The sequence below is a fragment of the Okeania sp. SIO2F5 genome (assembly GCF_010692685.1).
Classification (GTDB): domain Bacteria; phylum Cyanobacteriota; class Cyanobacteriia; order Cyanobacteriales; family Microcoleaceae; genus Okeania; species Okeania hirsuta.
In genome coordinates, this window is sequence record NZ_JAAHGU010000015.1 from 1 (window position 1) to 57,671 (window position 57,671).

The following is a 57,671-nucleotide window of genomic DNA, read 5'->3' on the forward strand; positions in this document are numbered from 1 at the left end:
ATTATCTCTCCCCAAATCTTCCCTCTTAACCTTTTCTCTCTTACCTTCTGTCTCCTGTCTCCAGTATAGCTGTCTCCTAGTCAAAAAAACTTGATATTTATATGAAGATACGGTTAGGGGTTCTATATGAAAATCAATGTGGGAAACAGCGCATCACATTACAGTAATGTGATGCGCCGATTATTTAAAGAGGACTGAACTCCATAACTGTCACACTTGTGCCAGTATGAACGATTTGTTCGAGTTGGAAACCACTTGCTGCAAACAAATCTTTGTATTCTTGTTCGGTACGCCAATAACCTCCAGGATTAGTAATCATCATTTGCACTGCAGCTAAAGCTGGTATTGTGCCATCGGGATATTCTACAGGCGCTCCCACAGAAGGAACTAAAGTTTGTAAAAGTATAACCCGACCATCTTTTGAGAGAGCTTCTCGACAGTTAGTCAGTACCTTGATAGAATCTTCGCGACTAAATACCGATAGAAAATATTTCATTACAATTGCATCGGCACCTTTTGGTAAAGATTCCAAAGCACTCCCACCAATAACTGTTACTGCATCATTAACTCCATGTTTTGCCAGATTATTAGGAGCAGTTTCTACTTCATGGGGTAAGTCAAACAAAATACCTTTACAGCCGAATCTTTTCACAATATTGGCAATTAATGTACCTTGATTTCCTCCCACATCCATTACTGTCTGAAAACGACCAAAATCATAAACTGCAAATAACGGGTCAACAACTTCAGTAGTTAAATAACTCATGGCATTGTTGAACAGGTTTTTACTTTTGGGATTTTCTGTCATATAGGAAGTATAAAAATCCTTACCTTTTGCTAATTCAAAAGGAACTTCTCCAGTCTTTAAACTGTTTTCTAATTCTCGCCAACCATCCCACATATTAGGCTCTGTAATGTGCATTAAAAAATCACCGATAGAAGGGGAACCATTAGTAATCAGAAGTTCCGATAATTCTGTAGAAGCAAATACCCGTCCAGGTTTTTCTAAAAAGACACCTAAATGAGCTAAAGCACGCAGCACAACATAAAGTTTTTCTACTTTTGTGCCTGTTTTTTCTGCTATTGCTTCAACGGTTTGTTGTCCGTTATGCAGCAATTCTGGTATACCTAAATTTGTTGCTACATAAACACACTGACTTTGCCAGTAACCGTAAATAATTCGATAGATTTTCTTCTTAGATTCTGAGGCAGATCCTAACATAATTAAGCTCCAATTTTTTTACTAACTATATGATAAAAGCAAATACTCTCAAAAAGGTACTTAAACTTATTTGTTCCATTAGACATCTCCTCCAAAAGACGGAACAGGGTTAACGAAGTCAGAAGTCAGAAGTCAACCCACCCCTAACCCCTCCCAGGAGGGGAAGTCATAAGTTATTTTTGTAATACCAATTTGAAAAAAGAATGTTACGAATAATCAGCGTGATTAAAAGATTTTAAAAGAGATGTCCCTTTGACAAAAAAGATAATTTATGCCCTAAAAAAATGGTATTAAAGCCATTCCTATACGACTCCTGACTCCTAAGAAATATCCTAGCTATTTGTAGCAAACATTTATCAATTTGGTATAACGGGGATTTGAGCAAGCCTCCAAATAATTGCGAATTGCTATAACTGATAGCTGGTAGCTAACTGCTGAATACTTACCTACTTTAAATGCTCACTCAAACGTTCTGCTAATACTTTATTGTTTGGTTCCTTGATAAATGTAAAATGATTGCCAGGAACCATAACTACCTCCATATCAACTACATCTAAAATAGCATACATTTCTACCCAAACTAATTGCGGATCTATTCCATGAGGATGCTTTTCTTCCGCACGAAAGACTGTTACTTTTCCGGAATAAGGCCGACGTTTATAACTATAAGTTGCCTTCAAAGTGCCAATAATTACATCAATAAACCGCCGATTTTGTTCGCGAGTCGCTTCCTGGGGAAATAACTCTAATTTTTCCGCTTTATCAATAATAAACTCTATTTGCTCCTCTGAACTTAGCCCAATTAATTCATCCTCACTAACTAAATTAGTTATACCAAACATTCCTCCAAAATAACGACTTAATACACCCCTCATGTACAAATTATCAATCTTTTTATTGTGGTCTAATAGAATAGGAGCCCAAGGATCTAACAAAGCCAATAAACTAACTTTTTTCCCTTGTTGAAGTAACTGCTGTGCCATTTCAAAAGCAACAACTCCACCAAAAGACCAACCACCAATTTGATAAGGCCCTTCTGGTTGAAATTCTTGAATAGTTTTGATATAGAACTCAGCCATATCTTCCACATTTGTGAAGATTTTTTCTCCTTCATTAAACCCCTGTGCTTGTAAGCCATAAAAAGGTTGATTATTACCTAAATAACGGGACAATTCTTGGTAATAAAATACATGACCTCCCGCCGGATGTACGCAGAAAAATGGTTGCTTATTTCCCTGAGTTTGCAAAGGAACTAGAGAAGAAGAAATAACTTGATTTTCTCCTCGGATTAAACTTGCTAAATCTTCAATTGTGGGATTAGTAAACAGAGTAGATAAAGGTAATTGTTTGGCAAACTTTTGCTGAATTTTTGCCATTAAGTTAACTGCTAAAACAGAATGACCTCCTAACTCAAAGAAATTATTTTTAATTCCCACCGGATTAATATTGAGAATATTTGACCAAATTTCTGCTAACTTCCCTTCAATATCATCTCGTGGTGCAACAATATTATTACTCTCACTAAAACTAGAAATATCTGGTACAGGTAAAGCACGACGGTTAACTTTCCCATTCGGAGTTAACGGTAGTTGTGACAAAACCACAAAAGCTGAAGGCACCATATACTCTGCCAACTTTTGTTTTAGATATTGTTTGAGTTGCGGTACAATTTCTTGATTCGCCTCAGTTTCGGGCACAATATACGCCACTAAACGTTTATTACCAGGGTTATCTTCCCTTGCCAAAACTACTGTTTCTTTAACAGTGGGATGTTGACTGATAGTCGTTTCAATTTCTCCAATTTCGATCCGAAAACCTCGAATTTTGACTTGGTTATCGATGCGACCAATAAATTCGATATTACCATCAGGAAGATAGCGAGCTAAATCTCCTGTTTTGTATAGTCTGCTTTTTCCTCGATCGCTAAACGGATTGGAGATAAATTTTTCCGCAGTCAGCTCCGGACGATTAAGATAACTATTTGCTACACCAACTCCACCAATATATAGCTCCCCAGGAACACCCATGGGAAGTGGTTGTAGATCGCGACTAAGAATGTAGAGTTGATTGTTAGCAATAGGACGACCAATGGGAGGAAGTGCTGGCCAATTTACCGCAGTTCCTTGTAAAGTATAAGCAGAAACCACATGACTTTCTGACGGTCCGTACTGATTTTGCAACCTACAGTTGGGGAGTCGTTTCATCAACTCAATTAGGTCTGGAGTAATCTGTAATTGTTCGCCTGCTGTAACAATTTCACGCAGTTGTGGCAAAGTTTGACATTGAGCAGCAACTGTCGCTAACTGCTGCAAAGCGACAAATGGTACAAATAGTTTATCTACTTCGTTATCAACCATAAACTGCATCAAAGCAAAACTATCGCGCCTGACTTCTTGAGAAACTAAAACCAGAGTACCGCCTGAATATAACGTTGAAAAAATTTCTTGGAAAGATACGTCAAAACTGATAGGAGCAAATTGTAATGTTTTTGCACCTTGACCAATAATTGCTTCCTGTTGCTGCCACATAATTAGGTTGACCAAAGCGCGTTGACTCATGGCAACTCCTTTAGGTTTACCTGTGGAACCGGAAGTATAGATGATGTAGCCTAGATTTTCGGGTTTAGCCACTTTTGCTAAATTTTCTGTAGGCAATTGAGCGATCGCTTCCCAATCTTTATCCAAACAAACAACCTGTGCTTGATGCTCCGGCAATGATGTCACTAATGATTCCTGAGTTAGCAACACTGATACTTGTGCATCAGCAAGCATATAAGCTAAACGTTCTGAGGGATAGCTTGAGTCGAGCGGTACATAAGCTCCTCCTGCTTTCAGGATTCCTAATATACCTACGACCATTTCCAAAGAACGTTCTACACATATTCCCAAGTGTGTTTCTGGCTTTACTCCCAACTTTTGTAAGTACTGAGCTAGTTGATTTGCTTTGGCATTCAACTCTGAATAAGTCAGTTTTTTATCTTCAAAAATTACTGCTATTCCATCTGAGTTTTTTTCTACTTGACTCTCAAATAATTCATGGATACATTTGCCTTGAGGATAATCTGTTTTTGTATTGTTCCACTCCACCAATATTTGCTGTTTTTCCCTCTCACTCAGTATCGGTAACTTATCTACTTCTGTCTGAGGATTTTCTATAATTGCTATTAGTAAATTCTGGAAATGTTCAGCAATTTGAGTCACAGTTTCCGCTGCTAATACATCACTATTGTATTTCCAATCAACCCAGAAATATTCCTCTAACTGAATTGCTTCTAAACTGAGTTCAAAATCTACCTTTTGCTGTGGGAGTTGATAATATTCTAATTCTAATTCTTTGGCATTAAATAATTTATCGAACTTGTAGTAACCAAAGGCTGCTTGACAGATAGGAGAATAACTCAGATTAGATAATTTGAGTTGTTGTACAAGTAGAGCAAATTGATAATCTTTGTAGCTTTCTGTTTCAAATACTTTTTTACTGACTTGAGTCAAAAAATCTGTAAACTTGAGATTCCCTGAAATAGAATCTCTGATAACCGTAACATTAGTAAAATTGCCAATAACTCCAGGGAATAATGGTTGATTTTCTCGGTTTTGTAATAAACCTACAAGTAAATCTTCTTCTCCTGTGTAGCGGTAAAGCAGGGCTTTAAATACTGCTAATAGTATTTCTTCGACCTTGACTGTTTCTGTTTTTGCCAGTTGTTCAATTTGTTTAATTAATTGTAAATTTATGGTATGCTTTATTGATTTTCCATTATAAGTTCTAATGGTTGGACGAGGAGAATTTGTTGGTAATTCTAACACTGGTAATTCATCAGCCAAATTCTGTTGCCAATAATCACCCAATTGTTTTCCTTCTGAACTATTGAGCAAGTCTAATTCTTTCTGAATATAATCTTCATAAGACTTATTTAATATGGGTAAATCTAGAGATTCATGATTAATTTTTGATTCATAGAGAGCAACAAATTCATTTACTAATATTAATAAAGACTCCCAATCTCCAGCTATTTGATGAACAGTCAATAACAAAATATTCTCTGTTACCGAACGTTTAAATAAACAAGCACGAAATACCCCGCTATTTTCTAAGTTAAAAGGACGTTTGAGCGAGTCAGATAAATGCCCTTCTAACTCCTCATCGCTCCAAGATGAAGCAGAAATTTGTTCAAAATTAATATCGACATTTTCCTGAATTGTTTGAACTATTTTTCCATCTTGTTCGTAATAGATACTGCGAAGAATAGAGTGACGTTCAATTAATACTTGTAGTGTATCTTTTACACTTTGAATATCCAGAGGTGATTTAATCTGAAATGCTACAGACACTTTGTCTGTTAAACCTGTAGCTTTGAATTTATACAGAAACCAATTTGCTTGCTGTATGTAGGAAGTAGAAATTGATCGTAAAGTAGACAAAATTTGATTCCTCTTTAATTTAGCGAATATTGGCGTTGCTGATTTGAGGTATGATATCAGTTCTGGAGAAGAGCGCTAACAAAAAACTTTCTCTTCTACTACTTTCTTCTTATTTCTTCCCTCCTGAGTCCTGACTCTTGACTCCTAAAAAATTAATATCATACACTAATTCAGCAATGCCTTTAGTCATTTTCCAGCTTGATAGCAGATGTGCTAGAAATAGCCAAATACATTCCAAATAAAATTACAAAGAAACTTACAACAGTCAAAAAATTCAGGCTTTCTGAGAAAATAGCCCAACCTTCCACCGCACTGAGAGCAGGAATAATCAACGCCACTAAGCTACTAAACCCGGCAGATAACTTTTTGAGACAATAAGCCCAAAGTCCCATAGCAAGCATTTGACTAACGAGAGCTTGGGCAATTACTGCAAACCACCCATTTATCGAAGTTGGGAAAAGTTGCTCTTTGGCAATTAGAACAACAGGTAACATAAATAGAAAACTTGTTGTTGTAGACCAAGTCATAATAGTGACAGGGCTTAAATTACTACGGAGTCGCTGAATGACAAGTGGATGTATTCCAAAAAACACTGCTGAGAGCAAAGCTGCTAAACTTCCTAATAGTTCTTGGCTCATCCTCAATGATAACAGTTCTTTTGCTTCTAGTAAAGTTGCTCCAAAAATCGCAACTACCATACCAATCAAAAATCGATTGTCGAAAGTTTGACCTAAAGCTAGCCATCCTCCTAAGACGGTAAATATTGGCACCAGATTATGGATCATGCTAGAGTTAGCAATACTCGTTTGATTTAAAGACCAAGCCCAAAGCATTAGACCTACTGATATAAGAACACCATCTATTATTAGTAGCTTTGCCCTATTAACTAGATGGTGCTTCTGTTGTTCGAGTTGAGTTTCTTTATTTTGGTCTCGGTGGCGTGCTGTCAATAAAGTATTTAGCAGCCAAAAGGCAACAGCGGCTATCCAAAAACGATTAAATGCTGTAGCGTTTGGTCCTATTTCCAGTTCGCTCAAACGGATAAAAATGGGTGAAAAAGAGAGACAGATTATGCTAGCTGTTAATGCAACTAAGGAATCTATCGGTAAAAATGAGACAAACTGTAGCTTTAATAATTTTGCTTGAGCATTCATCTTTTTTTTCTAGGCTAAGTCAAATGGGAATGATAATAACGATAAATTAAGGCTGCTGAATAGCCAGTGTCCTAATTAGAACAGGACTTACCCATGAGGTACGAAAAACTAGGACTTGAGATTGCTTCCCTAGACGGAAATACGTTGAGGTGCTTGTCACCCCTTGAGACTCTAATGTTTACTTATCTGTAGGGACGTTGCATGCAATGTCCCTACCCACTCCCCTACTCCCCACTCCCTAACTCCTCTGCTCAATAAAATGAGAAATGGTATTATCAAAATAATATGGGTCGCGCAACCCTGCCTTTTAAGGCGAAATGTTTTTGGAGGCTTGCTCAAATCCCCTACTTCCCCTCCTGGGAGGGGGAGGGGCGAGGGGTGGGTTAACTTCTGACTTTTGACTTCTGACTTCTGACTTCATTAAATCTTTGCTACTTGCTCTGATTTGCTGTACTTAAACAATGAACCACAAGCTACGCGAGTTCTCCCTGCTGCTGCACTCCACAGTTGCAAAGCCACATCTTCTAAACTTTGCCCATCAGCTTGAAGCATCCGAGAAATCATGCTAATTTTGCCGAAAGACCAAAATAATCCTGCTTCAAGCAGATATGGCTCATTGGTTTCTGCGTGTACTCGGAAGTCATACAAGGAGTAATCACGACATCCCAATGCAATATGAGCCTTCTTAGCACTATCGCCAAGTTTCTTGAATAGTTCTGGTGTGACATTCGCTGGACATACTGGCTTCACTTCTGGTTTCTCAGGTTGTTTTCCAGGAGTTCCGTCTGATTTTAGCTCCAACTTATCATGTACAGTTCTAATAGGGTGTTCCTCCGTGACTAAGTACTCTATCATCGGCAAGACGGACAACTTACCTTCATACTCAACCACACCTACACGAAATTCCCTTCCAGGAATATAATCCTCCACTAACAACGTCTCGTCTAGTTTAAACCCAACTTTCAATGCTCCCTCTATTTGAGATTCATCCCACACCAATGTCACACCCAAAGAATTGTCTTCCGAGGTAGGTTTCACTACAAAGGGCGGCTCCATTGTTAATTTATCTCCTCGGCGTAGTTGTTGTGCTTTGGCAACCAGGACATCAGATGCAGAAACAATGCTCCTTGTCTGTGCTTTGTTAGTTGCTAATGCTGTGCAATGGGATGGCGACCCAACCACGGGGATACCAATGATATCCTCAAATAAAGCCCTGAAACTGGTCATTCCAGGAAAGCAGAACATATGGGGAACTACTACATCAATCTGAGGTAGTCGAGGAATCATATCCTGGAGAGACATCTTTTCTGACAAGGAATCTAAGGATGTTCCTAACTGCCAAAGACTGTCAGGATTTACGACTGCATAGTAGCTACTGACACCCACTGGTTGTACTACTTCTTTGGCGTAGATTATTGATAAGTTGTAGTAAAAGTCAGAGACAATGGAACCTGCGAGGTGCAATACTCGTAACATTGGCATTGTCTTTAAGGATGAAGGTTGAGTCTGAGAAATTTTTTCTAATGTCATAATTAGTTGTTTTGTTTCTATTAAATTAGTTAATTGTGTCCTAAATTTTAACAAAACAAAAAAAGTAGAAAAATTAATTTTTATTAATTTTGACTAGTTTCAGATCACGAATATTAAATATATTACCAAAAACTGTAGGACTTTTCTAGGTGATTTTGTATTGAGTCTACTGTGGACTACAGCCAGACAATAACATCCCCTAGCTTCCACTTAAATATTACTGCATTTTTCTATTTTTTTTCCCCAATTATTTAGCCTAATATTCTGTTATTTTACTTTGAAGGTAGTTCTTTTTCATTAGTTTTCAATGTTTGATATTCATCTGAAAAACAAACTGTAATTTTATCTTAGATGAAGCTAAACTAGTGCCGCTACACGGAAGTTAAAAGTCAAAACTTAAAAGTCAATCATTTTTGATTTGTAATTGTTTTAGGATTTTGTAACTGGTCAGTTATTTCCACCATCCTGCACTAAGGAGATTTTCAATCAAGTTCATAAAATAAAATTAAGGGGTTGCTGAATCAATGAATATTTTGGGAAGTTGACATTCCATATATTTCCCTTATACCTTCCCTCCAACTCCTGACTCCTTACTCCTGGCAAAAAACTGAATCGCCGACAAATATCCCAAATGCGTTCTATAAATACTGATGATATTAAAGCTTCTAAATCCCCGAGTATTTCGTCTCTGGTTAATAATGAGATGTCATTTAATTCTAGCAAAGCTCTCAACTTTTGCCTTCAATAAGAAGGTTCAACTTTCGGTTTGATAGCAGACCTACTAGAGATAGCCAAATACATTCCCAATAAAATTACAAAGAAACTTACCGAAGTCAACAAGCTAAGATTTTCTGAGAAAATTGCCCAACCTTCGACAGCGCTGAGAACAAGAATAAATAACGCAACTAGACTAGTAAGTCCAGCAGATAACCTTTTGAGAGAATAAGCCAAAAGTCCTATACCTAACATTTGAGCAACAACGGCTTGAGCAATAACTGAAAACCAACCAGTGAAAGAACTTGGAAAAAGTTGCTCTTCAACAATTAGAGCAAAAGGCAATAATAATAGAGAGCTAGTTGCCGAAGACCAAGTCATAATCGTGATTGGGTTGATATGAGCTCGGAGTTGCTCAACTATCAGTGGGTGTATGCCAAAAAATACTGCTGAAAGTAATGCTGCCAAATCTCCTAGTAGTTGTTGGCTGACTCTTAGTGATAAAAGGTCATTCATTTCTAATAATGCAGATCCAGCGAGCGCCACAAACATACCTAGCAGAAATCGATGGTCAAAGGTTTGACTTAAAGCTAGCCACCCTCCTAAAACAGTAAATATGGGAACCAGATTATGCATCATGCTAGCGTTGGCAATGCTTGTCTGAGTCAAAGACCAAGCCCAAAATGTTAGACCCATCGAGAGAATAACCCCATCTGCTATCATAAGTAGCTTGGCTCTGTGAAGTAGATGGGGTTTTTGTTGATCTGATTGGATTTCCTTTTGGGTTTCCTTTTTTCGTTCTCGGTGGCGCACAGCCAAAAATCGACTCACTAACCCAAAGGCAACAGTCGCAATCCACAAGCGATTAAATATTGCGGCATTGGGACCGATTTCATATTCGCTTAAACGGATGAAAATTGGTGATAAAGATAGACATATCGTCCCACCCATCAATGCAGCTAAACAGTCTATCGGTAATGATAAGAATAATTGTAATCGTGATACTTTATTTGGAGCATCCATCTTTTTCCGTCTCGATCAAACTGATACAAAGTAGTACAATTTTTTTATTTACTCAACTCTCTAGAGTCGGTCAAAAAATAAACAATTCCATAAACAATAAAGCCTGTAGCCATACCGGGAAGTACTTCATAAATAGCACTAGATAACCCAAGTCCTAAATCCCAGGCTATAGAAACAATAATTCCAATAATCATCATGGCGATCGCTACTGGCACACTTATAGGTTTTTGCCAAACCCGCAATACCAATAATGGGCCTAAACCACAAGCTAAAATTGACCAAGAGAAAATTACTAAAGCGAATACGTTATTGTCTCCTGTTAGGGCAATTACTAATACAATAGCTGTGACAACTAACGTGGCAATTTTAGCCCTTCTATAAGAATTAGCTGTAGTAGGAATCAAGTCTTGACTCAATGCAGCCGAACAAGATAGAATCTGAGAGTCTGCTGTGGAAATTGCTGCTGAAAATAATCCTGCTAACATTAACCCCACCATCACTGCTGGTAAAAGTTCCATAGATAGATAAGGTAATGCCAATTCTGGGTCACTTGATGTGATTAAATCTGGCAACAATGCTCTTGCAGTTAACCCAACACCGAAGGCTGTGGCAGAGTTTATTTGACCGCAGACAAATTTAATGTTTCGAGCAAAAGCCACATTCTCTGCGGAGTCAATTGCCATTGCTCGTACTAATATATGAGGCTGACCGACAGCGCCAAATCCTGCCACTATCCATCCCAAAAAGTAAGGGAAAAATCCCCAAGGCAGATTAGCGGGAATCAAATTTGTTAAGGTGGGGTCAATTGCATTGAGTTTTGTCCAAAGTTCTCCAAACCCACCACAGTTAATCAAACCGACTATACACAGAACTAATAAGGAGCCAATCATCAAAATTGCCTGCACTGAATCAGTCCATATAGAAGCACGAATGCCTCCTGAAAAACAGTATATAACGACAATTACAGCTCCAATGATAACTCCTAATTGATAGTTCCAGCCAAATATTGCATTTAGTCCTTTGCTTGCTGCTACCAGTTGAGCTGAAGCATAAGTACCGAGAAAAGCAATAGTAATTAAGGCTGAAATTATTGTAATCAAGCGCCCGTTATTTTTTCCTGACCTTAGATTTTCTTGACCGAGGAATGAGGAAACTGTATCTGAATTTGTTTGTTGAGAGACTAACCTCAACTTTTTGAATATCAACCACCAAGCAATATAGTCTCCTATTGCCCAAGCAACAGGTATCCAAATGGAAGCAACTCCTACTTTGTAGGTAAAGCCAATTACTCCAATGAATAAATATCCACTCTGACCTGTTGCCATTGCTGATAAAGCTGTCAACCAGGGATTAACATTTCTACTAGCAAGTAGGTAATCATTTGTTGTGTTTTGTTTTTGGGTTGCGGAGTAAATGCCTACTACTGTAAATGAAAGTAAAAAGGCAATAAATGTTATCGCAATCCAAATTTGTTGATCCATAAAAATTGATGATTTAACCTTAGTAGAAATCTGTTTTTTCTTTCTTAATTTCTGGTAAGCATTTAGCTGCCAGCTATCAGATCTCAGCTTCATTTAAAGCAAGCTAGTCCTTCTTGTACTTCAATTCTCTTGTTGAAAATGTAGTATAAGTTAAACAAATGCTTGCTTCATTTATTCATTCATTAAAGAAAATGAGAGCTAAACGCTTACGGTTTCTGAGCTTACATTCTACAGAAATCCAATTTGTTAATCTCCGCCCAATTCTACTAATTTCCCAATATTAAAATCAATTCTTACCCACCCCTTTAATTTTTGCAGATTACCTAACAAAAGTAAAGGAATTTGCCAATGGTGTACCATCAAAAATGGTAAGGGGTCATTTATTTGAAAAATACCATCTGTTCCTTGAAAAATTCTGTTAATCCAAGTTTTTAATTGTCCCAAAGATCTAATTCCTGTCAGTCGCCATAATTCATGGTAAGTCCAATAAGTAGGTTTACTATTTGGCAGTGGTATTAGTGAGGCTTCATTTTCATCTTTACTATCTTTCAAATAAGCATCTGCTACTCCTGGATGGTCGTAAAATGTTGTAATAGCTGAGTGAGTTCTAGGATTACATTCTATGGGATAAACTCGACCATCTTCTGTTTGAATAAAGTCAAAGGATATTTGCCCAGTAATATTTAATTCTCTGACAAATTTTTCTACCCATTGATAGATTTGAGGTCTATCTACATGATGATAATTGACTTGAAATTCTGATGATTCGCAACAACAATAGAGTCTAACTTTACCCTTTCTGACAGTGCTATGGGTACAATATTCTTTGCCTTTCACAAATTCCTGCATAATCCAGGGTTTCTGTTCGCTAATCGGCAAACTATTGACAAATTCCTCCATTTCTGCTTTTGAATTCATGGGCAGTTTTGTCATATCTAAACGACGCACTGAATCGTAAGGGATACTTTTGAGAATATATTTACTCCCATCAGTAGCAAAGTCAAAATTGAGAACTTGTTCAGGATTTGTAATTAAAAATGATTTTGGTACAGATAAACCAAAACTTTTAGCTTTTTCAATAAATGTAAATTTATTATCTAATAGTTGCGTAATTTCAGCGTCAAAATGCAATACTTCACAATGTTCCGATATAAGTGGTTTTGCTAAAGATTCATAGTAGCTTCCTGCCGGACTAGAAACTGGAATAAATACATCTATCTTTTCTTTTTTAATAATCTCTAATAATCCTTGAGAATAGCCTTCCCAATCTTTTTGGGGAAAGGGTAATGTGTAGAAACCTGTAACAGCATTAGAAAATCTATTTCCTGATAACCAATATTTATTTGCTTCTAGCAGAAAAACTTTGTGCCCTGCGGCATGGAATGAACGGGCAAGTTGCAAACATTTTGTCATTTTTGCACCCGTAATTAGGATGTTTTTTGGGTTTTCAGCTACTACTTTTTTTTGAAAAGGTTGACTGATAAAATTCCATAGCAGCGATGGTATTACTTTCAGGAAATTGAAAGGTAAAACAATTAATAATAAAATTAGAGTGCCGAGATTTTGGAAAAGTGCATAAGCACGTCCTTGAACAAATAAAATTAGTGCCATGTTATTATTTATAATCAGGAAAAAAGTGTTAAGTTTTTGAGAATAAAAATTTAGCTGTAGAGGTAGGTCTAAGTATTAGCTTTTCTGTAGAGGATTATTATTTTTATCCACTAAAATAACTTGAGGACGATGTAGAAGTGCTTCTTCTGGTGTCATTTGAGCATAAGCGATGACTATTATCTCGTCCCCAACAGCATTTATTCGGGCTGCTGGACCGTTGAGACAGACAATACGACTACCCCATTCCCCTGGAATAGTGTAGGTTTCTAGCCGTGAACCGTTATTGACATTAACTACTTGTACTTTTTCATAAGCTAAGATACTGGCAGTTTTTAGTAGTTCTTCATCAATGGTAATTGAACCCTCATAATATAGTTGTGCTTCAGTTACTTTGAGTCGATGCAGTTTACTCTTAAAAATTGTCAGTAGCATTTGATTATAATTATTTATATCGGTAACACCTATGATGTTATATCATGTCAGGTAGCATCGGTATTGTATAGCAAGGGTAGGGAACAGGGAACAGGCAAGAATACTTAAGAGCAAGAAAAAAACTTAAATTCACTGTAGATATTCACCTTTGGGTTTACACTAATGATACCAGCTGACATGATGTTACCGAATATTCAGGAGTTATATCCAATTATTTATTGGGTTAATAATATCCTCAAACCATAACTACTTTCGTTTAATAATAGTTACCCCATCTCTTAAAGGCAATATAACTTGTTCTACTCTGGGATCTTCTGCAACAAAACGGTTAAATTTAGCGATCGCTTCTCCATTAGCAGCACGCTTTTCTGGTGGGAGATAAGGTTGCCCTTGCAATAAAGTATTATCAACACAAATAAATCCATTTGGTGCTAATAAACTTGTATCTAAGAGAATTCTGAAATATTCTATATACTCTTTTTTATCGGCATCAATAAAGACTAAATCAAAAGTTTCTCCGGCATCTGCCAATTTTTGCATAGTTTCCAAAGCTGGTGCAACTTCGACTGATATTTTCTTCCCAGCAGGAGACTTTTCAAAACAAGCTTTCGCAAAGTCAGCTACATATTGATCCACTTCACAAGCAACTTCATGTCCATCTTCTGGTAGCGCTTCTGCCATTGCTAATGCAGAATACCCGGTAAACATTCCAATTTCTAGGATACGTTTCGCCCCAGTCATGTGAACGAACATTTTGAGAATTTGCCCCTCAATATGCCCAGATAACATCTCCTGTTCTAACTGGCGCACTGTTTCGCCATCAGAAAATCGTAAATTCCAGGGTTCCCGGCGAGTCTTTTCTGCTAATGCTGCTAACGCATCTGACTCCTGGGTAGTATTTTTTTCAATGTAGGGGTCAAGACCTTCTGCTAATTGGTAAGCATCTTTAATAGCTTCAGCAAGTTGGGCAGGTATTTCTACGGTTTCTGCCATCTTGACAGTTTTTTCAAGTTGCTCTACTAAAATACCCAATGGTGTAACTGGTCTGGCAGTGTTTGTATTTACAGTTTCTGTATTTACAACGGTTATCATATTTCTATTCCATTACTATTACTATTGGATAAGTAGAATGGGCAAATACTAAATCATCTATAGCATACGAAAACAAAGTTTTATCCTAAGCATTACAAGGCTTTGAGATTAATTATCGCAGAGGTCTGATGAAAAGTTTGCAGTCTTTGCCCACTATTGTTCTTTTTTTCAAAAGGGAGCAGGGAGGAATTTCTTGTTTTCTCCACCCCACATCACAACTTCTATTTATTTTACTCCAAACCAAGATCACTTAAATACATTTGTTCGCCTTTTCCTTCATTTGGCACAGAGGTACAAAAATTCTTATGTTCCTCCACAGCAGATATTAATAAGTCTGAGGGAACTTCTCCAGCAAAACTACAACTACCAATACCTGTAGGTAAAGGTGCCCATAACCCACTACTACCGCGCTTGCGACGCATATTTTTCTGTCCTTGAATCATCAAATCACTGTCTTCGAGGATAGGATGATAAACTGATAAACCAAGAGAAGAACATAGTGCAACTATTCTGTCGCGATCGCCTTTTTCTAACCAACCCATTTCCATTGCTAAGGTTGCTCCAAAAGCCATGCCAATAGTAACAGCATGACCGTGCATCAATTTGACTGCTGGCTCAAATTTGGGACTCCAGGTGTGACCGTAAGCATGGGGTCTGTCTTGATAGGTCTCGAACATATTTGTTCCCTCATGCTTCATGTAGGAATACAATGCTCGATAAATTACTTCATCAGCTACCTGGATCAGTTCCTCATCCGCATCAAAGTTAGCAAAATGGGTTTCAATTAACCGTGGGCCGTATTCTTCTAGTAAATCAAATAGCACTGGGTCATCAGTTACTGCCATTTTGATAATTTCTGCCATCCCATTACGGATATGACCTTTTGCCAAAGTGCGGAATAAGCTACGGTCTACTATTGTGATAACTGGGGGATGATATGCACCGATACTATTTTTAAATAGCTGACCATTTGTGCAGGTACGAGGAGATGGTCCAGCATCAATAGCTGCAACTATAGAACTTCCGATCATCACATAAGGTGTTCGTCGGTGCTGCAAAGCACAGGCCAAACCTGCCACATCGCTGAGTACGCCACCTCCAATGATTAGTACAGGTTCGTTGCGGGATACATCACAGCCATCTTTACCTAAGAATTGGAGTATGCGCTGAACTGTTTCTGGAGTTTTGTCTGATTCCCATGCACGACATACTAGAGTTTCTAGGGGAATCTCATTGTGCTTAAAATAAGCTTTCAGTGATTCTCCATAAAGTTCATCGACCGTTTGATCGACAACTGCTACACAACGACCACGACTTTTGTAGATTTCTGCCAACACTGGGTTAGATGGGTTTAGTACTCCATATACCAACTTTACTTCTGACTTGAGAGTAAAGGTTGCAGAAATCTCAAATGAGCGACCGTCTTCTACCGCTTTAATTTCTCCACGACCATCGTACCACTCTGAGGTTCGGTACTTCTTTGCATGATCGCGTCGAATACTGGGGTCAAATGTGAAGTCTGGCTTGCTAATTTCTTCGGTTAATGCTGTAGGGGGTAATATTGTGTTGGTCATAATTTTAGTTAGTTAATGGTTTGCTCCGAAATTTTACTTCTTAATAACACACAATCGAAGTTTTTGGTTAAACTTAAAGTCAGTTTATCAGCACATTATAGTACACGAATTCAGTGGTTTTTAGGGATATTACTACTTGCTGAGAGCAGTTTTTTTTCATTAATGCTAATTCAACAACTAATATTTAACGATTAATCATTAGTAATCACCTTTTCTTCAAAAGAATATGACTGACTAATACCACTATCATCAAATCTTGCTACAGTAGTTTATTTTCCTGGTGAAAATATGGATATTAATACTGTAACCACCTTTGTATTCATTTGGTATCAAAAGGCATAATAATATTTTCTCTTGAAAGGATAGGCTTTAAACCTAAAATTATTAATCATCAATTATTCAGTGAATTTTTTTTGCTACTACAGTATTTCCGATCAGTGTACTCTAGTACTGAATGTAAATATTTTAGTACATTTACAATTAATTTTGATCGCTATCTAGGAAATATCTATTAAGTCCTTAGAAATACATTGAAGCAATTTTAGATATCATAAACATAGACAATCTTTGTATAATTTAAAGATTGACTGATGCTATAGACTTAAGAAGTCCTGTCGTAAGAGGTTAACTAGGTGCTAATAATCACTATTTTGTCAACACCAAAACCTATTACAGTTTCCTTATTTGATAGCAAAACTGAATTGATGTCACCATTGGTGTTTTCTTGTTATTTTACTTGTGATCAAAATTATAGCAGAAAAACGATACTCTTGTCGATCTTCTAACTTCCACTTCAAGTTACAACCGTGATTCACGTTTTGATCTGGATTTAACGGCTGCTTGATAGGTATTGTGTTTAGCATAGTTGTCAAATCCTTGTATTAATGACTAATTGACTGACTTGGTAATTTTAATTATGGCGACGTGAATCTAATTTACATTTATGTTTGCGATCGCTTTTTATTCTTTACCACTTGGAATTATAAATTACTTCGTACTGAAGGAGTATTTTAGTAATGCTACTAGAATAACTAGCTTAATGTGTGCCTGAAGGCAGGCAAGGTAAAAGTTCTACATTTTCAACACTGTTAGGAGGTTGGAACTTTGTGCCTCACTTTTAGGGAAGTCACCCTAGAAAAATACTTCATTATCTATGAAATTGTATTAGTGAGGAATGCGTTTTCTCCAACTTTCCAAACTTCATTTCACTATCTTGAGGTTTTAGCCAACACATTCTCAAGGTTTACTGTGTAGCTATTTTCCCCATTCATTCAATAAATTTGGTAGAGCCGTTAGATCACCAAGATATACTGACGTTTTTAGTAATATCCTTAAATTAGGGACATTCAATTTTTTGGACTGTACTAATAAATTCACTTTTGGTTTGCAATGGTTAGGTCATGGCTCTTCAATATGTTAACTATTGTTCTCGTTTGTTAGTTTAACTCTTGATTCGTATCATTTTACTTAATATTAAGTAAATCTTTATTAAGTTTTAATAATTATACATAAATTTAATTAATATTATGCATATATATGATGTTTATATGATATAGTAAATATTTTTATTAGCTTTTTTTTTAAGACCATAGCTTTTACTATAGCTAGAAATACTTAGAACTACATCAGCAAAGTGTGGAATAAGTAATATCATGTCTGGAATAATAACCCTGAAAAAAACTTTCTCATCCTTCTTCTTTTCCTCCTATATAAGCTATTTGGTATCTTGACCTTGATAATAATTTTGAGCCATGGAGTCGTCCGTGAGATAGAGGCAATAGGAGAAAAAGGTGGAAAAATATTTCCATACTCCTCCATAAAGAGTCTGGGGAGATGGGGAGTGTGGGGATATGGGGATATGGGGATATGGAGACCCACCCCTAACCCCTACCAGGATGGGAATATTGAGAAAGATTTGGCAATGGCGCTCAGATGGAAAATTTCTTTATATCGAATTAAACGGATTTGATATAATTAGGATCTTTAGTTTTGCTGTATTGCTATGTTCGACTATAAACCCAAATTCAGTTGAAGTAAGGGATTTAGCCGACACACTAATCTTTGCCAATATCATTCCATAATGTCCAACTCCTTAATACTCGGTATGTTCGGTGGGTTACAGTGGACAGTTAAGATTTTGGTTCGCGACTCATAATTATTGTTGCCTAACCCACCCTACGCCTGGATTTAACATTCCTTTTACAAACAGTCTCTTATAGTTATTACTCCATAACAGAAATATATAAATATCTCTAAGAAGTTATCTAATAAAAAATGGCAAATAAAGAATATCTCGCCCTACTTAATCGGGATGTAATTACATGGAATGAATGGAGACAGAAAAATCTACATCTACAAGCAGATCTTACTAATGTCAACCTCAGAGGTATTAACCTGCAAGGTATTAATTTTCAAGGAGTAAATCTCACAGGAGCGAATCTCTGTTTAACTCAATTAAAAACAGCTAACTTAAGATATGCTAATTTAACTTCAGCTCAACTGATTCATGCTAACCTTACTTCTATTAATCTTCAGGGAGCTAACTTAAGATATGCTAATTTGATTTCTGCAGATCTAAGACAGGCTAACTTAATAGATGCTGATTTAGTTGGTGCAAATTTAATTGGAACTGATTTACAAAATGCTATTTGTCGATATGCTGATGCTACTTCAGCAGACCTGAGAAGAAGCAACTTAGCCAAAGCAGATTTAATAGAAACTAACTTCAGTTATGCTAATCTTAGTCATGCTAATCTCCATGAAGCTGAATTGATTGGGGCTTATTTTTACCAGACTAATTTAGACAAAGCTAATCTGATTGAAGCTCATCTGAGTAGAATTCATTTATCAAATGCTTCTTTAAAGGAAGCAAATCTTTATAAAGCAGATTTTAGGTTTGCAAACCTCAAAAAAGTTAATTTTCTAGGTGCAAATTTGAGGGGGGTTTATTTCCGAGGAACTAATCTAAGTAAGGCTATTTTAATTAGAGCTGATTTGAGAGGTGCTGATTTGAGAGGTGCTGATTTGAGAGGTGCTAATCTTACTGATGCTTTGATTAATGATATTAACCTTTCTGAAGCTAATCTTCAGGAAACAATTATGCCTAATGGTAAAGTTAATTATAATGATGAAACTTGATATTTTTAGTATTTTAACTATGTAGTATAAATACCATTTATGTTTGAGATATGAACAGGGAATTCAATATTTTAGAAAATAGGGAAGAGGTGTAGATTTGAAAAAGTTTTTGTAAGCAGAAAAAATAATAATCTAATTGAAAAACTCATCTAAAAAGATGATAAATCATATTAATTAAAATTTCAGACATACTCTAAGACCGAGAAAATCAAAAAACTAAGTGCTAATGACAAATTACAATATTATTCGCTAGGGCCTTCTAATATTTCTTGTACTTCATTATTAGTTTTGCCTAAAATTCTTGCTATAGGTCCTACTAAGTTTGTATCTACTGCTTTGCCTGCATAAATATCTTTGAGTTGCTCAGGAGAAATTTTATGAATATCACAAAATTTAATAAACTCATGGCCACTAACCTGCAGTTGTTCTTGCCTTTCTCGCAACAAGAGGGCTACCGCTCTTGGTCCATATTTAGGTCGTTCAGCCAGAGCTATATATTTCTGCATTAAGTCATTGACTCTACTTCTTTTTCCTCCCACCCTTCGCAGTAAATCTAGACAAGCTAGCCTTAAAGCTTTGTGTAGCCTTTCCTGCTCATTCATAACTTCTAGAATTTCTTCGGCATATTCAGGTTTACAAATGCCCACTAATTCTCCATCATTTAAAATTGGCACATAGAAACCCATTCCACATTCCCAAGATAATTCTTCATTGGTAGTCATGCCCAAATCTCCTACTTTTCTTTAATTTGCTAGAATTAGAATACTTTACTACGTTATATCAAATTCATTTCTGAGCTGCATAGAATAATATACAACCCATATTCCGCACCACAAAATGTAGTATAGAAGAAGGAGTAAGGAGTCAGAATTTACGAGAAAATCATAGCTACAGTGATTGAGTAAACAATCAAGCAAGTATTTATGATTAATTATTTACTCGGGATTTGATGAACGAAAAAAGTAATTGAGATGATTTGCATAGTATGAATACCTACCAACCTACGGATTTTTATAATACTTTTAATGTTACAAATCGAAGTGCGGAATGTGGGATACAAGACTTATGGCGTTGCACAGTGACAAATTATTTTAGATTTTTGATGAACAATATTTTGGGTTTGAGAATTGCTAAAATGATTAATATTAGGTTTTTTACTCAAAATCTAAACTAATTTTTGGCAATATCATTCCATAATGTGCAAACCCAGACTTATATAATGTTCGGACGGGTCAGTTATAAATATGGTTTGCTGATTAAATCTCAAAACATTGACAGATAAAGGCTTTAGTCTTTTTATTGTCGAAAAAATTGCCTGGTTTTCAGTGCCTCAAGCTCATGCTTATGAGCATTTTGAGCAGACAAGGGCAGAAAAATCAAGGGACAAAACATCCAACTACCTCCTCTATAATTCCCATTTCTCCTGACTCAGTCCTCCCTTGACCATGCATACTTTTTCAGCAAACCCTAAATAAAATTGGTGTTGCTGAAATTTAATGGTAAGTAGCTGAAGGTAAAATTGAAAAACTTATGTTTTACATAGCTAAAAGTCTTATACTATCAGCTTTTTATCCCCCATATTGCCTGTTCCTGCGCACAGCGCTATACTTGCTAATATAAGCATATTTTATAAAAAAAACGAGAACTTTGTCCTCGCTTTTTGAGTGATATTGATATTATGTGAATAAGTCTATTTCACAAAATGTCAATTAGACTGACATTGGAGTAGATGTGGATGCTGCCAACTCTTGCAAACGTTCCTGCTGGTCTTGGGTAATACAAGCTTGAATTACATTTTCTATATCTCCCTCAAGAAGAGGTGCAAGGGAAAAGTTCTGACTCAAGCGATGATCTGTCACCCTATTATCTTTATAGTTATAAGTCCGAATTTTTTCTGAGCGGGAACCAGTACCTACTTGCGATCGCCTCATCGAACTAACTTCTTGTTGTTGCTCTTGTAGCTTAATCTCATAAAGTTTAGCTCGTAAAATTTGCATTGCCCTCTCTCTGTTTTGTAGCTGACTGCGCTCCTGAGTACAGAAAATTCTAATTCCTGTGGGTTTATGAAATAAATCCACAGCAGTTTCCACCTTGTTCACATTTTGTCCACCTGCTCCACCAGAACGAGCCGTTGTTAGTTCAATATCTTTTGCATCTATTTCCACTTCTACATCATCCACTTCTGGCATGATGGCCACCGTTGCCGTTGAAGTATGTACCCTCCCACCTGCTTCTGTCACTGGAACTCTTTGAACCCGATGAACTCCTGCTTCAAACTTCAGCTTACTATAAACCTGTTCTCCCTTAATCTCTAAAATTGCTTCTTTAAAACCTCCCATATCTGCTAAAGATTCACTCAGTAAACTCACCTTCCATTTTTGAGTTTCTGAGTAACGGGAGTACATTCTCACCAGATCCCCTGCCCAAATACTAGCTTCATCCCCTCCTGTACCAGCTCTAATCTCCAACATAATATTCTTATCATCGTTGGGGTCTCGTGGTAGTAGGGCAATTTTCATTTTAATTTCCAGAGATTCCAGTTTGGCTTCCAATTCCTCTACTTCCATTCTGGCCATCTCTTCCATTTCTTGGTCGCCACCAGCTTCTTTCAAGATTTCCTTAGCATCCGCTAATTCTTGCTGACTATTTTTCCACTCTTCATAAGTATTTACCACCTCTTCTAATGAGGAGCGTGCCTTAGCTACTTTTTGGAACTCAGTTGGATCTTTTGCAATATCTGGATCTGCTAAACGTAGAGTTAATTCATTGTAAGTTTGCTCAACGGATTTTAATTTTTCTAGTAAATATGTTTCAGCCATTGTCAGTTGTCCCTTGTCTTAATTAGTATTTTGTTTATGGGGAATTTTTTGTGAGATGTTGATGTTAATTGTTGTCCATAAAATATTACAGACAACTAATTAAGGACAATTGACATTCCAGCTATTTTTTATCTTTACTCTTCTTAGATTTAGAGCTTTTCCCTCCATCTTTTTTACTATACTTACGCATAAATCTCTCAACTCTTCCTTCAGTATCAATAATTTTCTGAGTACCTGTAAAAAAGGGATGATTTCCCGACCAAACATCAACATTAATCTCTGGTTTTGTAGAACCAATTGTCATTACTACTTCACCATTGCAGTAAACTTTGGCTTCTGGATACCACTCAGGATGAATTCCAGCTTTAGGCATTTTCTTTACTCTACTTAAAATTACAAATATTTTTTCTATACAATATCTTAGCTTATTGCACTGAATTGACAAAGCTAATTTTGTGCATTCAATTGTTGGGTTGGGGGCGGGTTCATCTAAATAATTTGTAACACCATTAACTTAATGCAGAACCCGCCCCTACTACACTATTGCAAAATTTTAGATGTGTCATACCAATTTTATAAATTTTTGCTACAAATATTTGGACTGTTTCGAGTAGTCAATAGTCAATAGTCAGTAGAAGTAGCTTTTATTCTCATTTTTTGCCATGAAAAAATCTATTATAGTAAATTTGCATCTGACTTAAATTACTTTAGTTGACTAAACTATTCGTAACATTCTTTTTTCAAATTGGTATCACACCACTAGGGCCTGTCATCAATTAGAACTATAAGCTTTGTGAGTCAAGGTTTTTAGCGCCTGTAGTCTTTCCAAGCCAAAAGTTCAAAACTCTTGCTACATAGTACTTTCAGATTTAATTGATGACACGCCCTACTATAGCGCTATTGAAAATTTTATCAAAAGACATCTGGTGAAAATCAAAAATCAAATCAATTCTTATCCATAAATTATCAATTATTTCTCCCTGTTCCCTGTTCCCTGTTCCCTGTTCCCTCTTTTGGTGGAGATGTCTAAAGTTTTTGCCAATTATCATCAATCTTGTAACAATTGGCAATTTTTCAGTATATCATCGTTTAGAATATTGAGGTGCTTTACGAGCTTTGCGTAAACCATACTTTTTCCGTTCTTTTGCCCGGGGGTCGCGAGTCAAATATCCTTCTGTCTTCAGAGGTTTACGATTATCTGGGTCTAACTGGCATAAAGCTCTAGCAACGCCTAATTTAATAGAATCAGCTTGTCCTGTTAACCCACCTCCTGTAGCTTTCACTAGAATGTCATACTCATTTTCCAAACCTAAAGTCTCTAGTGGAGCTTTAGCCGATGATAAATAACCATGATTATATTGTAGGTATAACTCACCATCCTTGCCATTAATAATCAATTTGCCTGTACCTGGAACTAGGCGTACTGAAGCGATCGAGGACTTACGACGACCAGTACCCCAATACATAGCACGGCCACTTTCTTTTGCTTGCATTATTTTTATTCTCCTGGAGTAGTTTCAATAATTAACGTTTCAGGTTTTTGAGCTTGGTGAGGATGGTCAGGCCCTGGATAGACTTTTAGTTTAGCATGAAGTTTTCTGCCCAGAGAATTTTTTGGTAGCATTCCGTAAACTGCCTCCTCAATAATTCTTTGAGGCAAACGAGCTTGCAACTTAGAAAAAACCTCTGTTTTCATCCCTCCTGGCCTTCCAGAATGGCGACGATAAAGTTTCTGACTACTTTTTTTACCAGTTACATTCACCTTTTCAGCATTAACGACAATCACAAAATCTCCTGTATCGAGATGTGGAGTATAAGTAGGTTTATTTTTACCCCTAATAATCATCGCAATAGCAGTAGCTAATCGCCCTAAACGCTGTTCTTTAGCATCAATAACATACCATTTTTGCTCTAGAGTATTCAGTGGTGGAACGTATGTTGTATTCATAATTTACTTAATTTAGTTGTTTTTTTTACTGCTTATATTGGCTTTTATTGTCAGTTTAATCTGATGGAATTATTCGCTCAGTTTACCCAATTGTCAGTTATTATTCTTTGATACTTAATCAGGAATTACGCATTTTTCCGACATAAACACTATATGTACCATAGTGCTATAGTTTTTATCTACTATATGTAGTGCCTTTGCGTAATTCCTGTTAATGGAAAGTCTCAATAGAGATACTTATAGCGGTTTTTTAGAAAGAAGTCTCCAGTAACAGCAGTGAGTAAACCAGTTTTGCAACATTTTAGGAGTGACTGAATCCATCAAAGTAGCGATCGCCTGCTCTAATCAATAAAAAATAAATTTAGGCATATTATTATACCAAACTTCTTGAGTAAAAGGAAACTCCAGATAACCAACCCGCAATAAACAGAGGCCACTAGCCGGAGCTGAGTGCTTCACAACATCCCTTCTTTGATTAACCCAGATATCTGTAAAATTTTTCACAGATAGCTTCTGTTGACCCACTTGAATGAGTAACCCCACCAATAATCGCATCATTCCATATAGAAACCCACTAGCTTGAACCTCTATATGAATAAATGGCCCCTGACTTTCACACTTAACCTCTTGTACATCTACCCAAGAATGAGGACGAGAAGAGCCAGCTCTTTGAAAAGCAGCCAAGTGATGACAGCCAATTAAAGGATTCAAAGCTGCTTGAATCAACAATGGATCTAACTGTGCTTGATAGTAATGCCAAACAAAAGGCATCACAAACAAATTAGGCCGTTTTTCTGTATATAGGGTGTAGCGATAACGCCGCGAAGTTGCAGAAAATCGAGCGTGCCAGGTAGATTCAACTTGAGCCGAACTTGCGATTAAGATATCATTAGCTAGCCGTGAATTGAGAATAGTAGCCCACTTATGGGCAGGAATTGGGCCTGGAACATCGAAATGGGCTACTTGTGCTGCGGCATGAACTCCCGCATCTGTTCTTCCTGCACCATGTAATATTACAGACTGGTTAACCACAGAAGAAATAGTATTTTCAATCTCTTCTTGTACAGTTCGTTGATTTGGCTGTCTTTGCCACCCATGAAAATGAGTGCCTTGATATTGAATTACAAGAGCAACACGCTGAACTAAAAGTTGGTTATTAGCCATGGGAAAGTTGAAAGTTTGTGACATACTCCCACAATGCTGATCAAGAATCAGATGTAGGCTTCTCAGGGACTTCTCTATGAGAACATTGACTGAGCTACCAAGGGATGCCCCACCTCTCTAAAGCTTAAAAGTCAATCTTTGTCACCATTAAATTTTTACTATTAATAAAATGGTCAAGTACTAACTTTTTCTGATTGATTTCCCAACTATCTCTTAACTATAGACCTTAAACCAGTTCAATAATTGCCATTTCTGCGTTATCTCCACGACGGCGAACAGTTCTTAAAACACGGGTATAACCTCCATTACGAGAACCGTATCTATCCTGTGCTCCTTCAAATAGAGAGTGAACTAGCTTTTTGTCAAATATATAACCTAAAGCTTGTCGGCGAGCTGCTAACGATCCATCCTTTGCCAAGGAAATCATTTTTTCTGCTTCTGACTGTACAGCTTTAGCACGGGTTTTTGTGGTAGTAATCCTACCATGACGGATTAATTCAGTGGCTAGAGACCGCAGAAGAGCACGACGCTGATCTGCTGGTTTTCCTAGCTTTGGAACACGACGACTATGACGCATGACTACTTTGAGTATCTAAAATATTTGAGCTAATTTTTTCAATTTGTGTTTCCGTACTGCTACTAACAGCTTCAAAAACTCAGTCGGTCATCTTTGGAAAGCAAATAGTATTTCAGATTGACATTTTTGATGCCATTGACAAAAACTGGTTTGAATTTCTAACTTTTGGCCTCTAAGTAGCTTTAGCAACTTTTTCTTGAGGTAAAGTTATTCCCAAGCGTTTCTGTAAAGCTTCTATAACTTCCTCAGCCGATTTTTGACCAAAGTTTTTGATCTCTAAAAGGTCTTCTTGACTGTACTCCAGTAGGTCTGCAACAGAGTTAATTTGCGCTCTTTTCAGACAATTATAAGCCCGAACCGATAGTTGTAATTCTTCTATTGGAATCTGACTTGTTGGGTCTGTAGGCTCTCCTGATGGAGCCTCTGCCATATTAGTAATATCTTTAAGTGGCTCAAACAAACTCATTAAGATACTAGCAGCATGACTCAAAGCATCTTGAGGTGTGTAACTGCCATTTGTCCAAACCTCCATAATGAGTCGGTCTTCTTCTATAGAGCTACCTATACGAGCTTCAACTGTATAGTTAACCTTACGAACTGGCATAAAAATGGCATCAATTTGCAGAAAATCAAGAGCTGTAACATCATCGCGAGTACGATCTACCGCTCTATAACCAGTCCCTTTCTCAATTCTAAACTCCATTTCCAGAATTGACCCAGGAGATAGGGTAGCGACATATTGGCTGCGATCGATTATTTCTACCTCCGAAGGTACATCAAAACGATCTGCAGTTAATGTTGCTGGCCCTTCTATCCTAACTCTACCAATTTGTGGTTGGTTGGAATGGCTTTTGAGAACAACCTCTTTCATGTTCAGTAGGATCTCTAGAACATCTTCCCTTACCCCTTTGATTGTGGCAAATTCATGATTAACCCCAGCTATCCTCACTGATGTAATGGCTGTTCCTTCTAAGTTAGATAGTAGAACCCGCCTCAGTGCATTCCCTACTGTTGTCCCTTGACCGCGAGCTAGTGGCTCTATAATAAATTTTCCGTACTGACTACGATCTTTGTCAGTTTTAGACTCTATACACTCGTAATGAAACTGCGCCACGGAGTGACCTCCCTTGAACATTGAACCCCAGAGTTAATAATTTGATTAGACTCTACGCCGTTTTGGTGGACGGCAGCCATTGTGAGGAATTGGGGTAATATCTCGGATCAAAGTTATCTCTAGTCCTGCCCCTTGTAAAGCCCTAATAGCAGTTTCTCTTCCTGCTCCAGGACCACTAACCATTACTTGAATCTGACGCATTCCTTGGTCGTTAGCTCGACGTGCTGCGCTTTCTGCTGCTGTTTGTGCGGCAAAGGGAGTTCCTTTTTTTGCTCCTTTGAAACCACTAGAACCTGCTGAGGCCCAAGAAATTACTTCACCATTCAAGTCAGTAATGGTTACAATTGTATTATTGAAGGTAGACTGAATGTAAGCCACCCCATTGGGCACATTCTTTTTTTGCTTTTTTGCACCTGTTTTTTTACCTGGTTGTCGTGCCATATTTGTCTTTATGAGTGGTATCTTAAGGTAATAATGTACTTTTCTCAGAACAAGTTGACTTATTTCTAATCTTAAACTTATAAGAATTGTTTACTTTGATATAGCTTTAAAAGCTATGCTATATCCTTATATGACTAGCTAGAAATATTGTATTTTGGTTTTACATGACTTAATGTCTGAGAAATAAACTTTTTTGCTGGCTATTGAATTTTTAAATGCTATACTTTTAGTAGTAATACCCACATTTTACTTACATATGAGAGATGATTTTTTTGCGCCAGTAAAGTTTTTACTTTTATTTACTAGAACTATGAGTCTAGAGTTTTTGTTGTAATATCTGAAGTAGCAGATTTTTTGTGTTTCAACCCTGGCAAGTTTTTCTCACTTAAGTCAACAGACTTAACTATAAATAATTCTTTTTTCTCCTTAATTTAATAGTTATAATTAGACAATAACAATTGACTTTCAGAGTTGATCGTTTAATTCGATTAATTTCTTTTCAATCTGACTGAATTACATTACTATAATCACTGTCAATTACTCATAATTTCAGATCATTTGCTATTATTAATAGTATTAATAATTTGTTTGTACTTAAGTAAGCTATACAGAAATAGAATTAAGACTTAAGTAGATAATCAAATCAAATAATACTCAGTAGCAAGTAAGGCTTTAACTAAATTGTTCCCCCCCTTTGGCGAGCTTGGTCTTTACTAATGATAGTAATAGCTTTACTTGACATCCTCCCGGCGTTGAATCTAAAGATTACAACGCGGGATTCCTAACCATCACAGGTTAGGTCTTTCTGCTTAAATGCAAGCCCTCCGGAGCTTAATCCTTTCAGGCCTTACAGTCACTCCACAGACTGACACTGCGAGTCCCGCAGCCTTCTTGGTGGGCGTTCCCTTGCGTCTGTCGCCGACGCGGGTTCCCATCCGCAAAATATTTATACTAGCGTTGATATCTCTATCATGGTGAGCTGGACATTCTGGGCAATCCCACTCTCTAATATGTAGAGGTAGTTTATCTACTACATCTCCACAGTCTGAACAAAGCTTAGAACTGGGAAAGTATCTATCAATCATAAAGATAGAACCAAACTTCTATTTCTTAGCACTGGCTTTTTTCTTACCAGCTACAGTTCGACGTACACCTCTACGAGTTCTGGCGTTAGTGCGAGTCTGCTGTCCTCTAACTGGTAGACCCATCCTGTGCCGACGACCCCGGTAAGTACCAATATCCATCAACCGCTTGATGTTCATGGCTTCCAATCGTCTCAGGTCTCCTTCAACTTGGTAGTTATTTTGAACCGTAGAACGAAGTGCTGCTATATCAGAATCACTTAAATCCTTGACCCGGGTATCAGGATTTACACCAGTTTCATCTAAAATTTCTTGAGACCGAGATAGTCCAATTCCATAGATGTATGTCAGACCAATTTCTATACGCTTATCGCGTGGGAGATCTACTCCTGCAATTCGTGCCACTTTACTTTATCTCCATCACCTTAAAATTAAACTTAAACTAGGTTAATGAGTAGACAACAAATAATCTGATGCCTGTATCGAATATGCTTAACCTTGACGTTGTTTATGTTTGGGATTAACACATATAACCATTACTCGTCCTCGACGACGAATAACACGACACTTTTCACACATTTTTTTGACAGATGCTCTAACTTTCATGCCTTATTATGGCAATACTACAAATTTAGTATTGTATCATTTACTAATGTTTTCAGCAAGTAGATAATCTCCCTACAAATTATTGAGTAGAGATTCAATCATTACTACTTTTTCCTCAGCCGATATGTAATTCGACCTTTTGTCAAGTCATAAGGTGTTAACTCTACCTTGACTCGATCGCCTGGTAGAATTTTGATGTAATTGCGACGGATTTTTCCAGAAATATGAGCTAGCACATTAAACCCATTATCTAAGTCTACTCTGAACATAGCATTAGGTAGAGATTCCGTCACTGTACCCTCCATTTCTATGAGATCTTGTTTTGCCAACTGTTAATCACCTCAACGCTGCAAGTAACCAATTTTTTATATTGGGAACAGCCTGTTATTTCAGGTGATTCCCCTCAACATATCCTATCAAAAATTTTTGAATTTTTAGAGGTTATTGAGCATGAGTTATAAATAATATATATCTATAATATTTAATTGGCATTTAGAGAGCTACAACTAAATATTTCCAGGTAGAAACAATTTATCAAAATCTAATTCTTATTTACCCTATGATATATTAACCGATAGCTTGAGAGAATTAGTCACAGCATCAACAGACTGATTTCCATCTATTGTAAATAGCTGTTGACGTTCTTTGTAAAATTCAATCAGAGGTTGTGTTTGTTGGTCGTAGACTTTTAAACGATTTCTAATAGTTTCCTCATTATCATCTTGCCGACCCCTTGATAATAAGCGACCGACTAAAACCTCATCTGGCACTTGTAAATTTATGACCATCAAAGAATTACTAATTTCAGCTATTTCTTCTTGAGTGTCATTTCCATTTTTGCTTCCAGATAAAAGTTTTTCTACAAAATGTGCTTGAGCCACATTTCTAGGAAACCCATCTAGAACCCAACCATTTTGAGCATCATCTTTTTTCAGTCTTTCTTCAACCATGTCAAGGATTAGTCCATCGGGAACCAAATCACCTTTGTCCATATATTCTTTAGCTTGTAAACCCAGGGGTGATTTTTGTGCCACATTATTGCGTAAAATATCACCTGTAGAAATATGAGGAACTTGGTAAAATTCTGCTATTCGAGATGCCTGTGTTCCCTTGCCTGCTCCTGGCGGACCTAAGAATATCAGTTTTACCACTATTGCTTCACCATTCCTTCGTATCTTTGGGAGATAACGTAAGTTTGAATTTGTTTTGCTGTATCTATTGCTACACCTACTAGAATTAATAGAGAGGTAGCTCCTAATCCTCTAAAGGTAGGTACACGAGTTGCACTTTCTACTACCGTAGGGATAATTGCTACTACACCAAGGAAAATAGCTCCTAAGAAAGTCAACCTATTCAAAACTTTCTCTATATAATCGCTGGTAGTTTTACCTGGGCGAATGCCTGGGATACTTGCTCCCATTTTCTTCAAATTCTGCGACATATCAACTGGGTTCATAATGAGGGAGGCGTAGAAATAACTGAAGAATAATATTAGAACAAAGTAAAATAGAGCATACAACCAAGGAGTTGGGCCACTAGGACTGATAGAAGTAATAATCTGAGATAAAAGTGGATTGTTAGAAAACTGAGCTAAAGATACAGGTAATATGAGGACGGCAGAAGCAAAGATAATTGGCATTACTCCACCCTGATTTAATCGTAAAGGTAAATAGCTTTTTGTTTCCCGATAAAGTTTTCTACCTACTTGACGACGAGCTGAAAGTATAGGAATTCTGCGACTTCCCTCTTGTACAAAGACAATACCTACAATCATCACGAGGAATACCAGAAGCAGAATAATCGCACGACCTACGATAGCACGGTCTCCTCCTTCAAACAATTTAATAGTGTCGCCTAGTGATTGAGGTAACACAGCCACAATGTTGACAAATATCAACAATGATGCTCCATTACCAATTCCTCTTTCTGTAATTAATTCAGATATCCACATCACAAACATGGAACCTGCCGTAATTGCTAAAATAGTCTTAGCAATAAATAGAGGCCCTGGGCTAATCGCTACACTTACCGACGATCCATTGATATCTACAGATGAACTATTCAGAAATATTGCTAAACCAAAGCTTTGTAACACTGACCATCCCAAGGCCACATAGCGAGTGATTTGAGAAATTTTACGACGTCCTGCTTCTCCTTCATTCTTCTGCAGATTTTCTAAACTGGGTAAGGCTGCTGTCATCAATTGAATGATAATCGAGGCATTAATATAAGGTATGATGCCCAATGCAAAAATACCTAATGCCGAGAAACCTCCACCAGAAAATAGGTCTAGAAATCCTGTTAAAGCCTGATTCCCGATACTTGCTTCAAAAGCTCCTCTATTTATTCCTGGTACTGGTAAGTAAACACCTAGACGCACCAAAAGAAGTAAACCTATTGTCACTAGCAGTCGCCCCCGCAAGCCTGCTGCTTGGGCCATCTGCAAGAATGTTTCTTGAGCAGTTGGTGACTTATCTCTACTAATGTCCATATTTATTTGAGATTTATATTTTATATTTTTGATTTTAGCAAAATTAGGTAGAATCCTCCGCTTCTAGAGATTTTATTTGTTTGAGAACCAAGGCTTTTTCTTCAACTAAAGCTTTTGAGACTCTACTTGAGATAACCTGAAAAAACTAGAAAGTTTACTGAAAATCATGAAGAAAAAAGAAAAAAAATCCTTCTAACCAATCCTCTTAAATTTATAAGAAAAGGTAATTCTAAATTCTAAATTCTAAATTCTTAATTCTTACCTATTTGTTCACAACTACCACCTGCTGCCTCTATTTTGGAACGAGCTGTAGCTGTAAAACCTATAGCATGAACATTGAGTGCAATATTCAACTCTCCATCTCCGAGGACTTTGAGCGGTCCATCATTACTTGTAATAATTCCCGCTTCCATAAGAGAGGCAAGAGTTACCTCTGTGTTAGCTGGTAATGATGCCAACTTACCCACATTAATAATTGTATATTTTTTCCGATTTACCATCGGAAAGCTTTTTAACTTTGGCAAGCGACGATAAAGAGGATTTTGACCACCTTCAAAACCGGGTCTAGTACTGCTGCCAGACCGAGATTTTTGACCGCGCATCCCCTTACCACAGCTTGCACCTTGACCTGCTGATATGCCTCGGCCTAATCTACGAGGGCGTTTCTGAGAACCTTTTTTAGGAATTGCATCTTTTAATCTCATATTGTTTGATCTTGCTACCGATGAATTTGCCATTATTGACATCCTTCCGACGCTGCTCTACGAGACAGCACGGGTTCCCTAGCATCACTGATAGGGGCTTTCTGCTTCAATGCACCCGCCTTCCGGGATTTACTCCCAGAAGGTCTTACAGTCGCTCCACAGACTGACACTGCTAGTCCAGCAGCCTTCTTGGTGGGCATTCCCTCTCTTGGTCAGCATTCCCTTGCGTCTTACGTCGACGCGGGGTCTGACCGCTTGCGTCTATCCTCCAAAGGAGGATCTAAAGCTTTTCATGTCGCGCAGCGAAACGCCGACGTGGGGTCTCACCGCTGTTGCCTATTGCCTATTCCCTGCTCTAGGACTAAGCATATAGATGTTCCACAGGCAGGTCTCGTTCTTGAGCAACATCGGCCAATGTTCTCAAAGCAGATAAGGCGTTAACAGCAGCTCTAGCATTGTTTAATGGATTATTAGACCCTAACTGTTTGGCTAGTATATTCTGAACACCTGCTAGTTCCAGAACTGTTCTCACCGCTCCTCCCGCGATAACTCCCGTACCTGGTGCTGCTGGACGCATGATCACTTTAGCTCCACCACCAAAACCATTTACAAGGTGAGGAATAGAGTTAGATTTTGTGAGAGGTACTTCTACTATATGTTTTTTGCCATCCGCAACTCCTTTCTTCACAGCACCGATAACATCTGCTGCTTTACCCACTCCTACGCCTACTTGACCTTTTTCATTGCCTATGACAACTATCGCCCGGAAACTCAGGTTTTTACCACCTTTTACAACTTTAGTGACTCGGCGGATTTGGACAACCCTTTCCTGCCATTCACTTTCTTTCTCTTTTGTACGGTTATTTTTTTTACGACGCTGCTGTTGTTCTGCCATAGTTGTTACCTTTTGTCAAGTTCTTTTTTTGTGTGTAACTTTACTAATTATCTAGAAGTCTAATCCCGCTTCACGAGCTGCCTCAGCTAAAGCTTTTACACGGCCATGATAGATATTTCCACCACGGTCGAAAACTACTTTTTCTATTCCTTTTTCTAGAGATCGCTGTGCAATTAATTTTCCTACTTGCACAGAAGCATCACAGTTAGCTCCTGAACTAATACTTGATTTTAATTCTGGTTCTACAGTTGATGCTGCAACTAAGGTATGTTGTTTAGTATCATCAATTACTTGAGCATAGATATGCAGATTTGATCGAAATACTGACAGTCTAGGGCGTTCTGATGTACCAAATACCTTTTTTCGCACCCGACGATGCCGCTTTCTGACAGAGTCTTTACGAGTATACTTCATCTATTTTTTACCTGATTTACCTGCTTTGAGTTTAATCATTTCACCTGCATAGCGAATACCTTTGCCTTTGTATACTTCTGGTGGACGAACAGCACGAATTCGCGCAGCAGTATTTCCTACTAATTCTTTATTTATGCCAGTAACAATTACATTAGTATTATTTTCTACTGCCACCTGAATACCTTCCGGAGGAGGCATTTCTACTGGTTTACTGTAACCTACGTTTAAGATCAAGTTCTTCCCTTGAACTTGAGCACGATATCCTACTCCTTGAATCTGTAGTCGCTTTTCATATCCTTTTGATACCCCTTCGACCATATTGGCAACTAAAGTTCGAGATAGACCATATTGCTGACGAGCACGACGAGTTTCAGTTTGTGGTTTAACCACAATAGTATCTTCCTGCTGTTCAACAGCTATTTCTGGGGACAGTACTCTAGAAAGTTCACCTTTCGGGCCTTTTACTGTTACTTTTTGACCATCAATGGTAATGGTCACTTTGTTGGGAATCTTGATGGGAAGCTTACCAATTCGAGACATAGCTTTCTTTGTATATATATAAGGTTGCTAGATATTGTTTTCTTTGGGTTAGTGAATAGCTCTTGATTAGACCTCTTGCAAAAGTTTTAATCAAATCAATTCAAGACACGAAATCAACAATTTTACCAAAAAATTGTGGTTTCAAGCTTCCTTTTTTTAGGAGATAAAAAGACAAAAATTTCTTTGAGTCAATCCTGTTCTTTTAAAGGAGAGGTAATTATTAATTATTAATTGTTAAACTCCCTATTCCCTGACTTCTGCAAGAAGTCTATTCATTTTGTTTACTACCAAACATAACAAAGGACTTCTCCTCCGATGCCTCTTTTTCTAGCTTCTCTATCAGTCATAATTCCACTGGATGTGGAAATAATAGCTATTCCTATTCCACCTAAAACTCGTGGTAATTCTTTACGATTTTTATAGACCCGGAGTCCAGGTTTACTAACTCGCTTCAGATATCTAATAATGGGTTGTCGATTTTTACCTTTGTATTTTAAAGAAATTACTAGGAACTTCTTGAGACCTTCGCCTTCTTGTTCAAATCCACCAATAAAACCTTCCTCGTTCAATACTTTGGCAATACTGCGAGTCATCTTTGTTGCTGGAACTTTTGTTGTTGTATGTTGCGCCATGCAGGAGTTGCGAATTCGCGTCAACATATCTGATATTGTGTCGTTAGCCGCCATTTTTTCCTTTTTTTCCTTAACTACTTTAAGTTAATTAGTCCGAAAGGGCATTCCCATTTCTTTAAGTAAGGCGCGGCCTTCCTCATCAGTGTTAGCTGTGGTAATAATTGAAATGTCCATTCCCCGAATTTGATCGATACTGTCATATTCTATCTCTGGAAATATTAGTTGCTCTTTTAAACCTAAGCTGTAATTTCCTCGACCGTCAAAGCTTTTAGGATTTATGCCTCTAAAGTCTCTAATTCTAGGTAATGCTAAATTAATTAGTCGGTCTAGAAATTCATACATTCTTCCAGAACGTAGAGTCACCATAACTCCTACTGGCATTCCGTTACGGATTTTAAAGCCTGCGATCGCTTTTTTTGCCCTAGTTACTACTGGTTTTTGGCCTGTAATTGTAGCTATTTCTTTGATTGATGAGTCTAGAGCTTTAGCATTTTGAGATGCTTCCCCTAAACCCCGGTTCAATGTTACTTTAACCAGTTTTGGTACCTGGTGAATATTTTTATACTTAAACTGCTCCATCATTTTGGGAACAATTTTTTCTTGGTAAAAATTCTTTAGTCTTTCTGCCATAGTTTTAGTAACTATATAGTTTAGTAAATTTACTTAGTAATAAAGTAATTTGATTTTGGTCTGTTTAATCAATAATTTCTCCTGTTTTTTTGAGCTTTCGCACTTTGCGACCATCATCTGTAAATGTATAACAAATGCGACTAGCTACTTTTTCTTTGCTAGAGTAGAGCATAACGTTAGAACTATGAATCGGAGCTTCAATGGTAACAATTTTACCTGACTCTCCTTCTTGCTGAGGTTTAACGTGCTTTGTTTTGACGTTAATTTCTTTCACTACAACTTTGCTAACTTTTGGCAACACCTTCAGAATTTCGCCTACTTTGCCTTTATCTTTTCCGGCAATTATTTGAACTGTGTCACCTTTCTTAACGTGCATCTTATAGCGTATAGGTTTTCCCTGTGCGCTCATTTGAGATTTTTTCTTTTTAGCCATTTACAGTACCTCCGGTGCTAGGGATACGATTTTAGTAAAATTTTTGTCTCGTAATTCACGAGCTACTGGGCCAAATACACGAGTCCCTCGTGGATTTCCATCCTGGTTGATAATTACTGCTGCATTATCATCAAATCTAATGCTCATACCAGTATCTCGACGTAAACCTTTCCTCGTACGGACAACAACAGCTCTCACTACATCTGACTTTTTGACAGCCATGTTAGGAGATGCGTCTTTGACTACAGCTATTATAACGTCACCTATACGAGCATAGCGACGATTGCCACCACCTATTACACGGATGCACATTAATTTTCGGGCACCGCTATTATCAGCTACATTTAATATGGACTGTTGTTGAATCATTGCTGTCTCTGTGATGTTTTATAGATGTGTTAGAATTAAAGTTAATTGATTTGTTAATTTTAATAGTTTTATTCGACCAATAAAACCAACCATTAACTAATCTTGGAATTTAGGATTTCAGCAAGTTGCCAACGTTTAGTACGACTCATGGGACGAGTTTCTGTAATCCGAACGCGATCGCCTTCGTTACATTTATTTTCTTCGTCGTGAACTTTATATTTTTTAGTTTTCACGACTGTTTTGCCGTACTTCGGGTGAGCAGACCTGTTTTCGATCGCCACCACTATTGTTTTGTCCATTTTGTTGCTGACAACTACACCTACTCTTTCTTTAGCTGCCATAATTTTCCTTGTTTTATGAGTAATAAAGTGTTCTTTAATTTTCCCGATAAATACTTGTAAAATGTCAACAATTAATAATTTACTAATTGCAACACATATTAAGTTTTTAATTTTTTATTCTGGACTATCTGCTGTTTCAACAGATGTACTTGAAACTGATGCTGCTACTTCTTGAGTAGAAGCTTCTGCTTCTTTAACTAATTCTCGTTCTCTTTCTATTGTTAACAATTGAGCCAGTCGATGACGATTGTATTTAAACAGGTGAGGTTTTTCCAACCTTCCGGTAGCTTTTAACATTCGTAAATCGAACAATTCTCGCTTAACTTTTACTATCTCAGCGACAAGTTCTTCATCACTCAAATTCCTAACTTCTTCTACTTTAGGAAAAGGCATCTAGAAATCTCCCTCGCGTGTAATAAACTTAGTCTTAATTGGTAACTTAAATGATGCTAAACGCATAGCTTCGCGGGCGATGTCTTCTGCAACTCCACCTAACTCAAACATTATGCGTCCTGGTTTAACTACTGCTACCCAATATTCTGGGGCCCCTTTACCGGAACCCATACGGGTTTCTGCGGCTCGCATTGTCACGGGTTTATCTGGAAATATACGAATCCAAATTTTCCCACCCCTACGGATATAACGAGTCATGGCACGACGAGAAGCTTCTATTTGACGGGAAGTAATCCAAGAAGGTTCTAATGCTTGGAGAGCAAATTCACCGAAAGCAATGCTATTGCCACTATTTGCATTACCTCTCATTCGTCCGCGTTGCTGTTTACGGAATTTTGTTCTTTTAGGACTTAACATAGTCTACTATTTACTACTTAATTTAGTATTTTCCTAGAAATCAGTTATGGCGCTACGCGCAATTCAAAAGTCAAAAGTAATATTTGACTGAGGGCGAAATGTTTTTGGATAGTTGCTCACGCATACCCCTTACAAATTATGAATTCTGAGTTCTAAATTCATCCAATCTTTTTGGATAGTTCCTCGCGCATACTCGTTACAAATTCTAAATTATGAATTCTAAATTCTAAATTTATCCAATGTTTTTGGATAGTTCCTCGCGCATACCCCTTACAAATTCTGAATTCCAAATTCTAAATTCTAAATTCATCCTTCGTTAGACCTGTCTTCATATTGCTGACGACGTTTTTGTTGTCTACGTTTTGGTTGATTTACTTGAGCATTTCCCATATCTTCTTGACCAGGAATAATTTCTCCTTTGAAGATCCAAATCTTGATCCCCAGGATGCCGTAAATTGTTTTAGCAGTACAGTAGGCATAATCAATGTCAGCTCTCAATGTGTGCAATGGCACACTACCTTCTCTTGTCACCTCGGTACGAGCAATTTCTGCTCCATTGACTCTTCCACTTACCTGCACTTTTATGCCTTCTACACCAGCTTTTTGAGCCCTAGTTATAGCTTGACGTACAACTCGACGAAAAGAAACCCTTTTCTCTAGTTGTTGAGCAATGTATTCACCAATAAGCATGGCATCGGTGTCTACTTTTGTCACTTCAACAACATTGATTCTGATTTGACGGTTGCTACCCAAAAGTTGTTGTAAACCTACTCTCAAAGACTCAATACCTGCACCACCTCTACCAACCACTACACCTGGTCTAGCGGTGCTAACTTCTAAGTCTATCTGGTCTGCCTTTCGCTCAATTCTGATTTGAGAGATGCCTGCATTTGCCAGAGTTTGCTTGACATATTTACGAATTTTGTGGTCTTCTTCCAACAGTTCTGGGTAGTTTTTAGCATCAGCGTACCAACGAGAGCGATGCTCTTGGGTTACGCCTAATCTAAAACCAATTGGATGTATTTTTTGTCCCATTACTTCTATACTTAAATTAATGTCTTGTAATCGTTCAAATTCCTTTCTTTACTAATCAACTACAGGAGCTACTGCAACTGTAATGTGACAAGTAGGTTTACGAATTCTGTAAGCACGACCTTGAGCGCGGGGTCGGTAGCGTGGCAAACAAGGCCCTTGATCGGCAAAAGCTTTGGATACAACTAAAGTTTCTGGGTCTATTCCTTTATTATGCTCGGCATTTGCTGCTGCTGAACGCAATGCTTTACGCACAGGGTCGCAGGAACGATATGGCATAAATTCAAGTATAATCAACGCTTTCCGGTAAGAGATCCCACGAATTTGGTCAAGTACGCGTCGCACTTTAAAGGGAGACATTCGGATGTAACGGGCGATTGCTTTTACTTCTTCATTGGTATCTACAGGCATACCTTTCTCCAATTATCAATTTCAACAAGTTTTCTATATTATCTTTTAGACTTTCTATCTGAGCCGTGACCTCGATATGTCCTAGTCGGTGCAAATTCCCCTAATTTATGACCTACCATCTGATCGGAGATGAACACTGGGACGTGTTGACGTCCGTTATGTACTGCGATCGTATGACCTACCATATCTGGGATAATAGTTGAAGCTCTTGACCAAGTTTTAATTACTTGTTTTTGATTTTTCTCGTTTAAATCTTCTATTTTTTTCAATAGATGATCTGCGATGAATGGTCCTTTTTTTAATGATCGAGCCATAATTGAATTTATGATTGATTTAATACAATTCAAGTTAGAGATGTTATGCCGTTTCACTTAAGTCAGAATTACTTAAGTTGATGTACTGTATTAGGTCTATCAAAATAATTGGGTCGTGCCACCCCGCCTTTTCAGGGGAAACGTTTTTTTGGGAGGAGCTTAAATCCCCGTTACAAAAACAACTTCTGACTTCTGACTTCTAACTTCTGACTTCATTAACGCTCATCAACCAGATACTGATTTTAGCTTTGCCGTCCACCTTTACCTCGTTTAGAGGATTTACGACGACGTTGTACGATTAAAGCATCACTCCGTTTTCTCTTCTTACGAGTTTTCAGACCTAATGCTGGCTTACCCCAAGGAGTAACTGGTCCGCTTCTACCGACTGGTGCCCGGCCTTCACCACCACCATGAGGGTGATCGACTGGGTTCATCACACTACCTCTAACTGTTGGTCTCTTTCCTTTCCAGCGATTGCGACCAGCTTTTCCTAAGCTAATATTTCGATGATCGATGTTGCCTACTTGACCAATACTGGCGTAGCAACTTGCTCTGACTTTACGCCGTTCGCCAGAAGGGAGTTTGATTGTTACATATTCGCCTTCTTTTGCTACCAATTGAGCAGCGGCACCAGCAGCACGGACTATTTGTCCTCCTTTACCTGGAACAAGTTCCACATTATGAACATCTGTACCCAGAGGAATTTGACTCAGAGGTAATGCGTTGCCAATTTCTATTGGAGCGTTTATGCCAGAAATAATGGATGCACCAACTTTTAATCCTACAGGATGAAGGATATAACGTTTTTCTCCATCTTGATAATGTAGTAGTGCTATTCTGGCGTTCCGGTTCGGATCGTATTCTACTGATGCTACTTTGGCCGGAATATTATGTTTGTTACGACGGAAGTCAATAACACGATATAGTTTCTTGCTACCTCCGCCTCGGTGACGACAGGTAATTACACCACGGTTATTACGACCCTTTCGTCTATGCTTGTTTTTTACCAGAGATTTTTCTGGTGTTGAGGTAGTTATCTCAGCAAAGTCTGATACGCTATGTTCTCGGGTACTTGGTGTATAGGGTCGATAGGAACGAATACCCATAATTAATTTTCTATGCCACTTGAGATTTTACAGATTTAAAGATTTTAAATTGAGTTGAGTTTTTTTAGAGGTCTGGGAATAGAACTTTTCTAATTGGTTCTCCATCTTCTAAGCTGACAATAGCTCTTTTATATCTAGGTTTGAAGCCTTGAAATTTACCTACTCTTTTCTTTTTTCTTGGTAAATTTAGGGTATTCATACCTGTTACTTTTACCTCAAATAGTTGTTCAATTGCTGCTTTGATCATTGGCTTTGTTGCCCTTGGATCTACATCAAATGTGTATTGATTTAGTTCCATTAATCTAGTAGCTTTTTCTGTAACAACTGGACATTTGACTATATCTACTAAGTCTCGTGAATCAACTTTTATCCCCATACATCTCCTGAATTTTCTCTATTGCTGCTGCTGTAGCTATGATTTTATCTGCTTCTAGAATATCGTAAATATTCAAGTTATTAGCTAGGGAGATTTTCAGTTTCGCAATATTACGACCTGAGAGATATACATTTTCTTGTTTCTCTTCTAATACCAGCAGAACTTTAGATTCTGGTTCTACTCCCCAACGAGCGATCGCTTCGACTAATTCTTTGGTTTTCGGTCTTGTTAATTGCTCGGAAATATTTTCGACCGCAATTAAGTCTTCTGAACGACTTTGAAAGGCGGTGCTTAGTGCTAGACGTTTTTCCTTGCGGTTCATTTTATGAGAGTAGTCTCTTGGCTTCGGCCCAAAGATTACACCACCACCACGCCATAGAGGCGAACGGATGGAACCTGCTCTTGCTCTACCTGTTCCTTTTTGTCGCCAAGGTTTACGACCTCCACCTCTGACTTCAGATCTTGTTTTTGTGCTAGCTGTTCCTTGGCGGTTATTCGCCATTTGTAGTCTTAAGGACCTGTGAACAACATGAGCTGCACTTTCTTCTTTTGCTACTCGTAAGTTGAGAGTTGCTTGTCCAACTTCTTCACCTTGCCAGTTTTTTATGACACAATCAACCATCTTTTTTTCTCAAAAATTTTTTTTATTTTTGACCTACTATTGTGGCTGGAGCAACGCTAACTAATGTGCCTGGTTTACCAGGAATGCTTCCTTTTATCAGCAATAGGTCTCTTTCTGTATCTATTCTCACTACTTTGAGTTTTCTAGTAGTGACTCGCACGTTTCCTAAATGTCCTGCCATTTTCTTACCTGGATAAACACGCCCTGGTGTTGTTCCTGGACCTGTGGAGCCTGGCAAACGATGGTTTTTGGAACCGTGAGCCATTGGTCCACGTCTAAAGTTATGACGTTTTTGATAACCAGCAAAGCCTTTACCTATACTTTTTCCTGTAACATCAACGAGTTGGCCAGCTTCAAATAGATCGACTTTTATTTGTTGACCTAGTTCAAAGTCACCTGTGTTTTCTACTCTGTATTCTCGTAGATGACGTAAGGGAATACCGCCTGATTTAACTAAATGCCCTTGTTGAGCATTAGTCAAGTATCTATTAACTTCTTTTGGTTCTTTGATATTGAGTTGACGGGTTTTATTTTTGGCTTCTCCATATCCTATTTGAATTGAAGTATAGCCGTCTGTTTGTTCGGTTTTGATTTGGGTAACTACACATGGACCTGCTTGTACTACTGTTACAGGAATTGCTGCTCCTGTTTCAGGTTCAAATACTTGTGTCATGCCTAGTTTTTTGCCAAGGATACCAACTGCCACTGTCGCTCTCCTATTTTTTTTTATCCACTACAACAATAATGTTTTTTAACTAGCTATCAGCTTAAAAATTTGTATTAGGTCTCTGTTTACGGAGCATTCCGTCAGGAAAGGCTTTTTAATTGAAATAATTTATTTTTTTTTACAGATAGTTTTATACCTAATAAATAATTAATAAATCATACTATTTACATATAATTAATTGTTTAAACTTATCCTGATATCTTAATTACAACAGTGGTTAATTTTCTGACTATTTCTTAGGAGCGATCGCCTAAGTCTATTGCTAGTAATACTTAACTTCTGTTTGATTTTATTAGGTTGACACTCTCACCGTTAAATCACGCGATTATAACGGGAAATTCTTGTTTCACAGATTCTTAACTAGATAACAAATCAAATAAACCGAATTGCACCCCCGTTAGACCATCTCCGCAAGCTTTTTATTCAACCGTGTGCCCCACGGCTATTGATTCGATTATGACGCCAAAAATGTGCGCGCATACGATTATTTTTCTGGTTGAAATTCATCTCACCGTTAAATAAGAGCGATGATAACGGCTCGAACTCTTTCAACATTTATGATAGGTTTTACTGTTTCAACCAAGTTGATTATCAACTTTGATGCTTTTTAAGATAACATCAGAATTAAAAATATTCTTAGTATTAAACCAGTAAAGTACTAGAGAAATTTTAGAACTAATACTCCCCATAACGATGAAATATCATCGTTGAATAATAACGATAATACTTATATTTACCAGCTATTATTTTTTAGCTTTTTGTCTTTAGCTCTAGTTCTTAGTTTTATGGTCGCCAGGACTTGAGTAGCTTGCTAATCAGTATCCTTTTTTTCTAGGAAGTAAAACTTATCAAAACTGACTATTTCTTGATTTTTAAAGTTGAAGTAGCTAGCTAAGTAGTTATTTATTAACCTTTGTACAACTCCCATAGGAGTTAACATAGGCCATACTTGCCTAATATGTCACTTTTTTTTCGGCGACAATATATAATTTTATAGTATTTACTAAGACTTGTCTAGTAGTTTAAATAATTTTTTTTCAGGTCGCTAGGAAGACAAGTATCTTTGGTTTAAACAACTATAATCCAGATATAATCACCTACAATTTAAAAATTAGGGACAAGATTGAGCATGGCACTGATTACGACTGGTCGAGGAATGATTAAGGATTTGGAGAAGTCTGGGTCTTTGGCCGTTTATGTTCCTTTGGAAGGAGGGTTTGAAGGGCGTTATCAACGTCGTTTAAGGGCTTCTGGCTATGTAAGTCATAATATTACTGCTAGAGGTCTTGGGGATTTGGCCATGTATCTGACAGGGGTGCATGGAGTCAGACCTCCTCACTTAGGTAAGAAAAGTACGGGTAATGGCCCAGCAGTTGGTTATGTCTACTATGTACCGCCAATTGTTAGCTATCGATTGGAACAGTTACCACCTAAAGCTAAGGGTTTGGTTTTGTGGATTATAGAAGGTCAGATTCTATCTAGCCAAGAAATTGAGTATTTAACTGTCCTACCTAAATCAGAACCACGAGTTAAGGTGATAGTGGAAATGGGAGGCGATCGCTTCTTTAGATGGACACCACTTCAAAATGCTTTGGTGCCTGCTTAAAGAAAGAATTTTTTGAGCTAACATTTTATCTTTGTACTTCAAATTTTTTTGAGCTAAAGGCTCTACTATATACAGCGTGAGAGAACGCTATTCTCCCCTAATTTCGCTAAAAAAAGGCCACTGGTTTAAGTTAATCTGTGGGGCCAGCTTTCAACACCTGCCAACAGTAAGAAATTTAACATTAGCTTATACTTTGGCAGGGGCAGATTGTATTGATGTAGCGGCCGACCCGGCGGCGATCGCTTCTGCTGGGCAGGCTTTACAGATTGCAAGTGGTCTCCAATATTGGGCCAAGTCTCATGGATTTGGCTACCAAACGTTACCATGGATAATGGTAAGTATCAATGATGGAGAAGATCCTCATTTCCGGAAAGCTGAGTTTGACCCTACTGTTTGCCCCACAGACTGCTGGCGACCTTGTGAGAGAGTCTGTCCGGCAGATGCTATAGTTTTTTCTGAAAATAGAGATACTATAACTCCTGGTAATTCAGGGGTTATAGATGAACTTTGCTATGGTTGTGGAAGATGTTTGTCTGTATGTCCTAAGCAACTAATACAGGCTCGTTCTTATGTATCCACTCCTACTTCTATTGCATCATTAGTATTGCAGACTGGTGTAGATGCCATTGAAATTCATACTCAAGTGGGAAGAGAAAGTGATTTTCAGCGACTCTGGAAAAGCATAAAACCTTGGGTAAGTCAATTAAAACTAATTGCTATTAGTTGCCCTGATGGAGAAGGGCTAGTAGAATATTTACAAAGTCTGTATGAAATTATTTCTCCTCTTCCTTGTACTCTAATCTGGCAAACTGATGGTAAACCGATGAGTGGAGATATTGGGGCAGGTAGCACAATGGCAGCGATCGCATTGAGTCAAAAAGTGCTGAATGCAAAACTACCAGGGTATGTACAGTTAGCAGGAGGCACAAATAATTTTACTGTAGCCAAGCTTGTTGCTAAAGGTTTGCTAGCATCTGAAAATAACAAACAGGGAAACTCTGCTAAAAATTTAAATACTTACATTCCGGAAAATAGATTTGTATCTGGTGTAGCTTATGGTAGCTATGCCCGCGTTTTGTTGTCACCAATTTTGGAAAAATTAGAAAAAATGCACAAATCACAGCTGCAGGCAATTGAATCTGTCTGCAGCACAACTAGCGTTCATGCCAAAGAACTCACTAATGATTCTCAGCTAACGAAGTTGGAAGTTTTACCGGAACTTCTTTGGGAAGCTGTCAGTTTAGCTAACTCTTTGGTTTCCCAAATTAAAACATCGGATCTAAGTCAAATGAGGAATGAGTAATGAATTTCCATAATAGAATTTTATTTGATACCAACATGGAAATAGAAGGCAGGTTAAAATACAGGATAAAAACGCTTAAACTTCAATATGTATGTGTTAAGTTCACCCCCTAAAGATTTATCATTCGGTCAGTCGCCGGAATTGATCTAAATCATAGTTTCAGTTTTTGCCTCAAAAGCTTTTTTCTTACCCAGTAGAATAGAAGTCACTTTTAACAAAGTATGCAGATAACAGACGACCTTAATAGATTACTAGAAATTGTACCAGACCAAATTAGACGGCCTCTACTGCAACATCAACAGCGAAATAACCTGATCGAAATTGTGATGGATCTGGGTCGTCTCCCAGAAGCTCGTTTTCCATCCCATGCAGAATACCTGGGCGAAATTCCTATTTCTAGAAAAGACCTCAATTATTCCATAGAACGAGTTGGTGATTTTAGCAGCGATAATCGAGCAGGTATTGAGCAAACGCTACATCGGATTAGTGCTATTCGCAATCGCACGGGAGAAGTTATTGGTTTGACTTGTCGAGTGGGGCGGGCAGTTTTTGGCACAATTGGTATGATTCGCGAGTTAGTGGAAACCGGAAGGTCGATTTTGATGCTCGGTCGCCCTGGTGTAGGAAAAACAACGGCACTACGAGAAATTGCACGGGTGCTGGCTGATGATTTAGAAAAACGGGTGGTGATTATTGATAGCTCTAATGAAATTGCTGGGGATGGAGATGTTCCTCACCCTGCTATTGGTCGTGCCCGTCGGATGCAAGTTGCTCGCCCGGAACAACAGCATCAAGTGATGATTGAGGCGGTGGAAAATCATATGCCAGAGGTGATTGTGATTGATGAGATTGGTACGGAATTGGAGGCTCTGGCAGCGAGAACTATTGCGGAGCGTGGCGTACAGTTAGTGGGGACTGCTCATGGTAATCAGATGGAAAATTTGGTAAAAAATCCGACTCTCTCCGATTTAATTGGGGGTATTCAGGCTGTAACTTTGGGTGATGATGAAGCACGACGTCGGGGTTCTCAAAAAACTGTTCTGGAACGTAAAGCACCGCCAACTTTTGAAATTGCTGTGGAAATGTTGGAAAGACAACGTTGGGTGGTTCACGAGCAGGTGGCTGATACTGTTGATGCTTTGCTGCGGGGGCAGAAACCTAATCCACAAGTGAGGACTGTGGATGAGAATGGTGAGGTGAAGATAACACGAGAGTATAATAGTACTCCAAGATTGGGTGGGGGTGTTAATCAGAATGCGGGATCGCTATTGGGACAGTCAGGGGGAATGTTGACTTCTCGTGGTGGTTTTCGTGATTCTGGTTATATTATGCCATTGCCTAATACAGGTCAAGTTAATCAACCAGTAGAGGTTTCTGAGTCTAAGTCTTTTGAAGAATTATTGGATGAGTCTTTCTCGGGAAATGGGATGTTTTCTAATGTAAACTCAGGGCGTTGGGAAACTCAGGTGACGGGTCCGAATGGTGAGGATTTGCCTTTGCATATTTATCCTTATGCAATTCCACGTCATCAAATGGAACAGGTGATTAGTACTTTGGGTTTGCCTGTGGTTTTGACTAAGGATATTGATAGTGCGGATGTGGTGTTGGCTTTGCGAACGCACACCCGGAAACAGTCTAAGTTACGGCATATTGCTAAGGCTCGTCATGTACCTATTCATGTGATTAAAAATAGTGGTTTGCCTCAAATTGCTAAGGCACTGCGACGGTTATTGGATATGGAAGATCCTAGCACTCCTGAATTTGCTGACTTGAATTTGTTTGCTGCTTCAGCTTCAGAAGATGAGATGGAGGCTTTGGAGGAAGCAAGGTTAGCAGTGGAGCAAATTGTGATTCCAAAGGGGCAACCTGTGGAACTTTTGCCACGGTCTCCAAAGGTGCGGAAGATGCAGCATGAACTTGTGGAGCATTATCGCTTGAAGTCTTCTAGTTTTGGAGATGAGCCTAACCGACGTCTGCGCATTTATCCAGCGTAAGGGAGTGTAATTAAGGTTCAAAAGTCCGGCTTGTAGTTGAGTTTTAGCCCTAAGACAAGTATTCAAATAGCTAAAGCAAAACTATAGACTGGCTCGTAGCTTGTAGCAATTTAGGGACGTTGCATGCAACGTCCCTACGAGGTTGGATAAAGATTGTTTATTACAGTTATTTAATGAGACATGATATAATACAGATAAATATGGTATGATAAAAGGTTAAGCTAATCCGTTTAATTCAGTATAAAAAAATGTTCCATCTTCAACCATTACCAAATATTTCTCGATCGCCCCACACTCCCCACACTCCCGACCATAAGAATCTAATTACACCGATGGTACCGGATTTGATATGAGGCCCATAAATCCTCAAAATTCAAAATTTCAAGATTATTCAAAAAAATACTTGACAAATCCCTGGATATAAGTGTTATTATATTAACTGTTGACGAATTGGGGCGTCGCCAAGCGGTAAGGCAGCTGGTTTTGGTCCAGCCATTCGGAGGTTCGAATCCTTCCGCCCCAGTAAGAAAACTAAAATCAAAATAATTAAGCTTAATAGTCGTCCATATATAATATTACTAAACTAGGGTTACATTTGCTTTTTTTTATCATAAAATAAAATTTTAGTCCTATATAGCAGTCGAAGGAAAGGGAGCGGACGTATCAAAAGCTTAAAACTCAGACAACGCCAGATTTTTCCTTTTTCTGTTAAAGAGATAAAGGTATTTTAAAGGCTATCATTAAGGTTGAAAGAGATCGACCCGTTATCATCGCACTTATTTAACTTATTTAACGGTGAGAGTGTCAATGGTTTGTTTGAGTCTGCTTACACTTAATCAAGACTTACGCATTTTTCCCTTCAAGCCACTATATATACCATAGTGCTATAGTTTTTATCTACTATATATAGTGCCTTTGCGTAAGTCCTGTTGATATTAAAGCACTTTTTAAGATAGTAATGTACAGTAGACATCTCCGATAATTAATCTCAAACCCTTGTAATACCAATTTAATAAATGTTTGCTACAAATAGTTAGGCTATTTCTTAGGAGTCAACCCACCCCTAACCCCTCCCAGGAGGCAGGGTTCTCGATAGACACGGGGACACGGAGACACACCAGACATGGGGATGGAGTCTTTTAAGCGGTGTTGAACCAAATATTTTCTCAGAGCTTAAAGACGCTTATTAGCTGAAAAATCGGCAAATTTTGGCAAATTTCACTGTTCCACTATCTCCATTATTCTCGTTCTCCTTAAATCGTTAATCTACAATACTTTGAAACAGCCCTGCTCCCAGGAGGGGAACTCAGTCAGACCGAGTCACAGGGGAATTACTTCAATACCAGTTTTTAGGTTGTAAATTCTCTTTTTTGTCAAAGAGACATTTCCTACAAAATCTTTTGATCGCACTTACAGCGGTTTTGATTTCAGTAGAACACAGTGGGGGCGAATGGCCATTCGCCCCTACAGAGTGTTGGTTATGACGATGTGGTTTATCAATCTGAAAAGCGCTGTATTATTCGTAACATTCTTTTTTCACGGTTGGTATAATGCCTGAGCAAAAACTTAGTTTCCACCAGGTATCTAGTTTAATCTTCATCCCTATTCCCTATTGCTCCAAAATTATGTACCTCATCAATTGAAAAACTGCTTTAACATTCAATCTCTTCAGTATTTTTATTTACTCTATTCCATAGATGTTCAAAATTAACTGAAACTTGCTAGAGAAAGAACGGTCATTTCAGTTATCACTTAGCCTCCTCCGGAGGAACTGCAGGTTTCAGCGATCGCTACCTCTGCAATAAAAAGGTTTGACATCAGGAATATTTTATCCCTTTAACAAGGGAGGTTTTAGAGCACAATTTTTCCGTAAATATACAATATATCTGAGTAGTATATCTAGGAGTTATTATATTAATTAGATATAAGTAGAACATGGTAAATTTTGGGATATATGTATCAAATTGTCAATTAGCTCTAAAGTTTATCTTTATTGCCTTTAGGGGTTTTTCGATTAAAAATGCAACGTCTTTTTTTTGCTCCTGCTCTACTTAGTATTTTTTCTCTTCCTGATTACGATCATTTTTCAAAACTTGAGAAATTATTATATACAACCTTTAATATGTGTTGTTATTATCGAATCCGATTATACAGTATATTTTTCTAATTATATCCACACTTAAATATTAAATCGGACTACCTTCCCACTTTCCTATCTCTCCCAACTATATCATAAGTATTCAACCGGATTTGTTATTAATGCTCATCGATCGATATAAAGTTAAAAATTCAATATATAAATTCTTGCAAATTGATAAATATCTTGTTTCCAATAAGCATTGAAATACTTTATGATATAATCAACAATAATTGCCTAAAATAGTGCTTTGGGAAACTAGGGTTAGATGGAAAAAGAGTGTAACTATTATGAAGTTCTAGGAGTATCAAAAAATGCTTCTACAGAACAGATTAAAAAAGCTTATCATAGCCTAGCACGTCAGTATCATCCTGATGTAAATCCAGGGGATATAAATGCAGCAGAAAAATTCAAAGAAATCAACTCAATGTATGAAATTCTTTCTGACCCATTGAAGCGATCGCAATACGATCAAACGGTAGGGGAAGCCAAAGAACTATATAAACAAGGAGTTGCAAAAAGTCAGCTTGGAGATTATCAAGGTGCAATAGCAGATTACACAAAAGCACTGGAAATTAATCCTAATTGGGCAGAAGTTTTATATCATAGAGGATTCGCTAATTATAAACTGCAAGATTATCGGAGTGCCGATCTTGATTATACAAAGGCATTATTTTTAGACCCATACTTAGTAAAAGTTTATTATTATCGGGGTCTATGTCGTATGAAATTAAGATACATTCAAGCTGGTATGGAAGACTATAGTAAAGCACTAGAAATAAATCCGAATTTTGCTCACGTTTATTATCAACGTGGTTTAGTTTATCTAGAGTTGCAAGAACATCGTCCGGCAATAATAGATTTCAGAAAAGCTGCTCAACTTTTTGCAGACCAAGGTGATAAAGCTAATTCTCAAAGAGCGCTAGAAGCTATTAAAAGTTTAGACCATTTTTCATGGTTAGAAATACTAGAAATATTTCAGACAACTATTCAGGATGCTTGGATAGCAGTAAAGATTTTTATTCCTAATCCCATAGGAGGTTTATTAGCAGCTTTTACTCAGTTAGAACAAAAAAGAGCATTTAACGTTGCAGTTTTATTTGGCATAACATTTGAAATTTGCTTTGTAGTAGGAACTAATCTAATTTTACAGAGATTAGATAAAGCAAATCATACAGAATTTTTATTATTAATAATTATCGGTATTATTCCCTTTGTAAATTTGACAGTTACAAGTGGTTTTGCCAGACTTATTTTCAAAGCTGATGGTAGTTTAACAGGAGATTTATTTACAGCAGGTGCATCCCTATTACCTCTAGGTTTCATGGTACTACTTAGCGGAGTTTTCAATAACTGGGTAATTAGTATTATTTTAGTTATTTTTGCCCTTTGTTATACAATTTTAACTATGTATAGTGGTTGTCAAAAAATTGCCAATATTTCTGAAGAAAAATCAGCTATAACAGTACCTATTATGTTGCTCCTGACTGGGTTGCCATTTGCTTTAATTCACTAAGCATATTTTTCGGGACTTGTATGTATAACATAAGGAAGAAGGAAGAAAGCATTTAGTTATCTAGGAGAGAAGGAAAAATCTTGCGTTATCTGAGTTTTAAGCTTTTGATATATCCTAACTTTTCCTTCGACTACCATTAAGTGCAGATTTATAGACTCTGCACCCACTGACAATTATTCAGTGTTATACCAAACGTGATCAATATTTGCTACAAATAACTAGGTTATTTCTTAGGAGTCAGGAGCACCGAGTCACCGAGTCAGAATGAATAGCTTTGATACCATTTATTAGTCGGAATTTATCTTTTTAGCTGACCCGCCAATTGATCTCACACCAAATTAAAATTATGGTGTGAGATCAATTGGCGGTAAATTAGTGGGACTCGATGTCCCACTAATTTACAATATTATTCTGGGGTTTTCTGGTTTTCAATGTACTTTTTCAAAGTGGAAATTGTTACCCCACTGCCAGAAGCAATCAAATAGGAACCATTCCAGAGAACATCTTTCCAGTAAATAGCGTTAAAATGTTGCTGAAAATTCTTTTCTTAATCGTCGGCTTGTAACTGTTTTAACGTTATTAACTAGCTTGCTTAACATAACGTTGGGATCATACTGAAACTTTTAGGTGAACGTGGTTTTCTTCATTGGTGTTATATCATGTGCCTCCTCCTGGGGAACTACGCTATCGGTTGAATACTTATAAATAACCGTTGTGAGTTCTCAGAAGTCAGAAGTTAGGAGGGAGGAAAGGAGGAAAGAAAGAGGAAAGAAACGAGAAAAGTAAAGATAATTTCAGTATTTCTTAGGTACTGTCAGTTCTTACATTTTATTTATAACTGACCCGTCCGAACATAATATTATTCATCATAACTGGTACAAAAATATACCGATACTGAAAAAAGTTCCTAGGCATCGTGACTTTAGCAGGACTTACGCAGTACAACTATATATGGTATATAATCTCAGCATTTTTCTGGATTTCTCACTGCAATTAGTGCCGTTGCGTAAGTCCTGTTTAGATCAAACAAAAATAAAACAGTGATCGCTCTGACCTGAATTCTTACATCGAATATTTATATCATGTCCGGTTGAATATTTATAAATAACTGACAACAGGAAACACAGAAGTAAAATTTACAATTTGTCTTAGCTTATGACTATTCATTCACCTTTAATATGAACTATTTTCGAGTAGCTCCTGAGTATATCGTACCTCTGTGAGCATCCAAAGTCAAAATCGTGCCATCGCGAACCACACTGGTAGCATTCTTCACCCCCACAATAACTGGTAGTCCCAAACGTAAACCAATAATTGCTGCATGACTGGTAATACTATCCTCTTCTGTTACTACTCCTGCAGCTTTTTGCATTACCTCCACAAATTCAGCATCTGTATGATTAACTACCAAAATTTCTCCAGGGTTAAAATCTCGGACTTCTTTTGCACTATGAGCAACACGAGCGCGACCACTAACATATCCCTGACCAATACCAGTACCTTGACCTAACACTGCAGTCACCACCTCAACCTTAACCAGGTCCGTTGAACCTGCCACACCTTGAATTGTACCCGCAGTCATTACCACTAAATCTCCATCAAATAATAACTCCTTCTCCTGAGCAACACTGATTGCAGATTGAAAAGTCTGACCAGCAGAAGCTAAGTCTAACACCAATAATGGCTTTATTCCCCAAACAAGTTGTAACTGTCTAGCAACATCTACATGAGGAGTCACTGCCAGAATAGGAGTTTTTGGTCGAAACTTAGAAACATTTCGCGCTGTTGCACCTGTTTTAGTCAGAGTCATAATAGCTGCAGCATCTATCTGTTCTGCAATTTGACCCACTGCTTGGCTAATTGCATTAGGAATTGAATGACCTGTATCATTCATACTAGAAACGTTGCAAGTGATAATTTCCTGCTCAATGCGTTTGGCGATCGTTGCCATTGTTGCCACCGCTTCCACTGGATAATTACCTACTGCCGTTTCATTAGATAACATTACTGCATCCGTACCATCAATAATTGCATTTGCCACATCAGAAATTTCAGCACGGGTTGCACGGGGGTTATTCGCCATACTATCTAACATTTGAGTAGCAGTAATTACCGGAATTCCCATTCGATTAGATGTTGAGATCAGTCGCTTTTGCAAAAGTGGCACTTCTTCTGCTGGTAACTCCACACCTAAGTCACCACGAGCAACCATTACCCCATTACACAAAGCCAAAATTTCTTCCATTTGTTCGATCGCTTCGTGTTTTTCGATTTTTGCCACCACAGGAACCTTTTTTCCCGCATTAGCAATTAATTGTTTAATCTCTAAGACATCCTGGGGGTTACGCACAAAACTTAATGCTACCCAGTCTACTCCTTGGTCAAGACCAAACATTAAGTCTTTTCGGTCTTTATCTGTCAGTGCTTTAATTGAGAGATAAACCCCAGGAAAATTCACACCTTTATTATTGGAAAGAGGACCACCAACTACAACCCGACAATGTAATTGCTTCTGTACTTTGTCTACTTTTTCCACCAACATTTCTACTTTGCCATCATCAAGAAGAATTTTTGCTCCTTCTGGCACTTCATCTGCTAAGAGTTCATAAGTTACAGAAGACATTTCTTGAGTTCCAGGCATTAAGTTACTGGTCAAAATAAATGGATCGCCCCGTTTTAGAGATATTGAACCATTTTCAAATTTTCCTAGTCTAATTTTTGGTCCCTGAAGGTCTTGCAAGATGGCTACAGGTTGATTTAGTTCAAAAGAAGTTTGTCTAATTAATCGAATGCTGCGTTGGTGATCTTCATGGGTTCCATGGGAAAAGTTAAGTCTTAGGGTTGTTGCACCAGCTTTGATTAACTCCCTAAGAACATCAGGTTTAGTAGTAGATGGGCCAATAGTTGCTACAATTTTAGTTCGGCGTAAGCCATTTTGCAGTTGCATAATTTCAAAGTTTTAACAGTAATAGGTTAAGAGTGGTATGTTGGATTTTTAATTATTTCTGAATAGTAATTACGCTATATATAATAATGTTAATGTTGAAAAAACAAATGATATTTATTTATTTAATAATTAAAGTTAAAGAACGTTGATTAATTCTGGGACAAAGTTACAATAGTGCCTACATTTATTTATGACTATACTACTGGGCGAGATTGATATCTTAGACTACCATACTCAAAGGATGTCAATGCAACTATTAATAATTACTTTTTACTCTTAAAATTATTTAATTAGCAACAATCTGTATTTTTTATAATTTAAGTTTTAGGATCGGGGTCTAATTTATGGGGATCGCGATTAACTTTATTTAATTTCTCCTATAACCAAAGATTCTAATTATTTTGTTTATATTAATAATATTTCATATATCTTTACAAAATTTTGCCTATATCGTATTGTAATAAAAAAAGTCTCAATCAATATAGAGGAGTGCAAATTAAAATGTTGGAGGCAGGGCTGCAAACGACAGTCCCAAGAGAGTTATTAAGCCCGTCTGGAGGCTTAAATACTAACTTACTCATGTTTTTGAGTGCTATAGGAATAATAATTTCCTCAACCTGCGGTTACTGGTACTGGCACTTTCCTGGCTGGTGCTGCTTCTTGATGAATGTTCTAGCCTTACATATGGCAGGAACAGTAATTCACGATGCTTCCCATAATTCAGCCCATAAGAATCGCTTAGTTAATGCTATTTTAGGTCACGGCAGCGCCTTGATGTTAGGTTTTGCTTTCCCAGTATTTACAAGAGTACACCTACAGCATCATGCCCATGTTAACGACCCAGAAAATGACCCAGATCATTTTGTTTCTACTGGTGGCCCCTTATGGCTAATTGCAGCCCGTTTTTTCTACCATGAAATCTTCTTTTTTAAAAGACGACTTTGGCGGAAATTTGAACTATGGGAATGGTTTTTTAGCCGTTTAGTAGTGTTCACAATGATAGGTGTGTCCATATATTTTGGGTTTCTGGATTATATTTTAAATTATTGGTTTTCTCCTGCTTTAGTTGTTGGTTTAGCTCTAGGGTTATTTTTTGATTATTTACCTCATCGTCCTTTTCAGGAACGCGATCGCTGGCACAATGCTAGAGTTTATCCAAGTGGCTTACTCAATATTCTGATTTGTGGACAGAATTACCATTTAATTCATCATTTATGGCCTTCTATACCTTGGTATAATTACAAACCTGCTTATGAAGTTATGAAGCCACTTTTAGATGTTAAGGGTTCTCCTCAATCTTTAGGATTATTGCAAGGAAAAAATTTTTGGAGCTTTCTGTATGATGTTTTTTTAGGAATTAGGTTTCATAAGCACCAGCATTCTCAACCCCAGGAAAAGGGGAAATTAACATGAGAAAAAATTGAGTATCATCAATAATTTTTTGAGCTAATCAAATAATATTTGTGTTAGTTAATATGATTAATTTTTCCGATATTTCTTTCCTTTGTTCTAGTAGCAGATAATTTTTTTGAACTCCAGAATTTTTTTTTGTTTCATTAGTCTCAATTAGTTTTATGTATTGATGGCTTCCAAATTACCGATATTCATGGAAGCCAATCATCAAGAATAAAGAAAAATTTGACACCGAACTAGATAATTTTTTAAATACATATTTAAGAAGGATGCCATAGCACTACCAATTTTTTGCTCGGCATTCAGCTACTAGAAGAATAATTTTGACTTTGATAAAATTATTCTATTTTTCAATGTTATTTTACATTACGGTCATAAACAACAAGCAGCAGAAGCGATCGCCACTCAAATTGGTTAAGATAGATGTTATTTATTAAAAGCAGACTTAGCGGAAAAAAATGCTGCTGTGAAATTATCGCTTAAAGCGATCGCCTGGCAAAGTTGTATTGATATTCTGGTGAATAATGCTGGTATTTTTGTTGCTACTAGCGTAGATGATGAAATAGACATTTGAATTAATGCTTGGCAACAAACTTTGCAAGTAAATTTAGTTGCAGTTGCCGATCTATGTCGAGAAGCAATTCGTCATTTTCAAACTCGTGACGGTGGCACTATTATTAATATTGCTAGTCGAGCTGCTTTTCGTGGAGACAACCCCCAACATATTCACTATGCATCTTCTAAAGGTGGGGTAATTTTGCTAACTCGTACTATTGCCCGTGGTTTTGCCAAGTCTAATATTTTAGCTTATGCTGTTGCACCTGGGTTTGTGCGTACTGAGAGGTTGTTTGTAAATAATTATGAAGTGTTTTTACCCCTGGCAAATTGGGTATTTCAGCCTATAAATCTGGGATAAATAACCAAGCTGTTACAGTTTAAAGGTCAATCATTTTATATTACAAAATTTTACAAACAGTCTCTGAGAGAGTAGAAAGTTATCATCAATAGGTGGGAGAAGATTTTGCTACCCGCGATATTCCTTTGGGTCAGTTGGCAACACCAGAAGACGTTGCTAACGTTGTCGCTTTTTTAGCATCTGGTTTAGCACCTATACTACAGAAGCAACTATTGATATTATAGCAATGTGCGCTCAGGTATTTACAATGTCCAGCTCAAAGTGCAGTAAGCGAAAAGGTGTACAAAAAATAATGTGTAAATATGCCAGCGCACATTGCTATAATGGCGCTTCTTATGTACGGTGACATTTTGAATATTTTAGGATTGCTATATTACATTATATCCGGTTGAATAGTTGGGAGGAAGAGTCAGGAGTCACGAGTCAGGAGGAAGCGGGGAAGCAAGGAATATGAGAAGAAAGTTATTGTTTGCGTAAGCACAATGGAGTTTGATCGTACGATTAATTACTTATAATAAAGTTTTTGTTTGTAGTTGGACTTTAGTCCTAATACTAAGTATTGTAAGGGCTAAAACCCAACTAGGAAGCCCTATTATAACTGTTATACCGTAAGCATAGCTCCCCCGAAGGGGGCACATGATATAAATAATTACCCGGACTTGATATTATCGACTCACCCGGAGATCAAATTACAAACATTAAAATTACAAACATATTCAGAAAAAGGGGTTGCACATTATGGAATTATATTGCCAAAATTTAGTTTAGATTATGAATAAAAAAACCATTAATTAATCATTCTAGCAATTCTCAAATTCAAAATCCAATTCAATCAAAAACCTAAAATCATTCGTCACTGTGCAATGCCCAGAAAAAAATCTAGCAGTTCTCAGTTCAGTTACTCGTCAGTAAATATTGAGCATTAAAAAACTAAAAACCGCTATTTCTTAATTAATATACTTGTCGCTTGATAACTTAAAAATTCCCCAAAAACCTTGTTATGTAAGGATTCTAGATATTAGGATTTAAAAAGCTTAGAATTATTGCTCTGTCTAGGTTGGAGCGATTTTTTCCCTCTGTTTAGCGACAACTCTAATATACTTGTCGCTTTATAACTTCAAAATTCCCCAAAAACCTTGTTCTATAAGGATTGTAGCTATTGGCGACTAAAATGACTTGGTAATGATTGCTCTGTCTAGGTTGGAGCGATTTTTTCCCTCTATTTAGCGACAACTCTAAATATATTAAATTGGGTAGATAAAAATTAATTATTAGCTTTCTCTATAGCATAGAGCGCGATCGCTAAACTCAATCGTGCTTGTTCAACTTCTGACAAATCAGACCAAGAAGCAGATTGGATTGTTGCCAAAGTATTTTCTACTGCATCATTTTGACTACCACGCATAGAATAAGCTAGGGGACGTGCCATTACTTCCAAATCTTCCAAATCCCAACCTGGTAAAACTTCGCTGACACAATGTACCAATTGGTCTGACAGAGATAGAATAGACCCTAAACTATTCACCTGATCGACAACATTAACAGCAACCTTGCCTAACTTGTTGAGTAAATTATTGGGAGCAAGACCTGAAAACTTCTCAGATAAGGAATTCTGAATATCAATCACAGAAAACAGTTGATCGGTTTGACTTAAAAATTGTTTGCAACCGGAAGTTATTTCCACATCGGTTAGTAAATCAGACAATGGTAACTCCTGCTCAAGAGAATCAAAATAAGAGTCTGATTCTGCTGCTTCTGGATTCCAAGGATAGGCAATATCATCAAGAACTATCGAATTTAATAAATCCAATTCTACTTGAGTGGAACTATTAGCAGAAAACTGAGAGCG

55 protein-coding genes, 1 tRNA gene and 1 pseudogene (1 of these 57 running past the window's edge) are annotated in these 57,671 nt (G+C 37.5%); 10 read left to right on the plus strand and 47 right to left on the minus strand.

Features of this window, described 5'->3' with window-relative positions; translation table 11 throughout:
• Positions 1 to 184 precede the first annotated feature (184 nt).
• The 10 genes from F6K27_RS08585 to F6K27_RS08630 form a co-directional block, all read right to left on the minus strand.
• Positions 185 to 1,222 carry a methyltransferase gene (locus tag F6K27_RS08585; RefSeq protein ID WP_124143157.1) on the minus strand — a complete coding sequence of 346 codons (1,038 nt, stop codon included), beginning with the start codon at positions 1,220 to 1,222 and terminating at the stop codon, positions 185 to 187.
• A 446-nt stretch (positions 1,223 to 1,668) separates the two neighbouring features.
• Positions 1,669 to 5,643, minus strand: coding sequence for a non-ribosomal peptide synthetase (locus tag F6K27_RS08590; protein WP_287275047.1), 3,975 nt, complete (start codon positions 5,641 to 5,643; stop codon positions 1,669 to 1,671).
• 182 nt (positions 5,644 to 5,825) lie between these two features.
• Complete coding sequence (locus tag F6K27_RS08595) at positions 5,826 to 6,797, minus strand: DMT family transporter (RefSeq protein WP_287275045.1); 972 nt, start codon at positions 6,795 to 6,797, stop codon at positions 5,826 to 5,828.
• A gap of 420 nt (positions 6,798 to 7,217) precedes the next feature.
• On the minus strand, positions 7,218 to 8,327 hold the full coding sequence (locus F6K27_RS08600) for a D-alanine--D-alanine ligase (RefSeq protein WP_287241321.1): 1,110 nt from the start codon (positions 8,325 to 8,327) through the stop codon (positions 7,218 to 7,220).
• Between the two features lie 741 nt (positions 8,328 to 9,068).
• The gene (locus tag F6K27_RS08605) at positions 9,069 to 10,064 is read right to left on the minus strand and encodes a DMT family transporter (RefSeq protein ID WP_287275044.1); all 996 of its coding nucleotides are present in this window, start codon (positions 10,062 to 10,064) and stop codon (positions 9,069 to 9,071) included.
• Positions 10,065 to 10,108: 44 nt separating this feature from the next.
• The gene (locus tag F6K27_RS08610) at positions 10,109 to 11,638 is read right to left on the minus strand and encodes a sodium/proline symporter (protein WP_287275043.1); all 1,530 of its coding nucleotides are present in this window, start codon (positions 11,636 to 11,638) and stop codon (positions 10,109 to 10,111) included.
• Positions 11,639 to 11,791: 153 nt separating this feature from the next.
• Positions 11,792 to 13,156, minus strand: coding sequence for an ATP-grasp domain-containing protein (locus F6K27_RS08615; protein WP_287275042.1), 1,365 nt, complete (start codon positions 13,154 to 13,156; stop codon positions 11,792 to 11,794).
• 75 nt (positions 13,157 to 13,231) lie between these two features.
• On the minus strand, positions 13,232 to 13,588 hold the full coding sequence (gene panD, locus F6K27_RS08620) for an aspartate 1-decarboxylase (RefSeq protein ID WP_124143152.1): 357 nt from the start codon (positions 13,586 to 13,588) through the stop codon (positions 13,232 to 13,234).
• A gap of 246 nt (positions 13,589 to 13,834) precedes the next feature.
• Positions 13,835 to 14,680: an O-methyltransferase gene (locus F6K27_RS08625; protein WP_287275040.1), complete on the minus strand. Its 846-nt coding sequence runs from the start codon at positions 14,678 to 14,680 to the stop codon at positions 13,835 to 13,837.
• Between the two features lie 230 nt (positions 14,681 to 14,910).
• The gene (locus F6K27_RS08630) at positions 14,911 to 16,254 is read right to left on the minus strand and encodes a sedoheptulose 7-phosphate cyclase (protein WP_124143150.1); all 1,344 of its coding nucleotides are present in this window, start codon (positions 16,252 to 16,254) and stop codon (positions 14,911 to 14,913) included.
• Positions 16,255 to 17,998: 1,744 nt separating this feature from the next.
• Here F6K27_RS08630 and F6K27_RS08635 point away from each other — a divergent pair.
• Together F6K27_RS08635 and F6K27_RS08640 are read left to right on the plus strand one after the other, a co-directional pair.
• Entirely contained in the window at positions 17,999 to 18,223 is a 225-nt protein-coding gene (locus tag F6K27_RS08635) for a hypothetical protein (RefSeq protein ID WP_124143149.1), read from the plus strand.
• A gap of 305 nt (positions 18,224 to 18,528) precedes the next feature.
• On the plus strand, positions 18,529 to 19,392 hold the full coding sequence (locus F6K27_RS08640; RefSeq protein ID WP_124143148.1) for a pentapeptide repeat-containing protein: 864 nt from the start codon (positions 18,529 to 18,531) through the stop codon (positions 19,390 to 19,392).
• Positions 19,393 to 19,634: 242 nt separating this feature from the next.
• Here F6K27_RS08640 and F6K27_RS08645 read toward each other — a convergent pair whose 3' ends face one another.
• The 34 genes from F6K27_RS08645 to rplC all read right to left on the minus strand — a co-directional run bounded on the left by F6K27_RS08645 (position 19,635) and on the right by rplC (position 41,969).
• Complete coding sequence (locus F6K27_RS08645; protein ID WP_124143147.1) at positions 19,635 to 20,114, minus strand: hypothetical protein; 480 nt, start codon at positions 20,112 to 20,114, stop codon at positions 19,635 to 19,637.
• Positions 20,115 to 21,101: 987 nt separating this feature from the next.
• Positions 21,102 to 22,211 carry a peptide chain release factor 1 gene (gene prfA, locus F6K27_RS08650; RefSeq protein ID WP_287275039.1) on the minus strand — a complete coding sequence of 370 codons (1,110 nt, stop codon included), beginning with the start codon at positions 22,209 to 22,211 and terminating at the stop codon, positions 21,102 to 21,104.
• A 121-nt stretch (positions 22,212 to 22,332) separates the two neighbouring features.
• Positions 22,333 to 22,584 (minus strand): 50S ribosomal protein L31, encoded by a 252-nt coding sequence (rpmE, locus tag F6K27_RS08655; protein WP_124143144.1) that lies wholly within the window; start codon positions 22,582 to 22,584, stop codon positions 22,333 to 22,335.
• A gap of 709 nt (positions 22,585 to 23,293) precedes the next feature.
• Positions 23,294 to 23,704, minus strand: a complete 411-nt coding sequence (rpsI, locus tag F6K27_RS08660) for a 30S ribosomal protein S9 (RefSeq protein WP_124143143.1) — start codon at positions 23,702 to 23,704, stop codon at positions 23,294 to 23,296.
• 5 nt (positions 23,705 to 23,709) lie between these two features.
• Entirely contained in the window at positions 23,710 to 24,159 is a 450-nt protein-coding gene (rplM, locus tag F6K27_RS08665) for a 50S ribosomal protein L13 (RefSeq protein ID WP_287275037.1), read from the minus strand.
• 345 nt (positions 24,160 to 24,504) lie between these two features.
• Complete coding sequence (gene truA / locus F6K27_RS08670) at positions 24,505 to 25,347, minus strand: tRNA pseudouridine(38-40) synthase TruA (RefSeq protein WP_287275035.1); 843 nt, start codon at positions 25,345 to 25,347, stop codon at positions 24,505 to 24,507.
• 202 nt (positions 25,348 to 25,549) lie between these two features.
• Positions 25,550 to 25,900, minus strand: coding sequence for a 50S ribosomal protein L17 (rplQ, locus tag F6K27_RS08675; protein WP_202225091.1), 351 nt, complete (start codon positions 25,898 to 25,900; stop codon positions 25,550 to 25,552).
• A 172-nt stretch (positions 25,901 to 26,072) separates the two neighbouring features.
• Positions 26,073 to 27,035 carry a DNA-directed RNA polymerase subunit alpha gene (locus F6K27_RS08680; RefSeq protein ID WP_124143140.1) on the minus strand — a complete coding sequence of 321 codons (963 nt, stop codon included), beginning with the start codon at positions 27,033 to 27,035 and terminating at the stop codon, positions 26,073 to 26,075.
• A gap of 24 nt (positions 27,036 to 27,059) precedes the next feature.
• The gene (rpsK, locus tag F6K27_RS08685) at positions 27,060 to 27,455 is read right to left on the minus strand and encodes a 30S ribosomal protein S11 (RefSeq protein ID WP_124143139.1); all 396 of its coding nucleotides are present in this window, start codon (positions 27,453 to 27,455) and stop codon (positions 27,060 to 27,062) included.
• An 809-nt stretch (positions 27,456 to 28,264) separates the two neighbouring features.
• Positions 28,265 to 28,540, minus strand: a complete 276-nt coding sequence (locus F6K27_RS08690) for a zinc ribbon domain-containing protein (RefSeq protein ID WP_338043122.1) — start codon at positions 28,538 to 28,540, stop codon at positions 28,265 to 28,267.
• An 18-nt stretch (positions 28,541 to 28,558) separates the two neighbouring features.
• The gene (gene rpsM / locus F6K27_RS08695; protein ID WP_287275033.1) at positions 28,559 to 28,942 is read right to left on the minus strand and encodes a 30S ribosomal protein S13; all 384 of its coding nucleotides are present in this window, start codon (positions 28,940 to 28,942) and stop codon (positions 28,559 to 28,561) included.
• 87 nt (positions 28,943 to 29,029) lie between these two features.
• Positions 29,030 to 29,143 carry a 50S ribosomal protein L36 gene (rpmJ, locus tag F6K27_RS08700; RefSeq protein WP_124143137.1) on the minus strand — a complete coding sequence of 38 codons (114 nt, stop codon included), beginning with the start codon at positions 29,141 to 29,143 and terminating at the stop codon, positions 29,030 to 29,032.
• Between the two features lie 104 nt (positions 29,144 to 29,247).
• Positions 29,248 to 29,472: a translation initiation factor IF-1 gene (infA, locus tag F6K27_RS08705; protein ID WP_008191178.1), complete on the minus strand. Its 225-nt coding sequence runs from the start codon at positions 29,470 to 29,472 to the stop codon at positions 29,248 to 29,250.
• 228 nt (positions 29,473 to 29,700) lie between these two features.
• A complete protein-coding gene (locus F6K27_RS08710) occupies positions 29,701 to 30,294 on the minus strand; it encodes an adenylate kinase (RefSeq protein ID WP_287275032.1) in 594 nt (197 codons plus the stop codon).
• Positions 30,294 to 31,634: a preprotein translocase subunit SecY gene (gene secY / locus F6K27_RS08715; protein WP_287275030.1), complete on the minus strand. Its 1,341-nt coding sequence runs from the start codon at positions 31,632 to 31,634 to the stop codon at positions 30,294 to 30,296. The genes F6K27_RS08710 and secY overlap by 1 nt, the downstream gene beginning before the upstream one ends.
• A gap of 251 nt (positions 31,635 to 31,885) precedes the next feature.
• Entirely contained in the window at positions 31,886 to 32,338 is a 453-nt protein-coding gene (gene rplO / locus F6K27_RS08720) for a 50S ribosomal protein L15 (RefSeq protein ID WP_287275028.1), read from the minus strand.
• 32 nt (positions 32,339 to 32,370) lie between these two features.
• Positions 32,371 to 32,538 carry a hypothetical protein gene (locus tag F6K27_RS08725; RefSeq protein ID WP_287275026.1) on the minus strand — a complete coding sequence of 56 codons (168 nt, stop codon included), beginning with the start codon at positions 32,536 to 32,538 and terminating at the stop codon, positions 32,371 to 32,373.
• Between the two features lie 161 nt (positions 32,539 to 32,699).
• Positions 32,700 to 33,233, minus strand: coding sequence for a 30S ribosomal protein S5 (rpsE, locus tag F6K27_RS08730; RefSeq protein ID WP_287241294.1), 534 nt, complete (start codon positions 33,231 to 33,233; stop codon positions 32,700 to 32,702).
• 51 nt (positions 33,234 to 33,284) lie between these two features.
• Complete coding sequence (gene rplR / locus F6K27_RS08735) at positions 33,285 to 33,647, minus strand: 50S ribosomal protein L18 (protein WP_124145117.1); 363 nt, start codon at positions 33,645 to 33,647, stop codon at positions 33,285 to 33,287.
• On the minus strand, positions 33,648 to 34,187 hold the full coding sequence (gene rplF / locus F6K27_RS08740; protein WP_124145118.1) for a 50S ribosomal protein L6: 540 nt from the start codon (positions 34,185 to 34,187) through the stop codon (positions 33,648 to 33,650).
• Between the two features lie 284 nt (positions 34,188 to 34,471).
• Positions 34,472 to 34,873: a 30S ribosomal protein S8 gene (rpsH, locus tag F6K27_RS08745; protein ID WP_124145119.1), complete on the minus strand. Its 402-nt coding sequence runs from the start codon at positions 34,871 to 34,873 to the stop codon at positions 34,472 to 34,474.
• 30 nt (positions 34,874 to 34,903) lie between these two features.
• A complete protein-coding gene (rplE, locus tag F6K27_RS08750) occupies positions 34,904 to 35,449 on the minus strand; it encodes a 50S ribosomal protein L5 (RefSeq protein WP_124145120.1) in 546 nt (181 codons plus the stop codon).
• Between the two features lie 64 nt (positions 35,450 to 35,513).
• Entirely contained in the window at positions 35,514 to 35,882 is a 369-nt protein-coding gene (gene rplX, locus F6K27_RS08755) for a 50S ribosomal protein L24 (RefSeq protein WP_124145121.1), read from the minus strand.
• Positions 35,883 to 36,251, minus strand: coding sequence for a 50S ribosomal protein L14 (rplN, locus tag F6K27_RS08760; RefSeq protein WP_124145122.1), 369 nt, complete (start codon positions 36,249 to 36,251; stop codon positions 35,883 to 35,885).
• Between the two features lie 92 nt (positions 36,252 to 36,343).
• Positions 36,344 to 36,592: a 30S ribosomal protein S17 gene (rpsQ, locus tag F6K27_RS08765; RefSeq protein WP_124145123.1), complete on the minus strand. Its 249-nt coding sequence runs from the start codon at positions 36,590 to 36,592 to the stop codon at positions 36,344 to 36,346.
• A 114-nt stretch (positions 36,593 to 36,706) separates the two neighbouring features.
• The gene (rpmC, locus tag F6K27_RS08770; protein WP_124145124.1) at positions 36,707 to 36,985 is read right to left on the minus strand and encodes a 50S ribosomal protein L29; all 279 of its coding nucleotides are present in this window, start codon (positions 36,983 to 36,985) and stop codon (positions 36,707 to 36,709) included.
• On the minus strand, positions 36,986 to 37,402 hold the full coding sequence (gene rplP / locus F6K27_RS08775) for a 50S ribosomal protein L16 (protein ID WP_124145125.1): 417 nt from the start codon (positions 37,400 to 37,402) through the stop codon (positions 36,986 to 36,988). It abuts the gene before it with no gap.
• Positions 37,403 to 37,708: 306 nt separating this feature from the next.
• Positions 37,709 to 38,437, minus strand: coding sequence for a 30S ribosomal protein S3 (gene rpsC / locus F6K27_RS08780; RefSeq protein WP_124145126.1), 729 nt, complete (start codon positions 38,435 to 38,437; stop codon positions 37,709 to 37,711).
• A 51-nt stretch (positions 38,438 to 38,488) separates the two neighbouring features.
• Positions 38,489 to 38,845: a 50S ribosomal protein L22 gene (gene rplV, locus F6K27_RS08785; RefSeq protein ID WP_287275024.1), complete on the minus strand. Its 357-nt coding sequence runs from the start codon at positions 38,843 to 38,845 to the stop codon at positions 38,489 to 38,491.
• 38 nt (positions 38,846 to 38,883) lie between these two features.
• A complete protein-coding gene (gene rpsS, locus F6K27_RS08790; protein WP_124145128.1) occupies positions 38,884 to 39,159 on the minus strand; it encodes a 30S ribosomal protein S19 in 276 nt (91 codons plus the stop codon).
• 242 nt (positions 39,160 to 39,401) lie between these two features.
• Positions 39,402 to 40,265: a 50S ribosomal protein L2 gene (gene rplB / locus F6K27_RS08795; RefSeq protein WP_124145129.1), complete on the minus strand. Its 864-nt coding sequence runs from the start codon at positions 40,263 to 40,265 to the stop codon at positions 39,402 to 39,404.
• 64 nt (positions 40,266 to 40,329) lie between these two features.
• Positions 40,330 to 40,641, minus strand: coding sequence for a 50S ribosomal protein L23 (locus F6K27_RS08800; protein ID WP_124145130.1), 312 nt, complete (start codon positions 40,639 to 40,641; stop codon positions 40,330 to 40,332).
• A complete protein-coding gene (rplD, locus tag F6K27_RS08805) occupies positions 40,625 to 41,263 on the minus strand; it encodes a 50S ribosomal protein L4 (protein WP_124145131.1) in 639 nt (212 codons plus the stop codon). The genes F6K27_RS08800 and rplD overlap by 17 nt, the downstream gene beginning before the upstream one ends.
• Before the next feature lie 22 nt (positions 41,264 to 41,285).
• A complete protein-coding gene (gene rplC, locus F6K27_RS08810) occupies positions 41,286 to 41,969 on the minus strand; it encodes a 50S ribosomal protein L3 (protein WP_124145132.1) in 684 nt (227 codons plus the stop codon).
• Positions 41,970 to 43,119: 1,150 nt separating this feature from the next.
• Here rplC and F6K27_RS08815 point away from each other — a divergent pair.
• The 5 genes from F6K27_RS08815 to F6K27_RS08835 all read left to right on the plus strand — a co-directional run bounded on the left by F6K27_RS08815 (position 43,120) and on the right by F6K27_RS08835 (position 50,546).
• The gene (locus F6K27_RS08815; RefSeq protein WP_287275022.1) at positions 43,120 to 43,596 is read left to right on the plus strand and encodes an NAD(P)H-quinone oxidoreductase subunit N; all 477 of its coding nucleotides are present in this window, start codon (positions 43,120 to 43,122) and stop codon (positions 43,594 to 43,596) included.
• A 76-nt stretch (positions 43,597 to 43,672) separates the two neighbouring features.
• The gene (gene ldpA, locus F6K27_RS08820; RefSeq protein ID WP_287275020.1) at positions 43,673 to 44,899 is read left to right on the plus strand and encodes a circadian clock protein LdpA; all 1,227 of its coding nucleotides are present in this window, start codon (positions 43,673 to 43,675) and stop codon (positions 44,897 to 44,899) included.
• Between the two features lie 221 nt (positions 44,900 to 45,120).
• Positions 45,121 to 46,893: a R3H domain-containing nucleic acid-binding protein gene (locus tag F6K27_RS08825; RefSeq protein ID WP_287275019.1), complete on the plus strand. Its 1,773-nt coding sequence runs from the start codon at positions 45,121 to 45,123 to the stop codon at positions 46,891 to 46,893.
• Positions 46,894 to 47,344: 451 nt separating this feature from the next.
• Positions 47,345 to 47,416, plus strand: a tRNA-Gln gene (locus F6K27_RS08830).
• A gap of 1,882 nt (positions 47,417 to 49,298) precedes the next feature.
• Positions 49,299 to 50,546 carry a DnaJ domain-containing protein gene (locus F6K27_RS08835; RefSeq protein ID WP_287275017.1) on the plus strand — a complete coding sequence of 416 codons (1,248 nt, stop codon included), beginning with the start codon at positions 49,299 to 49,301 and terminating at the stop codon, positions 50,544 to 50,546.
• 406 nt (positions 50,547 to 50,952) lie between these two features.
• Here F6K27_RS08835 and tnpA read toward each other — a convergent pair.
• A pseudogene (tnpA, locus tag F6K27_RS08840) lies at positions 50,953 to 51,191 on the minus strand (IS200/IS605 family transposase); the annotation flags it as partial.
• A gap of 538 nt (positions 51,192 to 51,729) precedes the next feature.
• Complete coding sequence (pyk, locus tag F6K27_RS08845) at positions 51,730 to 53,493, minus strand: pyruvate kinase (RefSeq protein ID WP_124145137.1); 1,764 nt, start codon at positions 53,491 to 53,493, stop codon at positions 51,730 to 51,732.
• Positions 53,494 to 53,994: 501 nt separating this feature from the next.
• On the opposite strand from pyk, the gene crtR reads away from it, so the two are divergent.
• The 3 genes from crtR to F6K27_RS08860 all read left to right on the plus strand — a co-directional run bounded on the left by crtR (position 53,995) and on the right by F6K27_RS08860 (position 56,046).
• Positions 53,995 to 54,906, plus strand: a complete 912-nt coding sequence (gene crtR, locus F6K27_RS08850; protein ID WP_124145141.1) for a beta-carotene hydroxylase — start codon at positions 53,995 to 53,997, stop codon at positions 54,904 to 54,906.
• Positions 54,907 to 55,480: 574 nt separating this feature from the next.
• Entirely contained in the window at positions 55,481 to 55,822 is a 342-nt protein-coding gene (locus F6K27_RS08855; protein ID WP_287275069.1) for an SDR family NAD(P)-dependent oxidoreductase, read from the plus strand.
• Between the two features lie 92 nt (positions 55,823 to 55,914).
• Positions 55,915 to 56,046: an SDR family oxidoreductase gene (locus F6K27_RS08860; RefSeq protein ID WP_161564538.1), complete on the plus strand. Its 132-nt coding sequence runs from the start codon at positions 55,915 to 55,917 to the stop codon at positions 56,044 to 56,046.
• A gap of 1,040 nt (positions 56,047 to 57,086) precedes the next feature.
• Here the strand turns inward: F6K27_RS08860 and F6K27_RS08865 are convergent.
• Positions 57,087 to 57,671: the 3' portion of a hypothetical protein gene (locus F6K27_RS08865; RefSeq protein ID WP_287275016.1), read on the minus strand. 18 nt of this gene lie beyond the right edge of the window; only the last 585 of its 603 coding nucleotides appear in the window; the start codon falls outside the window, past its right edge — the gene reads right to left on this strand; its stop codon occupies positions 57,087 to 57,089.

Coding starts and splice junctions, on each gene's coding strand:
- F6K27_RS08585 (WP_124143157.1), bottom strand. CDS start 1,222: ATGTTAGGATCTGCCTCAGAATCTAAGAAGAAAATCTATCGAATTATT.
- F6K27_RS08595 (WP_287275045.1), bottom strand. CDS start 6,797: ATGAATGCTCAAGCAAAATTATTAAAGCTACAGTTTGTCTCATTTTTA.
- F6K27_RS08600 (WP_287241321.1), bottom strand. CDS start 8,327: ATGACATTAGAAAAAATTTCTCAGACTCAACCTTCATCCTTAAAGACA.
- F6K27_RS08605 (WP_287275044.1), bottom strand. CDS start 10,064: ATGGATGCTCCAAATAAAGTATCACGATTACAATTATTCTTATCATTA.
- F6K27_RS08610 (WP_287275043.1), bottom strand. CDS start 11,638: ATGAAGCTGAGATCTGATAGCTGGCAGCTAAATGCTTACCAGAAATTA.
- F6K27_RS08615 (WP_287275042.1), bottom strand. CDS start 13,156: ATGGCACTAATTTTATTTGTTCAAGGACGTGCTTATGCACTTTTCCAA.
- panD (WP_124143152.1), bottom strand. CDS start 13,588: ATGCTACTGACAATTTTTAAGAGTAAACTGCATCGACTCAAAGTAACT.
- F6K27_RS08625 (WP_287275040.1), bottom strand. CDS start 14,680: ATGATAACCGTTGTAAATACAGAAACTGTAAATACAAACACTGCCAGA.
- F6K27_RS08630 (WP_124143150.1), bottom strand. CDS start 16,254: ATGACCAACACAATATTACCCCCTACAGCATTAACCGAAGAAATTAGC.
- F6K27_RS08640 (WP_124143148.1), top strand. CDS start 18,529: ATGGCAAATAAAGAATATCTCGCCCTACTTAATCGGGATGTAATTACA.
- F6K27_RS08645 (WP_124143147.1), bottom strand. CDS start 20,114: ATGACTACCAATGAAGAATTATCTTGGGAATGTGGAATGGGTTTCTAT.
- prfA (WP_287275039.1), bottom strand. CDS start 22,211: ATGGCTGAAACATATTTACTAGAAAAATTAAAATCCGTTGAGCAAACT.
- rpmE (WP_124143144.1), bottom strand. CDS start 22,584: ATGCCTAAAGCTGGAATTCATCCTGAGTGGTATCCAGAAGCCAAAGTT.
- rpsI (WP_124143143.1), bottom strand. CDS start 23,704: ATGCAAGCAAAAGAAAGTGGCCGTGCTATGTATTGGGGTACTGGTCGT.
- rplM (WP_287275037.1), bottom strand. CDS start 24,159: ATGAATACAACATACGTTCCACCACTGAATACTCTAGAGCAAAAATGG.
- truA (WP_287275035.1), bottom strand. CDS start 25,347: ATGTCACAAACTTTCAACTTTCCCATGGCTAATAACCAACTTTTAGTT.
- rplQ (WP_202225091.1), bottom strand. CDS start 25,900: ATGCGTCATAGTCGTCGTGTTCCAAAGCTAGGAAAACCAGCAGATCAG.
- F6K27_RS08680 (WP_124143140.1), bottom strand. CDS start 27,035: ATGTTCAAGGGAGGTCACTCCGTGGCGCAGTTTCATTACGAGTGTATA.
- rpsK (WP_124143139.1), bottom strand. CDS start 27,455: ATGGCACGACAACCAGGTAAAAAAACAGGTGCAAAAAAGCAAAAAAAG.
- F6K27_RS08690 (WP_338043122.1), bottom strand. CDS start 28,540: ATGATTGATAGATACTTTCCCAGTTCTAAGCTTTGTTCAGACTGTGGA.
- rpmJ (WP_124143137.1), bottom strand. CDS start 29,143: ATGAAAGTTAGAGCATCTGTCAAAAAAATGTGTGAAAAGTGTCGTGTT.
- secY (WP_287275030.1), bottom strand. CDS start 31,634: ATGGACATTAGTAGAGATAAGTCACCAACTGCTCAAGAAACATTCTTG.
- rplO (WP_287275028.1), bottom strand. CDS start 32,338: ATGAGATTAAAAGATGCAATTCCTAAAAAAGGTTCTCAGAAACGCCCT.
- F6K27_RS08725 (WP_287275026.1), bottom strand. CDS start 32,538: ATGCCCACCAAGAAGGCTGCTGGACTAGCAGTGTCAGTCTGTGGAGCG.
- rpsE (WP_287241294.1), bottom strand. CDS start 33,233: ATGGCAGAACAACAGCAGCGTCGTAAAAAAAATAACCGTACAAAAGAG.
- rplR (WP_124145117.1), bottom strand. CDS start 33,647: ATGAAGTATACTCGTAAAGACTCTGTCAGAAAGCGGCATCGTCGGGTG.
- rplF (WP_124145118.1), bottom strand. CDS start 34,187: ATGTCTCGAATTGGTAAGCTTCCCATCAAGATTCCCAACAAAGTGACC.
- rpsH (WP_124145119.1), bottom strand. CDS start 34,873: ATGGCGGCTAACGACACAATATCAGATATGTTGACGCGAATTCGCAAC.
- rplE (WP_124145120.1), bottom strand. CDS start 35,449: ATGGCAGAAAGACTAAAGAATTTTTACCAAGAAAAAATTGTTCCCAAA.
- rplX (WP_124145121.1), bottom strand. CDS start 35,882: ATGGCTAAAAAGAAAAAATCTCAAATGAGCGCACAGGGAAAACCTATA.
- rplN (WP_124145122.1), bottom strand. CDS start 36,251: ATGATTCAACAACAGTCCATATTAAATGTAGCTGATAATAGCGGTGCC.
- rpsQ (WP_124145123.1), bottom strand. CDS start 36,592: ATGGCAGCTAAAGAAAGAGTAGGTGTAGTTGTCAGCAACAAAATGGAC.
- rpmC (WP_124145124.1), bottom strand. CDS start 36,985: ATGCCTTTTCCTAAAGTAGAAGAAGTTAGGAATTTGAGTGATGAAGAA.
- rplP (WP_124145125.1), bottom strand. CDS start 37,402: ATGTTAAGTCCTAAAAGAACAAAATTCCGTAAACAGCAACGCGGACGA.
- rpsC (WP_124145126.1), bottom strand. CDS start 38,437: ATGGGACAAAAAATACATCCAATTGGTTTTAGATTAGGCGTAACCCAA.
- rplV (WP_287275024.1), bottom strand. CDS start 38,845: ATGCCTGTAGATACCAATGAAGAAGTAAAAGCAATCGCCCGTTACATC.
- rpsS (WP_124145128.1), bottom strand. CDS start 39,159: ATGGCTCGATCATTAAAAAAAGGACCATTCATCGCAGATCATCTATTG.
- rplB (WP_124145129.1), bottom strand. CDS start 40,265: ATGGGTATTCGTTCCTATCGACCCTATACACCAAGTACCCGAGAACAT.
- F6K27_RS08800 (WP_124145130.1), bottom strand. CDS start 40,641: ATGGGGATAAAAGTTGATTCACGAGACTTAGTAGATATAGTCAAATGT.
- rplD (WP_124145131.1), bottom strand. CDS start 41,263: ATGGTTGATTGTGTCATAAAAAACTGGCAAGGTGAAGAAGTTGGACAA.
- F6K27_RS08815 (WP_287275022.1), top strand. CDS start 43,120: ATGGCACTGATTACGACTGGTCGAGGAATGATTAAGGATTTGGAGAAG.
- F6K27_RS08825 (WP_287275019.1), top strand. CDS start 45,121: ATGCAGATAACAGACGACCTTAATAGATTACTAGAAATTGTACCAGAC.
- F6K27_RS08835 (WP_287275017.1), top strand. CDS start 49,299: ATGGAAAAAGAGTGTAACTATTATGAAGTTCTAGGAGTATCAAAAAAT.
- pyk (WP_124145137.1), bottom strand. CDS start 53,493: ATGCAACTGCAAAATGGCTTACGCCGAACTAAAATTGTAGCAACTATT.
- crtR (WP_124145141.1), top strand. CDS start 53,995: ATGTTGGAGGCAGGGCTGCAAACGACAGTCCCAAGAGAGTTATTAAGC.